The sequence below is a fragment of the Streptomyces sp. NPDC028331 genome, from assembly GCF_055565775.1.
The window spans coordinates 132,237-187,089 of record NZ_JBVHTR010000007.1 but is presented as its reverse complement, the minus strand read 5'-3'; the positions used below and the strand labels follow the sequence as shown (position 1 = coordinate 187,089).

The 54,853-nt window shown below is 72.5% G+C and carries 55 protein-coding genes, 1 pseudogene and 1 riboswitch (1 of these 57 running past the window's edge); of the genes and pseudogenes, 30 read left to right on the top strand and 26 right to left on the bottom strand.

What is annotated here, in order from left to right; all coding sequences use genetic code 11:
- Positions 1-1,030, bottom strand: the 5' portion of a protein-coding gene (locus ACZ4SW_RS12835; RefSeq protein ID WP_468241673.1) for an FAD-dependent oxidoreductase. It extends 710 nt beyond the left edge of the window; 1,030 of the gene's 1,740 nt are visible here — the first part of the coding sequence; its start codon is at positions 1,028-1,030; its stop codon lies beyond the left edge, outside the window.
- A 158-nt stretch (positions 1,031-1,188) separates the two neighbouring features.
- Between ACZ4SW_RS12835 and ACZ4SW_RS12830 the strand changes: the two genes are divergently transcribed.
- From ACZ4SW_RS12830 to ACZ4SW_RS12820, 3 genes are all read left to right on the top strand, one after another.
- Positions 1,189-2,898, top strand: a complete 1,710-nt coding sequence (locus tag ACZ4SW_RS12830) for a helix-turn-helix domain-containing protein (protein ID WP_468241670.1) — start codon at positions 1,189-1,191, stop codon at positions 2,896-2,898.
- Between the two features lie 48 nt (positions 2,899-2,946).
- A complete protein-coding gene (locus ACZ4SW_RS12825) occupies positions 2,947-3,303 on the top strand; it encodes a DUF779 domain-containing protein (RefSeq protein WP_468242006.1) in 357 nt (118 codons plus the stop codon).
- Positions 3,304-3,377: 74 nt separating this feature from the next.
- Complete coding sequence (locus tag ACZ4SW_RS12820; protein ID WP_468241668.1) at positions 3,378-4,604, top strand: phosphodiester glycosidase family protein; 1,227 nt, start codon at positions 3,378-3,380, stop codon at positions 4,602-4,604.
- 3 nt (positions 4,605-4,607) lie between these two features.
- Here ACZ4SW_RS12820 and ACZ4SW_RS12815 read toward each other — a convergent pair whose 3' ends face one another.
- The 5 genes from ACZ4SW_RS12815 to ACZ4SW_RS12795 all read right to left on the bottom strand — a co-directional run bounded on the left by ACZ4SW_RS12815 (position 4,608) and on the right by ACZ4SW_RS12795 (position 8,870).
- The gene (locus ACZ4SW_RS12815) at positions 4,608-4,802 is read right to left on the bottom strand and encodes a hypothetical protein (RefSeq protein WP_468241666.1); all 195 of its coding nucleotides are present in this window, start codon (positions 4,800-4,802) and stop codon (positions 4,608-4,610) included.
- A gap of 191 nt (positions 4,803-4,993) precedes the next feature.
- The gene (locus ACZ4SW_RS12810; RefSeq protein ID WP_468241664.1) at positions 4,994-6,067 is read right to left on the bottom strand and encodes an acyl-CoA dehydrogenase family protein; all 1,074 of its coding nucleotides are present in this window, start codon (positions 6,065-6,067) and stop codon (positions 4,994-4,996) included.
- Positions 6,064-7,245: an acyl-CoA dehydrogenase family protein gene (locus tag ACZ4SW_RS12805; protein ID WP_468241662.1), complete on the bottom strand. Its 1,182-nt coding sequence runs from the start codon at positions 7,243-7,245 to the stop codon at positions 6,064-6,066. Before ACZ4SW_RS12805 ends, ACZ4SW_RS12810 begins: the two co-directional genes overlap by 4 nt.
- Positions 7,242-8,213 (bottom strand): NADPH:quinone oxidoreductase family protein, encoded by a 972-nt coding sequence (locus tag ACZ4SW_RS12800; RefSeq protein WP_468241660.1) that lies wholly within the window; start codon positions 8,211-8,213, stop codon positions 7,242-7,244. The genes ACZ4SW_RS12805 and ACZ4SW_RS12800 overlap by 4 nt, the downstream gene beginning before the upstream one ends.
- Positions 8,214-8,297: 84 nt before the next feature.
- A complete protein-coding gene (locus ACZ4SW_RS12795; RefSeq protein ID WP_468241658.1) occupies positions 8,298-8,870 on the bottom strand; it encodes a helix-turn-helix domain-containing protein in 573 nt (190 codons plus the stop codon).
- A 78-nt stretch (positions 8,871-8,948) separates the two neighbouring features.
- Here ACZ4SW_RS12795 and ACZ4SW_RS12790 point away from each other — a divergent pair, with 78 nt between their 5' ends.
- The 5 genes from ACZ4SW_RS12790 (at position 8,949) to ACZ4SW_RS12770 (ending at position 13,657) form a co-directional block, all read left to right on the top strand.
- The gene (locus tag ACZ4SW_RS12790) at positions 8,949-9,884 is read left to right on the top strand and encodes an NAD(P)/FAD-dependent oxidoreductase (protein WP_468241656.1); all 936 of its coding nucleotides are present in this window, start codon (positions 8,949-8,951) and stop codon (positions 9,882-9,884) included.
- Positions 9,885-9,913: 29 nt separating this feature from the next.
- Positions 9,914-11,452: an ATP-dependent DNA ligase gene (locus ACZ4SW_RS12785; RefSeq protein ID WP_468241653.1), complete on the top strand. Its 1,539-nt coding sequence runs from the start codon at positions 9,914-9,916 to the stop codon at positions 11,450-11,452.
- Positions 11,449-11,931 carry an NUDIX hydrolase gene (locus ACZ4SW_RS12780; protein WP_468241651.1) on the top strand — a complete coding sequence of 161 codons (483 nt, stop codon included), beginning with the start codon at positions 11,449-11,451 and terminating at the stop codon, positions 11,929-11,931. The genes ACZ4SW_RS12785 and ACZ4SW_RS12780 overlap by 4 nt, the downstream gene beginning before the upstream one ends.
- An 84-nt stretch (positions 11,932-12,015) precedes the next feature.
- On the top strand, positions 12,016-13,401 hold the full coding sequence (locus ACZ4SW_RS12775) for an NADP-dependent succinic semialdehyde dehydrogenase (protein ID WP_468241649.1): 1,386 nt from the start codon (positions 12,016-12,018) through the stop codon (positions 13,399-13,401).
- 25 nt (positions 13,402-13,426) lie between these two features.
- Positions 13,427-13,657, top strand: a complete 231-nt coding sequence (locus tag ACZ4SW_RS12770; RefSeq protein WP_468241647.1) for a DUF6213 family protein — start codon at positions 13,427-13,429, stop codon at positions 13,655-13,657.
- Positions 13,658-13,678: 21 nt separating this feature from the next.
- Here the strand turns inward: ACZ4SW_RS12770 and ACZ4SW_RS12765 are convergent, their stop codons facing one another.
- Entirely contained in the window at positions 13,679-14,344 is a 666-nt protein-coding gene (locus ACZ4SW_RS12765; protein WP_468241645.1) for a transcriptional regulator, read from the bottom strand.
- Positions 14,345-14,530: 186 nt separating this feature from the next.
- Between ACZ4SW_RS12765 and ACZ4SW_RS12760 the strand changes: the two are divergent.
- From ACZ4SW_RS12760 to ACZ4SW_RS12750, 3 genes and pseudogenes are all read left to right on the top strand, one after another.
- A pseudogene (locus tag ACZ4SW_RS12760) lies at positions 14,531-15,604 on the top strand (type III polyketide synthase); the annotation flags it as partial.
- A 1-nt stretch (position 15,605) separates the two neighbouring features.
- Positions 15,606-16,853 carry a cytochrome P450 gene (locus ACZ4SW_RS12755; protein WP_468241642.1) on the top strand — a complete coding sequence of 416 codons (1,248 nt, stop codon included), beginning with the start codon at positions 15,606-15,608 and terminating at the stop codon, positions 16,851-16,853.
- Positions 16,854-16,860: 7 nt separating this feature from the next.
- Positions 16,861-17,400 (top strand): cupin domain-containing protein, encoded by a 540-nt coding sequence (locus ACZ4SW_RS12750; protein ID WP_468241640.1) that lies wholly within the window; start codon positions 16,861-16,863, stop codon positions 17,398-17,400.
- Here ACZ4SW_RS12750 and ACZ4SW_RS12745 read toward each other — a convergent pair.
- The gene (locus ACZ4SW_RS12745) at positions 17,397-18,623 is read right to left on the bottom strand and encodes an acyl-CoA dehydrogenase family protein (protein ID WP_468241638.1); all 1,227 of its coding nucleotides are present in this window, start codon (positions 18,621-18,623) and stop codon (positions 17,397-17,399) included. The genes ACZ4SW_RS12750 and ACZ4SW_RS12745 overlap by 4 nt on opposite strands.
- Positions 18,624-18,811: 188 nt before the next feature.
- Here ACZ4SW_RS12745 and ACZ4SW_RS12740 point away from each other — a divergent pair, with 188 nt between their 5' ends.
- The gene (locus tag ACZ4SW_RS12740) at positions 18,812-19,456 is read left to right on the top strand and encodes a TetR/AcrR family transcriptional regulator (protein ID WP_468241636.1); all 645 of its coding nucleotides are present in this window, start codon (positions 18,812-18,814) and stop codon (positions 19,454-19,456) included.
- Positions 19,457-19,585: 129 nt separating this feature from the next.
- Here the strand turns inward: ACZ4SW_RS12740 and def are convergent, their stop codons facing one another.
- On the bottom strand, positions 19,586-20,125 hold the full coding sequence (gene def / locus ACZ4SW_RS12735; RefSeq protein ID WP_468241634.1) for a peptide deformylase: 540 nt from the start codon (positions 20,123-20,125) through the stop codon (positions 19,586-19,588).
- A 142-nt stretch (positions 20,126-20,267) separates the two neighbouring features.
- On the opposite strand from def, the gene ACZ4SW_RS12730 reads away from it, so the two are divergent.
- From ACZ4SW_RS12730 to ACZ4SW_RS12700, 7 genes are all read left to right on the top strand, one after another.
- On the top strand, positions 20,268-21,506 hold the full coding sequence (locus ACZ4SW_RS12730) for a MurT ligase domain-containing protein (protein ID WP_468241632.1): 1,239 nt from the start codon (positions 20,268-20,270) through the stop codon (positions 21,504-21,506).
- 19 nt (positions 21,507-21,525) lie between these two features.
- Positions 21,526-22,254: a type 1 glutamine amidotransferase gene (locus ACZ4SW_RS12725; RefSeq protein WP_468241629.1), complete on the top strand. Its 729-nt coding sequence runs from the start codon at positions 21,526-21,528 to the stop codon at positions 22,252-22,254.
- A 295-nt stretch (positions 22,255-22,549) separates the two neighbouring features.
- Complete coding sequence (locus tag ACZ4SW_RS12720; RefSeq protein WP_468241627.1) at positions 22,550-23,575, top strand: 6-phosphofructokinase; 1,026 nt, start codon at positions 22,550-22,552, stop codon at positions 23,573-23,575.
- 120 nt (positions 23,576-23,695) lie between these two features.
- Complete coding sequence (locus tag ACZ4SW_RS12715; protein WP_468241625.1) at positions 23,696-24,646, top strand: cytochrome c oxidase assembly protein; 951 nt, start codon at positions 23,696-23,698, stop codon at positions 24,644-24,646.
- 134 nt (positions 24,647-24,780) lie between these two features.
- Positions 24,781-26,385 (top strand): DUF6777 domain-containing protein, encoded by a 1,605-nt coding sequence (locus ACZ4SW_RS12710; protein ID WP_468241623.1) that lies wholly within the window; start codon positions 24,781-24,783, stop codon positions 26,383-26,385.
- 16 nt (positions 26,386-26,401) lie between these two features.
- On the top strand, positions 26,402-28,216 hold the full coding sequence (locus ACZ4SW_RS12705) for a serine/threonine-protein kinase (protein ID WP_468241621.1): 1,815 nt from the start codon (positions 26,402-26,404) through the stop codon (positions 28,214-28,216).
- A 13-nt stretch (positions 28,217-28,229) separates the two neighbouring features.
- Entirely contained in the window at positions 28,230-28,391 is a 162-nt protein-coding gene (locus tag ACZ4SW_RS12700; RefSeq protein WP_468241619.1) for a hypothetical protein, read from the top strand.
- A gap of 22 nt (positions 28,392-28,413) precedes the next feature.
- Here ACZ4SW_RS12700 and ACZ4SW_RS12695 read toward each other — a convergent pair whose 3' ends face one another.
- Positions 28,414-29,673 (bottom strand): MFS transporter, encoded by a 1,260-nt coding sequence (locus tag ACZ4SW_RS12695; RefSeq protein ID WP_468241617.1) that lies wholly within the window; start codon positions 29,671-29,673, stop codon positions 28,414-28,416.
- Between the two features lie 53 nt (positions 29,674-29,726).
- Here ACZ4SW_RS12695 and ACZ4SW_RS12690 point away from each other — a divergent pair, with 53 nt between their 5' ends.
- Positions 29,727-30,608, top strand: coding sequence for a winged helix-turn-helix transcriptional regulator (locus ACZ4SW_RS12690; RefSeq protein ID WP_468241615.1), 882 nt, complete (start codon positions 29,727-29,729; stop codon positions 30,606-30,608).
- Positions 30,609-30,759: 151 nt separating this feature from the next.
- On the opposite strand, the gene ACZ4SW_RS12685 is transcribed toward ACZ4SW_RS12690, so the two are convergent.
- Genes ACZ4SW_RS12685 through ACZ4SW_RS12670 form a run of 4 tightly spaced genes read right to left on the bottom strand, consistent with a single transcriptional unit; the run spans position 30,760 to position 34,809 of the window.
- Positions 30,760-31,965 (bottom strand): sensor histidine kinase, encoded by a 1,206-nt coding sequence (locus ACZ4SW_RS12685; RefSeq protein ID WP_468241613.1) that lies wholly within the window; start codon positions 31,963-31,965, stop codon positions 30,760-30,762.
- On the bottom strand, positions 31,962-33,674 hold the full coding sequence (locus ACZ4SW_RS12680) for a sodium/solute symporter (RefSeq protein WP_468241610.1): 1,713 nt from the start codon (positions 33,672-33,674) through the stop codon (positions 31,962-31,964). The genes ACZ4SW_RS12685 and ACZ4SW_RS12680 overlap by 4 nt, the downstream gene beginning before the upstream one ends.
- A 10-nt stretch (positions 33,675-33,684) precedes the next feature.
- Positions 33,685-34,044, bottom strand: coding sequence for a hypothetical protein (locus ACZ4SW_RS12675; protein WP_468241608.1), 360 nt, complete (start codon positions 34,042-34,044; stop codon positions 33,685-33,687).
- A 9-nt stretch (positions 34,045-34,053) separates the two neighbouring features.
- The gene (locus ACZ4SW_RS12670; RefSeq protein ID WP_468241606.1) at positions 34,054-34,809 is read right to left on the bottom strand and encodes a LytR/AlgR family response regulator transcription factor; all 756 of its coding nucleotides are present in this window, start codon (positions 34,807-34,809) and stop codon (positions 34,054-34,056) included.
- Between the two features lie 123 nt (positions 34,810-34,932).
- Between ACZ4SW_RS12670 and ACZ4SW_RS12665 the strand changes: the two genes are divergently transcribed.
- The 3 genes from ACZ4SW_RS12665 (at position 34,933) to rocD (ending at position 37,611) form a co-directional block, all read left to right on the top strand.
- Complete coding sequence (locus tag ACZ4SW_RS12665) at positions 34,933-35,448, top strand: Lrp/AsnC family transcriptional regulator (RefSeq protein ID WP_468241603.1); 516 nt, start codon at positions 34,933-34,935, stop codon at positions 35,446-35,448.
- A gap of 124 nt (positions 35,449-35,572) precedes the next feature.
- Positions 35,573-36,394 (top strand): dimethylargininase, encoded by an 822-nt coding sequence (ddaH, locus tag ACZ4SW_RS12660; RefSeq protein WP_468241601.1) that lies wholly within the window; start codon positions 35,573-35,575, stop codon positions 36,392-36,394.
- Complete coding sequence (gene rocD / locus ACZ4SW_RS12655; RefSeq protein WP_468241599.1) at positions 36,391-37,611, top strand: ornithine--oxo-acid transaminase; 1,221 nt, start codon at positions 36,391-36,393, stop codon at positions 37,609-37,611. The genes ddaH and rocD overlap by 4 nt, the downstream gene beginning before the upstream one ends.
- A gap of 244 nt (positions 37,612-37,855) precedes the next feature.
- On the opposite strand, the gene ACZ4SW_RS12650 is transcribed toward rocD, so the two are convergent.
- The 4 genes from ACZ4SW_RS12650 to ACZ4SW_RS12635 form a co-directional block, all read right to left on the bottom strand.
- Complete coding sequence (locus tag ACZ4SW_RS12650; protein WP_468241597.1) at positions 37,856-38,332, bottom strand: TIGR00725 family protein; 477 nt, start codon at positions 38,330-38,332, stop codon at positions 37,856-37,858.
- 36 nt (positions 38,333-38,368) lie between these two features.
- Positions 38,369-41,461 (bottom strand): FAD-binding and (Fe-S)-binding domain-containing protein, encoded by a 3,093-nt coding sequence (locus ACZ4SW_RS12645; RefSeq protein ID WP_468241595.1) that lies wholly within the window; start codon positions 41,459-41,461, stop codon positions 38,369-38,371.
- A gap of 116 nt (positions 41,462-41,577) precedes the next feature.
- Positions 41,578-42,609: an SDR family oxidoreductase gene (locus ACZ4SW_RS12640; protein WP_468241593.1), complete on the bottom strand. Its 1,032-nt coding sequence runs from the start codon at positions 42,607-42,609 to the stop codon at positions 41,578-41,580.
- A 59-nt stretch (positions 42,610-42,668) separates the two neighbouring features.
- On the bottom strand, positions 42,669-42,998 hold the full coding sequence (locus ACZ4SW_RS12635; protein WP_468241591.1) for a helix-turn-helix transcriptional regulator: 330 nt from the start codon (positions 42,996-42,998) through the stop codon (positions 42,669-42,671).
- 136 nt (positions 42,999-43,134) lie between these two features.
- Here ACZ4SW_RS12635 and ACZ4SW_RS12630 point away from each other — a divergent pair, with 136 nt between their 5' ends.
- From ACZ4SW_RS12630 to ACZ4SW_RS12615, 4 genes are all read left to right on the top strand, one after another.
- On the top strand, positions 43,135-43,965 hold the full coding sequence (locus tag ACZ4SW_RS12630) for an anti-sigma factor antagonist (protein WP_468241588.1): 831 nt from the start codon (positions 43,135-43,137) through the stop codon (positions 43,963-43,965).
- 114 nt (positions 43,966-44,079) lie between these two features.
- Entirely contained in the window at positions 44,080-44,448 is a 369-nt protein-coding gene (locus tag ACZ4SW_RS12625; RefSeq protein WP_468241586.1) for a low affinity iron permease family protein, read from the top strand.
- A gap of 34 nt (positions 44,449-44,482) precedes the next feature.
- Positions 44,483-44,677, top strand: coding sequence for a hypothetical protein (locus ACZ4SW_RS12620; RefSeq protein WP_468241584.1), 195 nt, complete (start codon positions 44,483-44,485; stop codon positions 44,675-44,677).
- 159 nt (positions 44,678-44,836) lie between these two features.
- Positions 44,837-45,562, top strand: a complete 726-nt coding sequence (locus ACZ4SW_RS12615) for a lysophospholipid acyltransferase family protein (RefSeq protein WP_468241581.1) — start codon at positions 44,837-44,839, stop codon at positions 45,560-45,562.
- A 92-nt stretch (positions 45,563-45,654) separates the two neighbouring features.
- Here ACZ4SW_RS12615 and ACZ4SW_RS12610 read toward each other — a convergent pair whose 3' ends face one another.
- The 8 genes from ACZ4SW_RS12610 to ACZ4SW_RS12575 all read right to left on the bottom strand — a co-directional run bounded on the left by ACZ4SW_RS12610 (position 45,655) and on the right by ACZ4SW_RS12575 (position 52,614).
- Positions 45,655-47,253, bottom strand: a complete 1,599-nt coding sequence (locus ACZ4SW_RS12610) for an alpha/beta hydrolase (RefSeq protein WP_468241579.1) — start codon at positions 47,251-47,253, stop codon at positions 45,655-45,657.
- 150 nt (positions 47,254-47,403) lie between these two features.
- Positions 47,404-48,159, bottom strand: a complete 756-nt coding sequence (locus tag ACZ4SW_RS12605; protein WP_468241576.1) for an urease accessory protein UreD — start codon at positions 48,157-48,159, stop codon at positions 47,404-47,406.
- The gene (gene ureG, locus ACZ4SW_RS12600) at positions 48,156-48,833 is read right to left on the bottom strand and encodes an urease accessory protein UreG (RefSeq protein ID WP_468241574.1); all 678 of its coding nucleotides are present in this window, start codon (positions 48,831-48,833) and stop codon (positions 48,156-48,158) included. Before ureG ends, ACZ4SW_RS12605 begins: the two co-directional genes overlap by 4 nt.
- A gap of 129 nt (positions 48,834-48,962) precedes the next feature.
- Entirely contained in the window at positions 48,963-49,637 is a 675-nt protein-coding gene (locus ACZ4SW_RS12595) for an urease accessory protein UreF (RefSeq protein WP_468241572.1), read from the bottom strand.
- Positions 49,637-51,358: an urease subunit alpha gene (locus ACZ4SW_RS12590; protein ID WP_468241569.1), complete on the bottom strand. Its 1,722-nt coding sequence runs from the start codon at positions 51,356-51,358 to the stop codon at positions 49,637-49,639. Before ACZ4SW_RS12590 ends, ACZ4SW_RS12595 begins: the two co-directional genes overlap by 1 nt.
- Positions 51,351-51,662: an urease subunit beta gene (locus ACZ4SW_RS12585; RefSeq protein WP_468241567.1), complete on the bottom strand. Its 312-nt coding sequence runs from the start codon at positions 51,660-51,662 to the stop codon at positions 51,351-51,353. Before ACZ4SW_RS12585 ends, ACZ4SW_RS12590 begins: the two co-directional genes overlap by 8 nt.
- A gap of 13 nt (positions 51,663-51,675) precedes the next feature.
- The gene (locus tag ACZ4SW_RS12580; RefSeq protein WP_103838990.1) at positions 51,676-51,978 is read right to left on the bottom strand and encodes an urease subunit gamma; all 303 of its coding nucleotides are present in this window, start codon (positions 51,976-51,978) and stop codon (positions 51,676-51,678) included.
- Positions 51,979-52,335: 357 nt separating this feature from the next.
- Positions 52,336-52,614: a type II toxin-antitoxin system Phd/YefM family antitoxin gene (locus tag ACZ4SW_RS12575; RefSeq protein WP_468241564.1), complete on the bottom strand. Its 279-nt coding sequence runs from the start codon at positions 52,612-52,614 to the stop codon at positions 52,336-52,338.
- A gap of 166 nt (positions 52,615-52,780) precedes the next feature.
- On the opposite strand from ACZ4SW_RS12575, the gene ACZ4SW_RS12570 reads away from it, so the two are divergent.
- From ACZ4SW_RS12570 to ACZ4SW_RS12560, 3 genes are all read left to right on the top strand, one after another.
- Positions 52,781-53,416, top strand: coding sequence for an ATP-dependent Clp protease proteolytic subunit (locus ACZ4SW_RS12570; protein ID WP_468241562.1), 636 nt, complete (start codon positions 52,781-52,783; stop codon positions 53,414-53,416).
- Between the two features lie 7 nt (positions 53,417-53,423).
- Entirely contained in the window at positions 53,424-53,729 is a 306-nt protein-coding gene (locus tag ACZ4SW_RS12565) for a hypothetical protein (RefSeq protein ID WP_468241560.1), read from the top strand.
- 329 nt (positions 53,730-54,058) lie between these two features.
- A riboswitch (cyclic di-AMP (ydaO/yuaA leader) is annotated at positions 54,059-54,241 on the top strand.
- A gap of 3 nt (positions 54,242-54,244) precedes the next feature.
- Positions 54,245-54,718 (top strand): C40 family peptidase, encoded by a 474-nt coding sequence (locus ACZ4SW_RS12560; protein ID WP_468241557.1) that lies wholly within the window; start codon positions 54,245-54,247, stop codon positions 54,716-54,718.
- Positions 54,719-54,853: the final 135 nt, after the last annotated feature.

Here is a 54,853-nt window from a genome sequence, read left to right as displayed (position 1 = left end):
CGTCGAGGACCAGCTTGAGCTTCCAGGCCAGGTTGTAGGAGTCCTGGATCGAGGTGTTGGAGCCGAGGCCGTTGGACGGCGGGTGGCGGTGCACGGCGTCTCCGGCGCAGAAGACGCGCCCGCTGGAGTAGGTCTCGGCGTACATCTCGTTGACGGTCCACGCCGAGGAGGACCTGACGTTCACCGGTATCTCCTCGTCGCCGACCAGCTTGCGGATGACGGACTCGGCGTACGCGGTGGTCAGGTCGGGGGCGCCCGCCTCGACGTCGTATCCCCACACGATGAGCCACTCGGTCCAGGGCCGCACGCAGCGCACCAGTCCCGCGCCGATGCCGCCGACCGTCGCGCCGGGCGCGAGGACCCAGTAGAGGGTGGAGGGCCGGTGGGCCGTGTACTTGGTCAGGTCGGCGTCGAAGACGATGTTGATGCTGCCGGCGACGCCCATCCGACCGCCCATCGGCAGGCCCGCGTCCTCGGCGACCTTCGATCGGCCGCCGTCCGCGCCGATCAGGTACCTGGCGCGGATGTCGTAGGTGTCCCCGCGCAGCCGGTCGCGGACGGTTGCCGTGACGCCGTCGGCGTCCTGGGTGTGGGAGAGGTACTCGGTCTGGAAGCGCAGGCGGGTGCCGCGGGCGACGGCCGCGTCGATGAGGACCGGCTCCATGAGGTGCTGCGGCATGTCGCACATGCGGGTGGGACTGGCGAGTTCGTGCGCGGCCTGGACGAGCGGGTCGTTGCCCCAAGAGCGCACCCGGCCGAGTTCCTCCCCGGCGAGGCTGGTGCAGAAGGTGGTGTCGCCCATCAGGTGCTGCGGGGTGGCCTGCCGGACGACGTCCTGTTCGACGCCGAGGTCGCGCAGCACCTCCATCGTGCGCTGGTTGGTGATGTGCGCGCGCGGTGTGTCCGCCAGGCTCGCGTAGCGGGTCACGACGAGGTTGGGCACGCCGTAGGTGCTCAGGGCGAGCGCGGCCGAGGCACCGGCCGGCCCGCTGCCTACGATCAGAACGTCGGTCTCGACGACGGTGGACACGGGGCGCTCCTGACAGGGGGAACGGACACCAAGCGCTCATGATCGTGGACCGGTGCGGCGGCGCGTGGGTGTCTCATTACGAGACATCGCGCCCGCCCGGTGCGCGGAGCGGGGCACTTGTTGCCCGTTCAACCGAACCCGCTACGGTGGGAGGCGTTGTGACCACCACAGAGCACTCCCCCGCCGGCCCCGCGCTCGTCCCGCTGCGTCTGGCACGCGAGCGGTTCCTGTCGGGGCGTCCGCTGCCCGACGGCGTACCGGACGAGGTCGCCGCCGCCTGGCGGCGTGCGCGGTTCTACGGGGTGCCGCACGACTTGAGGGGGCCGTCCGCCGACCCGGTGGGTCCGGTGGAGTCGGCGCTGCTGGAGACGGCCCGGCCCGTGCTCGAACGGATCGCGCCCGCCCTCGGCCGCGGACGGTCGGTCCTCGTGCTCACCGACGAGCGGCTGCGGGTGCTGTGGACGGCCGGGAGCGTGCCCGGGCTCGATCCCTGGCCCGATCTGTCGGAGCGGGCGGTCGGCCACAACAGCGCGGCCCTCGCGCTGCGCACCCGGCGACGGGCCGAGGTGCACGGGCCCGAGCACTTCCTCGACCGCTGGCAGGACGTGTCGGCGGTGAGCGTCCCCGTGCCGGCGCCGTGGACCGGGCAGGCCCTCGGCACGGTGACCGTGGCGTCGAAGCTGTGCGCCGGGTGCCCGCCGCATCCGGGCGCGGCGCTCGCGGAGGCGGCCGCCGCCGCGGTGGAGGCCGAACTGCTCGCGCGGGCACGGCCGCCCGAGCGGGTCCTGCTGGATGCCTATCTGCGGGCGGCGCGTGGGCAGGACGCCGCGGTGGCCGCGCTGGACGGCCAGAGCCGCCTGGTCAGCGCGGCGGCGGAGCGCATGCTGGCGCCGGAGTCCCTTGGGGCCCTGGAGCGGGCGGCGGTGGCGGTACGGCACCAGGACGTGCCCGCCGACGTCGTACTGCCCGAGGGCGCCGGGTGCACCGCACGGATCACTCCGGTACGCCGGGACGGCAAGGGCATCGGCATCGTGGCGGTACTGGAGCCACTGCGCGATCCCCCGCCGCCGGTGCCGCGCCCGGCCGTCGGTCTGGTCGGCTGCTCGGTCCCCTGGCGCCACGCCGTCGGGCGCGCCGTCGAGTTGGCCCGCTCCCGGGAGCCGCTGCTGCTGACCGGCGAGCGCGGGACGGGGAAGACCGCGCTGGCCCGGGAGCTGCTGGGTGAGCGCGCCGCCCGGGTGGTCGACGCGGCGGAGAACGGGGAACTCGACCGCGGGCTCGCCGGGCTGGGCGAGGGCCGCCCGCTCCTGCTCCGCCATGCCGAACGGCTCGCCCAGTCCGGCGTGGCCGCGCTGAACTCCCTGCTCGACGCGCATCCGGAAACGCCGTTGCTGGTCACCTACACGCCCGGCGCTCCGCCCGGCCCGTGTCTCCAGCGGCTCCTGGACACGCTGGCCGCCCGCTCGGTCACACTGCCCGCGCTGCGCGAGCGCCCCGAGGACATACGGGAGTTGCTGCCGGCGCTGGCTCCGCGACCGGCGCCGGGCCGGCCGCCGTTGACCTGGGCGCTGGACGCCCTGCGCGCCCTGGAGCGGTATCCGTGGCCCGGGAACGTGACCGAACTGGCGCATCTCGTACGGGCGTTGGCGGAGCACCGGCGGGTGTCCGGGCCGGTCCGCCGAGCCGAGCTGCCCGATCCCGTGCGCGACGGCCCCGCGGTCCGCCCGCTCAGCCCGATGGAGCACGCCGAGCGGACCACGATCCTGGAGGCGCTGCGCCGCCACGGCGGCAACAAGGCGCGCACGGCGGCGGCGCTGGGGATCGGCCGCGCGACGCTGTACCGCAAGCTGCGCGGCTACCGGGGCTGACCGCAACGTCGTTGCAACGTGGTCCGTGCTGCGATGGCCGTCGTGACCATGGACGTGACCCCGCGCGTGGAGCTGACCCCCGCGGCCGCCGAACTGGTGCGGCGGCTGCGGGAGGTCCACGGGCCGCTGATGTTCCACCAGTCCGGCGGCTGCTGCGACGGCAGCGCCCCCATGTGCTACCCGGAGGGCGAGTTCCGCACCGGCGGCTCGGACGTGCTGCTCGCGGAGCTGGAGGTGGACGGGGTCGACGAGCCGGTGGGTTTCTGGATGTCCAGGAGCCAGTACGAGGCCTGGAGCCATACCCGGCTGATCGTGGACGTGGTGCCCGGCCGTGGCAGCGGTTTCTCGCTGGAAGCACCCGAAGGAGTGCGTTTTCTCACCCGTTCCCGCGTCGTCGACGCCTGAACACCACGCAGGGCACCGCCGTCTGGTGCACTTCCCCCAGATCCAGGAAAGTTGACGACACATCAGGGGGAGTTGTGACGCGTCGCGACAGACGGTTCAGAACCGCACTGACGGTTCTCCTGGCATGGAGCGCATTGGCCGGTGCCGCCCTCGTGGGGGCCGCACCGGCCAGTGCCGCGCCGGGCGCCCGGGGCCCGGCGCCGGGTGTCCAGTACAGCGAGTTCGACATCTCCGCGGCCCACGGGGTGACCCGCGCGCACCTCGTCACCGTCGACCTGCGCGATCCGCACGTACGGGTCGACCTGCTGCATCCGCGGTCCGTGGCGGCCCGCGCCGCCGTCTCCCAACTCGCCGCGGCCCAGCGGGCGGTGGCGGGCATCAACGGCGACTTCTTCGACATCACGGAGACCCAGCACCCCTGGGTCCCGGCGACCGGCTCGGCCGTCGGCCCGGCCATCGCCGGCGGGCGCACCCTCAAGGCCGCCGTGCCGCGCGGGCAGCGCTTCGGCCCCGCCCTGCCGCCCGGGACGAGCACCGAGGACGTGCTCGGAGTGGGCACCGACCGTACCGCGCGCATCGACCGGCTGAGCCTCGACGGCTCCGTGACCGCACCGGGCGAGCGGCTGCCGCTGCGCGGGCTGAACCAGTACGCGCTGCCTCAGGGTTCGATCGGGGCGTACACCTCGGACTGGGGAAGTGTGTCGCGGCTGCGCGCCGTCTGCGGGACGGACAGCGACCGGGGCGGGCCGTGCAGCACGGACACGTACGAGGTGACCGTCCAGGGCGGCCGGGTCGTCGCCACGGCCGATCATCCGGGCAGCGGTGCCGTCCCGGCCGGCACGACGGTCCTGGTGGGCCGGGAAGCGGGGGCGCAGCGGCTGCGCAAGCTGTTCAGGGGGGAGAAGGTGGAGGTGCGGCACCGGCTGGTGGCGGCGGCGTCCGGCGTTCCGTACCTGTTCGCCATCGGCGGCTTCCCGGTGCTGCGGCACGGCGCGCCGCTGCCCGGTCTCGACGCGACGACGTCCGCCGTGCGCACCGCGGTGGGCATCGAGGACGGCGGCCACCGCCTGCTGCTGCTCGCCCTGGACGGCTCGGCCGCCTATCGCAGCGGCCTCACCGTCTCCGAAGTCGCCGGGACCCTGCGGGCGCTGGGCGCCACGGACGGCTTCAACCTCGACGGCGGCGGGTCCACGACCCTGGTCACCCGGTCGGCGGGGACGGGCGCGGTGAGCGTGCGCAACCATCCCAGCGGAGGAGCCGAGCGCCCCGTCCCGGACGGGATCGGGGTGTTCAGCGACTGAGCTTCAGGGGCGCAGGCTGCCGACGATCTGCGTGGTCGCGGCGAGTCCCTGGTGGATGGTCGGGGCCATGCTCGTACTGGCCAGGAAGAATCCGAGCAGGACGCAGACCAGAGCGTGCGAGATCTTCATGGCGTTGTTGCGCACGAAGATCACCGCAATGATCAGGAGCAGCAGCACCACCGAGATGGAAACGGCCATCATCACCCTCCTCCGCCACGCCGATTTCGCGGCTTTCGGCCGCAAGTGTGGCGTAGCGGAGGGTTGGTCCGGGCGGCTGACGTGTCCGCCGAACGTGTGGTTCTTCGGCCGCTCGTGGGTGTCGGGAACGCCTCGAGGCCCGCGAGAGCCGTGAGCCCGCCCCGGGTGGGGCGGGCTCCACACGCGGGGTGTCAGGGTGCCTGGAGGTCGACCAGTTCCGCCAGCGTCTCCCGGTGCGCGCCCGCGGTGCCGTAGGCGATCGAGTCGGCCTTGGCCCGCTTCAGGTACAGGTGCACGGGGTGTTCCCAGGTCATGCCGATTCCGCCGTGCAGTTGCAGGGCCTCCTCGGTGGCGCGTACGGCGACGGGAGAGGCGTAGGCCTGGGCGACGGCCACCGCGACGTCCGTGTCCTCACCCGTGGCGAGCGCATCCGCGGCGGCCCGCGCTGCGGCCCGGAGATTGACGACCTCCAGCCACAGCCCGGCCAGCCGGTGCTTGAGCGCCTGGAAGCCGCCGACGGGCCGGTTGAACTGCTTGCGTTCCTTCAGATAGCGGACCGTCTCGGTCAACGCCCAGTCCGCGACGCCCAGTTGCTCGGAAGCGAGCAGTCCGGCGGCGGCCCGCAGGGCCCGCCGCACGGCGGGTCCGGCCTCGCCGATGCGGCGGCCGGGCGCACCGTCGAGGGTGACGGTGGCGAGCGGGCGGGTCAGGTCCAGGGACACCTGCGGCGTGACCGTGACCGCGTCGGCGGCCACGGCGTACAGCCCGCCGTCGTCGGCCGGGACGAGCAGGACGTCGGCGGCGGCCGCGTCCGCGATGCCGCTCAACTCGCCGTGCAGGGCGCCGTCTTCCAGCCGTACGGTCCTGACGGGCGCACCGGGTGCCGAGTGCAGCCCGACCGCGAGGGCGCCGATGGTCCGGCCGGAGGCCAGCCGGCCCAGCAGTTCCTCGTCCCCGCAGGCCAGCAGGGCCTCGGCGGCCACCACCGCGCTGGTGAGGTACGGAACCGGTGCGGCCGCCCGTCCCAGCTCCTCCAGGACGACGGCGACTTCCCGGTGCGTGGCGCCCTGACCGCCCTGTGCCTCGGGAACCAGCAGCCCGGCGAGGCCGATGCCGTCGGCGAGGGACTTCCACAGGGCGAGGTCGTGCGGGGCGTCCGACTCGGTGCGCGCGATGACGTCGGCCGGGGAACAGTGGTCGGTGAGCAGGTCACGGACGGCGGCGCGCAGCGCCTCCTCCTCCTCGGAGTAGAGAAGATCCGTCATCGGGCCAGGTCCTTCCATGCGACGTCCTTGTCGGTGCGCGGCTCGGCGGGCAGGCCCAGGACGCGCTCGGCGACGATGTTCAGCAGGACCTCGCTGGTCCCGCCCTCGATGCTGTTGCCCTTGGAGCGCAGATAGCGGTAGCCCGCCTCGCGGCCCGTGAAGTCGACGAGTTCGGGCCGGCGCATGGTCCAGTCGTCGTACAGCAGGCCCTGCTCGCCGAGGAGTTCGACCTCCAGGTCGCTGATCTCCTGGTTGAGGCGGGCGAAGGCGAGTTTCATGCCGGAGCCCTCGGGTCCGGGCTGGCCGACGACGAGTTGCTGGCGCAGGCGTTCGGCGGTGAGGCGGGAGACCTCGGCCTCGACCCACAGCTTCAGCAGCCGCTGGTGCAGGTCGTGGGTGCGCAGCTCCGGGCGTTCGCGCCAGGCCTTCGCCACCGGGCCGATCATGCCGCCCTCGCGGGGCAGCCGCATGCCTCCGATGGCGACGCGTTCGTTGTTCAGCGTGGTCTGCGCGACGCGCCAGCCGTCGCCGACCTCGCCGAGACGGCGGGCGTCGGGGATGCGGACGCCGGTGAGGAAGACCTCGTTGAACTCGGCCTCGCCGGTGATCTGGCGCAGGGGCCGGACCTCGACACCGGGGTCGGTCATGTCGCAGACGAAGTACGTGATGCCCTGGTGCTTGGGCACGTCCGGGTCGGTGCGGGCGATGAGGATGGCCCAGCGGGCGATGTGGGCGCTGGAGGTCCACACCTTCTGCCCGTTGACCACCCACTCCTCGCCGTCCCGGACGGCCCGTGTGCGGAGGGCGGCGAGGTCGGATCCGGCACCGGGCTCGCTGAACAGCTGGCACCACACCTCCTCGCCCGTCCACAGCGGCCTGAGGTAGCGCCGCTTCTGCTCCTCGGTGCCGTAGCGCAGGATCGTCGGCGCGGCCATGCCGAGGCCGATGCCGATGCGGCGCGGGTCGTTGTCGGGGGCGCCCGCGGCCTCCAGCTCGGCGTCGACGACGGCCTGGAGGGAGCGGGGCGCGCCGAGGCCGCCGAGGCCCTCCGGGTAGTGCACCCAGGCGAGTCCGGCGTCGAAACGGGCCCGGAGGAAGTCGAGGCGGTCGGTGGTCGCCGGCGGGTGGGCAGCGAGCAACTCCTGCGTGCGGCGGCGCAGTTCGGCGGCGTCGGTCATGCGGTGGCTCCGTTCTCCAGGACGACGGCGACCCGGCCGGTCGTCACGCCGTCGGCCACGCGCTGCACGGCGGTCGCGGCACCGCTCAGCGGGACACGCTCGCTCACCAGCGGCTTGATGGCGCCGCGGGCGGCCAGTTCGGTGAGCTGTTCGTGGCAGTGCTGGACCAGCTTCGGGTTCTTGGTGTTGTACAGGCCCCAGTGCAGGCCGACGATCGAGTAGTTCTTGACCAGGGCGTGGTTGAGCGCCGGGCTGGGGATGGATCCGCTGGCGAAGCCCACGACGACGATCCGGCCCTCGAAGGCGACGACCTTCGCGGACTGTGCGTAGGCCTGACCGCCCACCGGGTCGTAGATCACGTCGGCGCCCCGGCCGCCGGTGGCCTCCTTCACCGCGGCGACGACGTCCTCGGCGTGCCGGTCGATCACCACGTCACAGCCCAGTTCCCGGGCCACGGCCGCCTTGTCCGCGCCCCCGACGACGCCGATGACCCTCGCACCGGCCGCCCTGCCGAGCTGCACGGCCGCGCTGCCGACCCCTCCTGCGGCAGCGTGGACGAGCAGCGTCTCGCCGGCTTCCAGACCGGCGCGGCGGTGCAGACCGAACCAGCCCGTCTGGTAGCCGATGTGCAGGGCGGCGGACTCGGCGTCGTCGAGGGAGTCCGGGGCGGGCAGCAGGGCCGCGGCGTCCGCGAGCGCGTACTCGGCGAAGCCGCCGTACGGCAGCGCCGGGTTGGCGATCACGCGGCGCCCGTCCTCGGTCTCGCCGCAGATCTCCACGCCCGGCGTGAACGGCAGCGGCGGCCGGACCTGGTACTGCCCGCGGCACAGCAGCGCGTCCGGGAAGTTGACGTTGGCGGCCCGTACCTTCAGCAGGACCTGGCCGTCGCCGGGCGTGGGCCGCTCCACCTCCGCGAGGCGCATCACCTCACTCGGCTCACCGTTCTCGTGCACTTGCCATGCCTGCATGCGGGGCCTCCACCGACTGCTCTGTCCGACCGGGCTCGTCGCATACTAAGCGGTCGCTTGCCGATGAGGGAACAGTCGGATGCGTCACGAACGAGCGGGCCGCGCCCGAACGTGCATCCGCTCCCCCTGCGGGCCGAACAGGCTGAGGAACTCCACAGGCCCTTCCCCTGTCGACCCGAACCAGTGCGGCACCCGCGTGTCGAACTCCGCCGCCTCCCCCGCGGTCAGCACCACGTCGTGCTCCCCCAGCACCAGCCGCAGCTTTCCGGACAGCACGTACAGCCACTCGTAGCCCTCGTGCGTCCGCAGGTCGGGCGCCGGCGTGCGCTGCGGTTCGAGGACCTTGAATGCCTGGAGGCCGCCGGGCTGCCGGGTCAGCGGCCAATGGGTGCGGCCGCCCCGGACGATCGGCTTGGCGCGCACCCGCGGGTCCCCCACCGGGGGCGCACCCACCAGTTCGTCCAGCGGTACCCGGTGGGCCTGCGCGATCGGGAGCAGCAGTTCGAGGCTGGGCCTGCGCAGGCCCGACTCCAGCCGGGAGAGGGTGCTGACGGAGATGCCGGTGGCCTCCGACAGCGCCGCGAGCGTCACCTCGCGCTCCTTGCGGATCCGTCGCAGCCTCGGGCCCACACCCGCGAGAACGTCGTCGGTACTCATGGCCGTATTGCAGTTTCGGCAAACGTGTTTGTCAATGCGGCAGCGTGTGGGCGACCTTCGGGTGCGGAGGTGGTCACCATGACCGAGAAGTACGAGGTGGTCGTCGTCGGTGGCGGCGCGGCCGGGCTGTCGACGGCGCTGGTCCTGGGGCGGGCGCGGCGCCGCACGCTCGTCGTGGACGCGGGCGAGCCGCGCAACGCGCCCGCCGCCCATATGCACGGGTATCTGTCCCGGGACGGCATGCCGCCGGCGGACTTCCTGGCCGCCGGCCGGAAGGAGATCGCGCGATACGGCGTCGAGCTGGTCCGGGACCTGGCGGTGGACGCGGCCCGGGGTGCGGAAGGGGAGTTCGCCGTGACGCTCGCAGGTGGGCGCACCGTACAGGCGCGGCAGCTGGTGCTGGCCACAGGCCTGCGGGACGAGCTGCCCGACGTGCCCGGTGTGGCCGAGCGCTTCGGGCGGGATGTGCTGCACTGCCCGTACTGCCACGGCTGGGAGGTGCGCGACCGGGCCTTCGGCGTGCTGGCGACGTCGCCGCTGAGCGTGCACCAGGCGCTGCTCGTCTCCCAGTGGTCGAAGGACGTGACCTTGTTCCTGCACACGGTCCCCCAGGAGGAGCTGACGGACCAGGACCGGCGCCGGCTTGCCGCGGCCGGCGTTGCCGTGGTGTCCGGACAGGTCGCGGGGCTGGTGGTCGACGGCGGCCGGCTCACCGGTGTCCGACTCGCGGATGACAGGTTCCACGGCCGTTCGATTCTCTTCCTCGCGCCCCGCGCCCTGCCCCGCACAGGGCTGTTCGAGCGGCTGGGCGCCGAGCTGCGGGAGACCCCTTTCGGCACGTACCCCGTGGTCGACGAGCGAGGTCTGACCACCGTGCCCGGGCTGTGGGCGGCGGGAAACGCCATCGGCATCGCGGAGCAGGTGGTGAACGCGGCGAGCCGCGGTCACCGGGCGGGGGCCGCGATCAACGCGGAGCTGCTGATGGCCGATCTGGACGCGGCCGTCGGGGTGTAGGCAGGCCGCCTCCGGTGCACCATGACTGCATGCTGCTGAGCCGGCTCGCCCATGTGTCCCAGGAGGTCGCCGCCACCTCGGCGCGGTCCCGGAAGATCGCGCTGCTCGCCGAGCTGTTCGGGGCCGCCGACGCGGACGATGTGCCGATCGTCATCCCGTACCTGGCGGGGCGGCTGCCCCAGGGGCGGCTCGGCATCGGGTGGGCCCTCCTCGACCAGCACGTTCCGCCGGCCGAGGAGCCCACGCTCACCGTGCGGGACGTGGACGCCCGGCTGACGCGGATCGGTTCGGTCAGCGGAACCGGCTCACAGGCGGAGCGCAGGCGGCTGGTCGGCGCGTTGCTGGCGGCGGCCACCGCCGAGGAGCAGCGGTTCCTGTTCGGGCTGCTCACCGGGGAGGTGCGGCAGGGGGCGCTGGACGCCCACGCCGTGGAGGGGCTGGCCGGGGCGACGGGCGCCGACGCGGCGGACGTACGGCGGGCCGTGATGCTCGCCGGGTCGCTGCAGACCGTGGCGCGGGCCCTGCTGGCCGACGGCCCGGCGGCCCTGCGGACGTTCCGGCTCACGGTCGGCCGCCCGGTGCTGCCGATGCTGGCGCACACCGCGTCCTCGGTCGCGGAGGCGGTCGGGAAGCTCGGTGCGTGCGCGGTCGAGGAGAAGCTCGACGGCATCCGCGTCCAGGTCCACCGGGACGGCGACGACGTCCGCATCCACACCCGGACCCTGGACGACATCACCGACCGGCTGCCGGAAATCACCTCGGCCGCCCGCGCGTTGGCCGGCGAGCGGTTCATCCTGGACGGCGAGGTCATCGCTCTGAACGAGGACGGCAGGCCGCGCTCCTTCCAGGAGATCTCCGGGCGGGTCGGCTCGCGGGTGGACGTCGCGACGGCCGCGGCGGCCGTCCCCGTCTCCCCCGTCTTCTTCGACGCGCTGTCCGTGGACGGCCGGGACCTGCTGGACCTGCCGTTCACGGACCGCCACGCCGAGCTGGCCCGGCTGGTCCCCGAACCCATGCGGGTGCGGCGCACGCTCGTGCAGGGCCCGCAGGACGTCGCCGCCGCGGAGGCCTTCCTCGCCGAGACGCTGAAGCGCGGCCACGAGGGCGTGGTGGTCAAGGCGCTCGGCGCCCCGTACAGCGCGGGCCGGCGCGGCGCCTCCTGGCTCAAGGTCAAGCCGGTGCACACGCTCGACCTGGTGGTGCTGGCCGCCGAGTGGGGCCACGGCCGCCGCACCGGCAAGCTGTCCAACCTGCACCTCGGCGCCCGCAACACCGACGGCTCCTTCGCGATGCTCGGCAAGACGTTCAAGGGCATGACGGACGCCATGCTCGCCTGGCAGACCGAGCGGCTGAAGGAGCTGGCCGTCGAGGACGACGGCCGGGTGGTGACCGTACGCCCCGAGCTCGTCGTCGAGATCGCCTACGACGGGTTGCAGCGGTCCACGCGCTATCCGGCCGGCGTCACCCTGCGCTTCGCCCGGGTCGTGCGCTACCGGGAGGACAAGCGGCCCGAGGAGGCCGACACGGTGGAGACGCTGCTGGCCGCCCACCCCGAGGTGGCAGCGTGAGCGGGCGCAGCAGGCGCAGCGCGGGTCTGCTGCTGTTCCGGCGCACCGACCAGGGTCCGGAGGTATTGCTGGCTCACATGGGCGGCCCGTTCTTCGCCCGCCGCGAGGCCGGGGCGTGGACCGTGCCCAAGGGGGAGTACGACCCCGACGAGCCGTCCTGGGACGCGGCCCGCCGCGAGTTCCAGGAGGAGCTGGGGCTGCCTCCGCCCGACGGGGAGGCCGTCCCGCTCGGCGAGGTGCGGCAGAGCGGCGGCAAGACCGTCACGGCCTGGGCGGTCGAGGCCGATCTCGACCCGGCGGCGGTCGAGCCGGGCACCTTCACGATGGAGTGGCCGCCGAAGTCGGGGCGCCTGGTGGAGTACCCCGAGGTGGACCGGGTGGCGTGGTTCGGCCTCGACCGGGCCCGGGAGGTGATCGTGAGCGCGCAGAGGGCGTTTCTCGACCGGCTCGCGGAGCACTCGAGCCTGGGCGGTGTCTGAGAGGCACCGGGACAGCGCCACCCGCGTTTGCGGCCACCACCGCCGCGCGGGAAGGTCGAAGCAAGCCTTTCCAGGAGGTCAGCCATGCCCATCGCCACCGTGAACCCGGCGACCGGCGAGACGCTCAAGACGTACGACGCCCTGGGCGCGGAGGAGATCGAGCGCAGGCTCGCCGCCGCCGAGACCGCGTTCCGCACCCATCGCACCACCACCTTCGCCGAGCGGGCGCTGCGCATGCGCAGGGCGGCCGACCTGCTGGAGGAGGAGCAGCAGGACATCGCCCGGGTGATCACCACGGAGATGGGCAAGCCGGTCAAGCAGGCGCGCGCCGAGGCCGCGAAGTGCGCCAAGGCGATGCGCTGGTACGCCGAGCATGCCGAGGACCTGCTCGCCGACGAGGAGCCCGCCGACGTCGATGTGAAGGACTCGGGCGCCTCGCGGGTGATCGTGCGCTACCGGCCGCTCGGCCCGGTGCTCGCCGTGATGCCGTGGAACTTCCCGCTGTGGCAGGTGGTCCGGTTCGCCGCGCCCGCGCTGATGGCGGGCAACGTGGGCCTGCTCAAGCACGCCTCCAACGTCCCGCAGACGGCGCTGTACCTGGAGGACCTGTTCCGCCGGGCGGGCTTTGCCGAGGGCTGTTTCCAGACCCTGCTGATCGGCTCTGGCGAGGTCGAGAAGGTGCTGCGCGATCCGCGGGTCAAGGCGGCCACGCTCACCGGCAGCGAGCCTGCGGGCCGGTCCGTCGCCTCGGTCGCCGGGGACGAGATCAAGAAGACGGTGCTGGAGCTGGGCGGGAGCGACCCGTTCGTCGTGATGCCGTCCGCGGACCTCGACCGGGCCGCCCAGGTCGCGGTGACGGCCCGGGTGCAGAACACCGGGCAGTCGTGCATCGCCGCCAAGCGCTTCATCGTGCACACGGACGTGTTCGACGCCTTCGCCGAGCGGTTCACGGCCGGGATGAAGGCGCTGAAGGTCGGCGACCCGATGGACGAGGAGACGGAGGTCGGGCCGCTGTACAGCGAGCGGGGCCGCGCGGACCTGGAGGAACTCGTCGACGACGCGGTGGAGGCGGGCGCGACGGTGCTGTGCGGCGGCGAGCGCCCCGACCGGCCCGGCTGGTACTACGCGCCGACCGTCCTCGCCGACATCACGCCCGAGATGCGGATCCACCACGAGGAGGCGTTCGGCCCGGTCGCCACGCTCTACCGGGCCGCGGACCTCGACGAGGCGGTGACGATCGCCAACGACTCGCCGTTCGGGCTGAGTTCGAACGTCTGGACGCGCAACGGCACCGAGGTGGACCGCTTCGTGCAGGACCTGGAGGCCGGCGGGGTGTACGTCAACGGTATGACGGCGTCCCATCCGGCGTTCCCGTTCGGCGGGGCCAAGCGCTCCGGTTACGGGCGCGAGCTGGCCGAGCACGGAATCCGCGAGTTCTGCAACATCACCACGGTGTGGCACGGCGCGTGAGCACTCCGCGGTTACGATCACCCCTGTGAACCGCGAAGTGACCCTGCCTCTGATCGTCGACGACCGCGGGACCTTGCAGGTGGCTGCGGCCGATGTGAGCAAGTTGCTGCGCAGGTTGGGCGGTCGATGGGTGCGGCTTGTGGAGGAGGGCGAGGAGGGGCTGGACGAGGACACGGTGGCCGCGCTGGCCATCGAGCTGGCGAAGCTCGCGGATCGGATCGATGTCGCGTGCATCGCGCACAGCAGTGGTTCGTAGGGCCCCCTCGGGGTGCCGCGTTCAGCCCTTGCCGTCCAGTTCCCACAGCGCGTGCCAGAACCCGGTCTCGTAGCCCTGCAGCAGGCGGCCGTAGTGGTGGGCCCGCTCCTCGTTCAGCCGGTCCGCGTCCAGGGCCTCCTGGATCGCCGCGCCCGCCTTCCGTTCCAGGTCCGGGGACGGCTCCGCGAAGAGGTCGAAGAAGGCGCAGGCCTCGTCACTGAAGCCGTAACAGCGGCGCAGCGCCTGCGCGATCCTGGCGCAGTAGTCGCCCCAGGTCGCGAAGTTGGCGCTCAGGGCCAGGACGACGTCGGCCGGTTCCCCGTTCAGGGCCAGCCAGGCCACGTAGGCGGCGTACGCCTGGCAGTCCGCCATCGGCTCGTACCCGGCCGGCATCGCCTCCTCGCAGGCGGCGGCGTACGCGCCCAGCCGGTCCTGGGCCAGCGCCTCGGCCTCGGCGAGGGCGGTGAAGAAGTCCGCGGACGCGGGCTGCTCCCGGGAGCGCTCGGCGAGGTGCAGGAAGGCACGGCGGTCGGAGGCGGTCACGTGCCGCTGCTCGACGGCCAGGGCGGCCAGCGTGGCGGGCCGGGCGGCGCCGCGGGCGATGAGCGGAAGCAGCCGGTTGGCGTGCGGGTCGGGGGCGAGCATCCCGGTGGTCGTCTCCAGCAGTTCCCTGGCCGTCCGTGTCATCGGCGCTCCTCCTCGAACTCCGGGTCATCACTGTGGGCACGCAGTCGTCACTCTACGTCCACCACCGGTTCGGAGTAGCACCGCGCGATATCCCCGCTGCGCCGGGTGATCGTGGGTGGACCACCCGCGTACGGGTGAACCCCCTTCCGCCGGGGGACGAAGAGTCCTCCGCCAAGGCGAAAGAAGGCGCGCTCCATGGCGACTCTGTGCAAGCCCGCGGTTTCTGTGCCGGAACACGTGATCACGATGGAGGAGACGCTGGAACTGGCGCGCTCCCGCCACCCGGACCATCCCCAACTCCCCCTCGCACTGCGGCTGATCGCGAACACCGGGGTCAAGACCCGGCACATCGTGCAGCCCATCGAGGAGACCCTGAAGCACCCCGGCTTCGAGGAACGCAACAACATCTACGAGGCCGAGGCGAAGGCCCGCGTGCCCGCGGTGGTGCAGCAGGCGCTGGACGACGCCGAGCTGCTCACCACCGACATCGACGTGATCATCTACGTGTCGTGCACCGGGTTCATGATGCCCTCGCTGACCGCGTGGCTGATCAACTCGATGGGCTTCAGCACCGACACCCGGCAGATACCCATAGCCCAGTTGGGCTGCGCCGCGGGCGGCGCGGCCATCAACCGTGCGCACGACTTCTGCACGGCCTACCCCGAGGCCAACGCCCTCATCGTGGCCTGCGAGTTCTGCTCGCTGTGCTACCAGCCGACCGACCTGGGCGTCGGCTCGCTGCTGTCCAACGGCCTGTTCGGCGACGGCATCGCGGCGGCGGTCGTGCGCGGCAAGGGCGGCACCGGCGTGAAGCTGGAGCGCAACGGCTCGTACCTGATCCCCAAGACCGAGGAGTGGATCGCGTACGACGTCCGGGCCACCGGGTTCCACTTCCTGCTGGACAAGCGGGTGCCCACCACGATGGAACCGCTCGCCCCGGCGCTCGACTCGCTGGCCAGGCAGCACGGCTGGGACGCCTCCGAACTGGACTTCTACATCGTCCACGCGGGCGGCCCGCGGATCCTGGACGACCTGAGCAAGTTCCTGCAGGTGCCGTCGGAGGCGTTCCGGTTCAGCCGGGCGACGCTCACCGAGTACGGCAACATCGCGAGCGCCGTCGTCCTGGACGCGCTGCGCCGGCTGTTCGAGTCGGGCGGTGCCGAGCACGCGGCGCGCGGGCTGCTGGCCGGCTTCGGGCCGGGCATCACGGCGGAGATGGCCCTGGGCCGCTGGCACGTCTCCGGGAACGGGAAGAAATGAGATGACGACCGACACGGACGACCGGCGGCGTGCCGCGGCCGGGGGGACGACCGGCGGGACCCTGCCGCCGGTCCGCCGCCGGCCCTCCCCCGGCCCGCACGGCGTGGACTTCGACCCGGTCCTGGCCGAGCTGATGCGCGAAGGCCCGGTGACGCGGGTCGGGCGGCCCGGCGGCGAGGGCTGGGCCTGGCTCGTGACCCGCTACGACGATGTGCGCGCGGTCACCAACGACCCCCGGTTCGCCCGCGAGCCGGCCGGGGACGGTCAGCCGGCCCGGCCGGCTCCGCACGTGGTCCCGCAGCGGGACGCGGTCGGCTTCCCGGACCCGTCCGGCGATGCCCGGCTGCGCCGCTCGGTCGCCGCGGCCTTCACGGCGCGCGGCGTCGAGCGGGTGCGCGAGCCGGCGCGGCGCATGCTCGACGAACTGGTCGACGAACTGCTCCAGGACGGGCCGCCCGCCGACCTCACCGCGGCGGTCCTGGGCCCCTTCCCCGTCGCCGTGATCTGCGAGCTGATGGGGGTTCCGGCCGCCGACCGGCAGATGATGCACACGTGGGCCCGGCTCATCCTCTCCGCGGCGCACGGCCCGACGGCAGGCGAGCGGGCCAGGGACGAGATGAGCGCGTACTTCGCCGACCTGATCGTCACCCGTGGGGGCGGCACCGGCGAGGACGTCGTCTCCCTGCTCGGGGCCGCCGTGGGCCTGGCCGAGGTGACGCCGGACGAGGCGGCCGGCCTCGCGGTGCTGCTGCAGATCGGCGCCGAGGCGGTCACCGACCACACGGGCCGGATGTTCCACCTCCTGCTGACCCGCCCGGACCTGGCCGAACGTCTGCGGGCCGAGCCGGCGATCCGCCCGCAGGCCGTCGACGAACTGCTGCGCTACATCCCGCACCGCAACGCCGTGGGCCCGCCCCGGGTCGCGACACAGGACGTGGAGATCGGGGGCGTGCGGATCCGGGCGGGCGAGGCGGTGTGCGTGTCGTACGCGGCGGCGAACCGCGACCCGGGGGTCTTCCCGGACCCGGGGACGATCGACTTCGCGCGGTACCCGAACCACCATGCGGCGTTCGGCTTCGGCCCGCACCACTGCCCGGGCGGCATGCCGGCCCGGCTGACGTCCGAAATGCTGCTGGACGCGCTCCTGGACCGGGTACCGGGGCTGCGCCTCGCGGTGCCGCTCGACGAGGTCCCGTTCGACGACGGCGCACTGACCCGCGGGCCTGAGGCCCTTCCCGTGACCTGGTGAGCGGCTCATGACGACGACTGACAGACCAGTGGCCACCGAGGGCCTGTTCGTGCCGCCGGGGCACGGACGCGTGGTCCGGACACCGGCCCAGCACGTGACGTTCAAGGTGACCGGTTCGCACTCGCGGATGGCGTCCACGTTCGAGGTGATCGTGCCGCCGGGCTTCGACGTGGGAGCCCATGTGCACACGCGCAGCGAGGAGCTGTTCTACGTGCTGGAGGGCGAGCTGGACGTGCTCGCCTTCGAGCCGCGTGTGCGGACCCCCGACAACTGGCAGCGGTGGGAGTCGAGCTCGGGCCGCCGGGTGCTCCGCGCGACGCCGGGCACGGTCATCGTCGTACCACCCGGCTGTCCGCACGCCTTCGCGAACCCGACGGAGACGCCGGCGAAGATGTTCTTCCAGGCGTCCCCGCCCCCGGACCACGAACGCTACTTCGAGGAACTCCTGGAGATCCTGGGCGACGGGGGCCCGCCGGACCAGGAGGCGATCGAGGCGCTGCGCAGGCGGTACGACATCGAGCAGATCACGCCGCTGCGGCACCGCTAGCGGATGGGCATGTCCGAGAGCGTCCGGGCGATCACCAGCCGCTGGATCTCGCTCGTGCCTTCGAAGATCGTGTAGATGGCCGCGTCCCGGTGCATCCGCTCCACGGGGTACTCCCGGGTGTACCCGTTGCCCCCGAGGATCTGTATCGCCTGCGCCGTCACCTTCTTCGCCGTCTCGCTCGCGAACAGCTTCGACATCGACCCCTCGGCCGCGGTGAACGGCTTGCCGTTGACCGCCATCCACGAGGCGCGCCACACCAGCAGCCGCGCCGCGTCGATCTGCGTGCGCATGTCCGCGAGCTGGAAGGCGACGCCCTGGTTGTCGATGATGGGCCGGCCGAACTGCTCGCGCGTCCTGGCGTAGTCGAGGGCGACCTCGTAGGCGGCGCGCGCGGTGCCCACCGCCATGGCCCCCACCGCGGGGCGGCTCGCCTCGAAGGTGGCCATCGCCGCGTTCTTCACGCGCTCCCCGCCCTTCCGGGCCTTCTCCCGGGCGCGGGCGAGCCGCTCGTCCAGCTTCTCCTTGCCGCCGAGCAGACAGGATCCGGGGACACGGACGTTGTCGAGGATCACCTCCGCGGTGTGCGAGGCGCGGATGCCGTGCTTCTTGAACTTCTGGCCCTGGGCGAGGCCCGGCGTGTTCGGCGGGATGATGAAGGACGCGTGGCCCTTGGAGCCCAGTTCGGGGTCGACGACCGCGACCACGACGTGGACGTTGGCGATGCCGCCGTTGGTCGCCCAGGTCTTGGTGCCGTTGATCACCCACTCGTCCTTGGCCTCGTCGTACACGGCACGCGTGCGCATGGAGGCGACGTCGGAGCCCGCGTCGGGCTCGGAGGAGCAGAAGGCGGCCACCTTGACGTCGTTGGCGTCGCCGTACATCTGGGGGATCCAGGTGCCGATCTGTTCCTCGGTGCCGTTGGCGAGGACGCCCACGGCGGCGAGGCCGGTGCCGACGATCGACAGCGCGATGCCCGCGTCGCCCCAGAACAGTTCCTCCATCGCCATGGGGATGCCGAGACCCGTGGAGTCGAAGTACTGCTGCGCGTAGAAGTCGAGGGAGTAGATGCCGACCTTCGCGGCCTCCTGGATGACCGGCCAGGGAGTCTCCTCGCGCTCGTCCCATTCGGCGGCCGCGGGCCGGATGACGTCGGCGGCGAAGCCGTGCAGCCAGTCCCGGACCTCCTTCTGTTCGTCGTTGAGCTCCATGGTGAACTCGGCCATGTCCCCTCCAGCGCTGCACTAAGGTGTTACTTGCGGTAACAGAAGTCTGTTACTCACCAGTAGGAGAAGTCAACTCCCGGCCCGGACGGGCCGCCTCCCTGGCGAGTCGGCAGCTCGTTCGATACCGACCCGCCATTCAGTGTTACTTTGCGCAGGCGTCACCGAATCAGGACGGGTGGGGAGAGATGATGGACACCACGCAGCGGACCGATCAGGAGCGGTCCGCCGACCGCCGACGGCGAGAGTTGCTGGAGGCCGCCGACCGGGTGGTGCTGCGCGACGGCCCCGGGGCCTCCATGAACGCCATCGCCGCCGAGGCCGGCATCACCAAGCCCATCCTCTACCGCCACTTCGGCGACAAGGGCGGGCTGTACGCGGCGCTCGCCAAACGCCACACGGACGCGCTCCTCGACTCGCTGCGGGCCGCGCTGGACGCCCCGGCGGACCGGCGGGAGCGGGTGGAGTCCACGCTGGACACGTACCTGGCGGCGATCGAGGCACGGCCGCAGGTGTACCGCTTCCTGATGCATCCGGCGGAGGGCGGCTCGCAGAACGACCAGGGCTTCGACACCGGCCGGCACTCGATCCCGCTGCTGCGCCGCATGGGCGAGGAACTGGCCCAGGTCATCGAGGAACGTCTGGACCTCGGCCCGGGCACCCACCAGCTCGCCCGCGTGTGGGGCCACGGCATCGTCGGCATGATGCACGCGGCCGGCGACTGGTGGCTGGGGGAACGGCCGTGCTCCCGGGCGGAGTTGGTGCGGAGCCTGGCGGACCTGCTGTGGGGCCGCTTGGCCGCGGCCGGGGACCGCATAGGGGGTCCCGGGTTCTGAGACGCGCCCCGTCAGGGCCGCGGGGCCGTGTCGCCATGCGGCTTCGCCGCGACGGGGGTCACCCCTGTCCGAGCGAAGCCGAGAACCCGGGGAAGCGACAAGCCGGGACGCACCCGCAGCCGCCGGCGTTCACCGCCCCCACGGCGCCCGCGCGGCCTGCCGCAGAACCCGGCGCTTGCGCCACCCCGTGAGGTGGTCCACATAAAGACCACCGTCCAGGTGATCGCACTCGTGCTGCAGGCACCGGGCGAACCACCCGGTGCCCTCCACCCGCACCGGCTCCCCCTCCACCGTGAACCCCTCGACGACCGCCCGGTCGAACCGCTCCGTCCCCGCCTCCAGCCCCGGCAGGGACAAGCACCCCTCCGGCCCCCGGATCACCACACCGTCCGCCTCCACCAGCCGCGGGTTCACCACATGGCCCAAGTGACGTACGTCCTCGTCGTCCGGACAGTCGTATACGAACACCCGCAACGGCACGCCGACCTGATTCGCGGCCAGGCCGACCCCCGGGGCGGCGTACATCGTGGCGAACATGTCCTCGACGAGCCGGGCGAGTTCGGCGCCGAAGTCCGTGACGTCCCTGCACGGCTCGCGCAGTACGCGGTCACCGAGCACGGTGATGGGCCGGACGCGCCCTCGGGCGCCCGGGATGGTGCGATGTGGCATGCCGGCAAGGGTACGGTCGGCAGGGCCGCGCGGGCGCCGGGGTGGTGCCGCGGTGCGGGGGCGTGCGGAGATCTCGATAGGCTGAGGCCCACACGTTGCCGGAACAGGGCGCGGCGCTGTACGCAAGGAGGATCGAGAACTGATGGCAGGCAACTCGGACCCGCTGACGCCGCGGGCCAAGCTGGCCGTGACCGCGGGCAAGGCGGTCGCTGCGGCATCGCGCGCCGCGGGGCGCGGCAGCGGTTCGGTGATCGGCGGCCGAGTGGCGCTCAAGCTCGACCCCGACCTCCTCGCCCGGCTCGCCCAGAACCTGGACGTCGTCCTGGTCTCGGCGACCAACGGCAAGACGACGACCACCCGGCTGATCGCGGAGGCGCTGCGCGCCGCGGGCCCGGTCGTCTCCAACGCGCTCGGCGCCAACATGCCCGCCGGTATCACCTCGGCGCTGGCCGGCGGCTCGGACGCCAAGTTCGGTGTCATCGAGGTCGACGAGAAGTACCTCGCCGGGGTCGCCCGGGACACCGACCCGAAGTGCATCGCACTGCTGAACCTCTCCCGCGACCAGCTCGACCGTGCGGCGGAGACCCGTATGCTCGCCGAGAACTGGCGTGAGGGCCTGGCCGGGTCCAAGGCGGTCGTCGTCGCGAACGCCGACGACCCGCTGGTCGTGTGGGCCGCGTCCTCCTCGCCGAATGTGATCTGGGTCGCCGCCGGCCAGATGTGGAAGGACGACGCCTGGTCCTGCCCGTCCTGCGGCGGTGTGATGCAGCGCCCCGGCGACGACTGGTACTGCGGCGAGTGCGGCTTCCGCCGGCCGACGCCGAGCTGGGCGCTGTCCGGGGACCACGTCCTCGACCCGCACGGCTCCGCCTGGCCGATCCACCTCCAGCTACCGGGTCGCGCCAACAAGGCGAACGCCGCCACCTCGGCCGCCGTCGCCGCCGTGTTCGGGGTGCCCCCGCAGGTCGCCCTGGAGCGCATGTACCAGGTCCAGGCGGTGGCCGGGCGCTACGACGTCGTCCAGTTCGAGGGCCGTGACCTGCGGCTGCTGCTGGCGAAGAACCCGGCCGGCTGGCTGGAGACGTTCTCGCTGATCGACCCGCCGCCGACGCCGGTGATCCTCTCCGTGAACGCGCGCTCGGCCGACGGCACCGACACCTCCTGGCTGTGGGACGTCGACTACACGCGGCTGACCGGCCACCCGATCTTCGTCATCGGCGACCGCAAACTGGACCTCGCCGTGCGCCTGGAGGTCGCGAACCAGTCCTTCCAGGTCTGCGAGAACCTCGACCAGGCCGTCCAGCTCGCGCCGCCGGGCCGGATCGAGGTCATCGCCAACTACACCGCGTTCCAGGACCTGCGCCGCCGCGTCGGCAACTGATCACGAAGGACGAGCATCGATGAGTGACAACCAGCTGCGTCTGGTGTGGATCTACCCGGACCTGCTGAGCACCTACGGCGACCAGGGCAACGCGCTCGTCGTGGAGCGCCGGGCCCGGCAGCGCGGCCTCGACGTGGCCCGCCTCGACGTGCGCAGCGACCAGCCGATCCCCACGTCCGGCGACATCTACCTGATCGGCGGCGGCGAGGACCGGCCGCAGCGGCTCGCGGCCGAGCGGCTGCGCCGCGACGGCCACCTGTACCGGGCCGTGGAGAACGGCGCGATCGTCTTCTCGGTCTGCGCCGGCTACCAGATCCTCGGCCACGAGTTCATCAACGACCTCGGGCAGCGCGAGCCGGGCCTCGGCCTGCTCGACGTGGTCTCGACCCGCGGCGAGGGCGAGCGGTGCGTCGGCGACGTCCTCGCGGACATCGACCCGCGCCTCGGGCTGCCCCCGCTGACCGGCTTCGAGAACCACCAGGGCGTCACCCACCTCGGCCCGACGGCCCGCCCGTTCGCACAGGTGAAGCTCGGCAAGGGCAACGGCACGGGCGACGGCACGGAGGGCGCGTACAACGACACGGTCTTCGGCACATACATGCACGGTCCCGTGCTCGCGCGCAACCCGCAGATCGCGGACCTGCTGCTGAAGCTGGCGCTGGACGTCAACGCACTCCCGCCGGTCGACGACCGCTGGTACGAGGCGCTGCGCAACGAGCGCATCGCGGCCGCGGAGCAGCCTGCGTAGGCACGGCCCCGCAGGGGTTCCGCCGCGCAGGGGTGCCGCCGCGGCGGCCTGCCCGGACACAGCCGTGCGACAGCCCGGCACGAAACGGTTCCGCGGGGCCGTCCGGCGGCCCGTACACCCGCCGTCCAACCCTTGGTAACCAGCCCGTCTGACCGTCCGTCCGCACAGCTGAGCGGGCGCGTCCAGCAGGCGGACGCACGGTGCGGCCGGGCCCCCTGTCGCCGGTAGGGTGGCGGGGATCGAGCCGGACAGCGTGGTCCGGTCCCGTGCCCACGTGGAGAAGGTTGTTCGGGCTATGCGCATTGGTGTCCTCACGTCCGGTGGTGACTGCCCCGGTCTGAACGCCGTCATCCGGTCCGTCGTGCACCGCGCCGTCGCCGACCACGGCGACGAGGTCATCGGCTTCCGGGACGGCTGGAAGGGTCTCCTGGAGTGCGACTACCTCAAGCTCGACCTGGACGCGGTCAGCGGCATCCTGGCCCGCGGCGGTACCATCCTCGGCTCCTCCCGGGTCCGTCCCGAGCACCTTCGGGACGGTGTGGAGCGGGCCAGGGGCCATGTCGAGGAGCTGGGTCTCGACGCGATCATCCCGATCGGCGGTGAGGGCACGCTCAAGGCGGCCCGGCTGCTGTCCGACAACGGTCTGCCGATCGTCGGCGTGCCCAAGACCATCGACAACGACATCGCCGTCACGGACGTCACCTTCGGTTTCGACACGGCCGTGGGCGTGGCCACCGAGGCGCTGGACCGGCTGAAGACCACCGCCGAGTCGCACCAGCGGGTGCTGATCGTGGAGGTCATGGGCCGCCACACCGGCTGGATCGCGCTGCACTCCGGCATGGCGGCCGGTGCCCACGCGATCGTCGTGCCGGAACGGCCTTTCGACATCGAGGAGTTGGCCGCACGGGTCGGCGAGCGGTTCGCCGCCGGCAAGCGGTTCGCGATCGTCGTCGCCGCGGAGGGCGCCAAGCCGAAGCCCGGCACCATGGAGTTCGACGAGGGCGGCAAGGACGTCTACGGGCACGAGCGGTTCGCCGGAATCGCCCGGCAGCTCTCGCTGGAGCTGGAACAGCGGCTCGGCAAGGAGGCCCGTCCGGTGATCCTCGGACACGTCCAGCGCGGCGGCACCCCGACGGCGTACGACCGGGTGCTCGCCACCCGGTTCGGCTGGCACGCCGTGGAGGCCGTGCACCGGGGCGAGTTCGGCATGATGACCGCGCTGCACGGCACGAAGATCGTGATGGTGCCGCTGGCGGAGGCGGTGGAGACGCTCAAGACCGTGCCGATGGAACGGTATGCCGAGGCGGAGTGTGTTCTGTGACGCATCCGCGGACCTGAACCGCCCCCGGTCGCAGCCGCGGCCGGGGGCGGTTCTACTCTGGGTGCGGACAGACAGCTGTGGACAGACAGCGCACAACCCCCACGAAACAGGAGCCGGCGGATGGATCACAGCGGGCACGGCATGACCATGGATCTGCCGCCGTTCACGCTGGGACGGGGGCTCGCCTGGTCGACGGACCCGTTCTTCCTCGTCGCCTGCCTGATCGCACTGGGGCTGTACGGATGGGGCGTCGTCCGGCTCGTACGGCGCGGGGACAAGTGGCCGGCGGGCCGCACCGTCGCGTACCTCGCCGGTGTACTGATCGTGCTGCTCACCATGTGCACCGGACTGAACGACTACGGCATGGTCATGTTCAGCGTGCACATGGTCCAGCACATGCTGATCAGCATGCTCGCGCCGATCCTGATCCTGCTCGGTGCGCCGATCACCCTGGCACTGCGCGCCCTGCCGACCGCCGGACGGGGCCGCAAGGGGCCGCGCGAGCTGCTGCTGATGCTGCTGCACAGCCGCTATCTGCGGGTCATCACGCACCCCGCGTTCACGATCCCGCTGTTCATCGCAAGCCTGTACGGGCTGTACTTCACACCGGTCTTCGACTTCCTGATGGCGTCCAAGGCCGGGCATATCGCGATGATGGTGCACTTCCTCGCCGTCGGCCTGGTGTTCTTCTGGCCCATCATGGGCGTCGACCCGGGCCCGCACCGCCCCGGGTACCTGATGCGGATGCTGGAGCTGTTCGCGGGCATGCCGTTCCACGCGTTCTTCGGCATCGCGCTGATGATGGCGTCCACCCCGATGGTCGACGCCTACCGGCACCCGCCCGCCTCGCTCGGCATCGACGCCCTGGCGGACCAGACGTCGGCGGGCGGCATCGCCTGGGCCTTCAGCGAGGTCCCGTCCGTACTGGTGCTGCTCGCACTGCTGTACCAGTGGTACAAGTCCGAGCAGCGGCAGGCCAAGCGGAAGGACCGGGCCGCGGACCGCGACGGCGACAAGGAACTCGAGGCGTACAACGCCTATCTCGCCTCACTCAACGCACGCGGCCGCTGAGTTCCGTCACACCGCTGAATTCCCTTTCTTTTCAGGCTGTTTGAAGCACCGCTCCATTCGGTAGCCTGGTGCGGTGACGCCCTGCCGCCGCTCTGCAGGGCGCGGGGGGACCGCAGGGGGGAGCGGTGATGACAATGCGCACGTCTCTGCACAGGGCCAGGAATTCCCTGGCCCGCAGGATCGGCGTGGTGCTGGTCGCGGTACTGGTCGTCGGCGGATGCGGAAAAAGCGCACAGACGTTCGCAGTGAAGGCCATTTCCGTCGGGGTTCCTTCGCTGAATCCCTTCTTCGACGAGCACAGCGGTCTCGGGCATGACACCACGGTCCGGATCCGTGAGGTGCCCGGAGGGCTGCAGGCCGGAAACACACCCGGCCTCTACGGCGGCTCCCGGCAGCCCACCGTCTGTGACGTGGAGCGGCTCAAGGAATTCCTCACCGATCCCGGAAACGACCGCAAGGCGAAGGTCTGGGCGCAGGTCCTCGGAATTACCCGGGACCGGATCCCCGACTATCTCGACCGGCTCACACCGGTCCTGCTCCGTCACGACACTCTCGTCCAGAACCACGACTACAAAAACGGCAGCGCCACCCCTTTCAACTCGCTGCTCCAAGCCGGAATCGCCGTACTGGTGGACGACCAGGGGCAGCCCACGGTGAAATGCTCGTGCGGAAATCCGCTGCGCCCCTTCCAGGGCGACACCACACGGATTTCGGTCACGTTCGAGGACGGCAACAGGAAATGGACCGGGTACGACCGTTCCTCGGTGGTGGCGGTCAGGCCCGCGCCGCAGCCGCTGACCCGGCTCGCGCTCGTCGACGTCGACGACCCCGGCCGCGGGATCAGCCGCCCCGTCGGCACGGCCGGTGGACACGACTCCCCCTTCGACGCCCGGGCCCGGCACCGGGTGCCCCGGGTGACGGGGGTGCCGTTCGCCGAGGCCGGTCGGCGGCTGACGGAGCTGGGGCTCGCGGTCGCCTACGCCGGGAAGGGGGTGCCGCCCGACGAGGCCGTGGTCACGGGCTCGGATCCGGCGCCCGGCACCGAGCTGGCGTTCGGGCAGTACGTGACGCTGTCGGTGGACACGGGTACGGGGGACGGAACGGGCGGCGGCACGAGGGGAACGTCCACCAACCCGTCGCCGGGCGGGACGACGGCACCGGGGCACGGCGGCAGCGCCTCTGGCTCCGCACCGGCCGGCGGCGGGAAGGCCTCCTCCCCGCCGGCGTCGGGCGGGTCCTCCGCCCCGCCGGCGTCGGGCGGGTCCTCCGCCCCGCCGGCGTCGGGCGGGTCCTCCGCCTCGCCGGCGAGCGGTGCGGGCGCCTCGGCCGGCTCCTCCCCGTCCAGGACCACCCGCCCGCCCGCGTCGAACAGCCCGCCCGCATCCGGTACGGCGCCCGGGGTGACCGGTTCCCCGACCACCGGCGCACCGGGCTCGGGCAGCGGCACGCCCCCGGCATCGGCGTCCGGCCCGTCCAAGCCGACCGGCCCGTCCAAGCCGACCGGCTCGCCCAAGCCGACCGGCTCCTCGAAGTCGCCCGGCTCCTCGAAGCCGACCGCCACGCCCACGACACCCGCCCCGGCCAAGTCGTCCAAACCCGTCACGTCCGCGCCCGTGACCGGCAGGCCCTCGACCGGCGCGCCGACGACCGGGAGACCGGCCACCGGCAAGCCGGCCACCAGCGCACCGCCGGTCACCCACAGCCCCGCGACCGGCTCGCCCACGGACGTCCCGCACTAGACCGGGGAGCGACGCGATGCCATCAGGATCACCGCAGTCGGGAGTGGGCCGGGTCATCGGCGGCCGCTACCTCCTGCTGAACCGGCTCGGCAGCGGCGCCATGGGCCATGTCTGGCGCGCCCACGACCAGCGCCTCGACTGCGAGGTCGCCCTCAAGGAGATCGTGTTCCGCGACCCGGTGGAGGCGACCGAGGAGCGGGCCGCCCGGGTCGCCCGCGCCCGGGCGGAGGCCCGGCACGCGGCCGGGCTGCGCGGGCACCCGCACGTGGTGACCGTGCACGACGTGCTGGAGCACGAGGGCCTGCCGTGGATCGTCATGGAATACGTCGCGGGCGCGCTCGACCTGCGCGAGCTGGTCCACCGGCGCGGCCCGCTGGCCCCCGCCGAGTGCGCCCGCGTCGGACTCGCCGTGCTCGACGCCCTGACCGCCGGGCACGAGCGGGGCGTCATGCACCGGGATGTGAAGCCGGCGAACATCCTGCTGGCGCCCGACCGCGGCGGGGCGCCGCACGCCCGGGTCCTGCTCACCGACTACGGCATCTCGGTGCAGCCGGACGCGGGCGAGCCCCGGTACACGCTGACGTCCGCTCTCGTCGGCACGTCCGGTTATCTGGCGCCCGAGCGTGCGACCGGCGGGCCGCCCACCGCGGCGGCCGACCTGTTCTCGCTCGGCTGCACCCTGTACTTCGCGGTCGAGGGGCGCGGGCCCTTCGAACGGGACACCCAGCTCGCCGAGATCACCGCGGTGGTCCTGGAAGAGCCCCGCTCCCCGCTGCGGGCCGGGGCCCTGGGGCCGCTGCTGTCCGCCGTCCTGGTCAAGGACCCGGCCCTGCGGATCACGGCGGCGGACACGGCGGCCGCACTGACGGCTATCGCGACTCCGAGCCGCCCGGTCCCCGGCTCGCGAACCCGGCGGGCGCGTCCCCACGCACCGGCCGAGAGCTCGCACGGCCCGGCCCCGGGTGCCCTGCCGGCATCCCGCGCCGCACCGCCGTACCGGCCGGAACACCACCCGCTCCGCGCGCACCTCCTGCGCGCCCTCCTCGCCGGCACCGTGGGTCTGGTGCTGGCCCTGGCCGGGGTCTGGTACGCCGTGGTGCATCCCTCGGGCGGCGGGGCGGTCAGGCCCTACGGGGACGCCGTCGGGCTCGCACGGCCCCTGCAGGACGGTGACTGCGTCGTCGCCGACTGGGCCGGGAGCCCCTTCCAGGGCGGTCCGCCGCGGCTGACCGTGGACCCCACCTGCTCGCAGCGGACCCCGGACGGGCAGGTCATGGCGCTCGTCACCAGTCCGTCCGCGGACGAGGCCCGTCGGCGCGGGCCCGGTGAGTGCGAGCAGCGCACGCAGGAGATCCGCGCGAAACTGGCCGACGTGCGCGGTTACGCCGTCGTCCCGTCCCGGGCCGGGTTCGAGGCGGCCGGGCGGCGCACCGCCTGTCTGGTGCTCGGCGCGCACGGGCCGGTGTACGGGCCCCTCGGGGAGCGTCGCAAGCCGGGCATGGCGTTCGTGGACACGGCCGACATGCAGAAGCGGGACTGCCTGGACGCCCCATCCCTGCGGGTCGCCCGCCTGGTGTCGTGTGCGGGGACGCACGACCAGCAGGTGCTCGGCTTCACCCGGCTCGGCCCCGACACCACCCTGAGCGAGGCCAAGAGCCTGTCGGACGCGGCGTGCGCGCGGGACGTGCCGCCGAAGGACTACGGCTTCGACCCGTCCCGCTACGAAGCCGCCTCCTGGACGGGCCAGAGCGCCTGGTTGTCCGGAACCCATCTGGTCGTCTGCACCGTGCGCAGGCAGAACGGGGGCACCATGGGTAAGGACGAACCATGAGGAGGGTGTTGCGATGCCCGGTTCCACGAAGGCGATGGGGGTGCTCACCGTCGGTGCGCTCGTCGTGGTGACGGCCTACACGGTGGCGTTGGGCAGCAGCGGCTGGCTCTGGTTCGGCTGGGTCGTCCTCGACCTGATCACGCTCGGCATGGTGGTCACCACCCGCAGCCCTTGATGAGGTCCCCGCGGAACCACGTTCACTCGAGCTCGCGCATTCGGCGGACCGGGCTCGCGAGGAGGATCGCCGGGCTGACGGTGGAGAGCACGGCCATGATCGCGAGGGAGGCGCGGGTCCCCCACAGGGCGGCGGCACCTCCGGCGGCCAGCGCACCGAAGGGGATCGCGCCCCAGGAGATGAAGCGGACCGTCGCCATCACGCGCGGCAGGAGTTCCGGGGGCGTGGCGGTCTGCCGGTAGGTGCGGGTCACGATGCTCGTCACCACCACGGCCCCGGCGAAACCGCCGTTCCCCAGGGCGAACAGGCCGAGGGCCATGGAGTGGTCGGCAAGGGGCATCAGCGCCGCGAAGCACGGGGAGACCACTGCGGCCCAGCGCATCGCCCGGCCGCTGCCCAGGCGTGCGACGATCCGGGGCGTCAGCGCCGCACCCACCAGGGTGCCGAGGCCGTCGGTCGCGATGAGCAGCCCGACCAGGGCGGGCGGCGCGTCGAGGGTGCGGACCAGGAAGACCGGGGTGAGCGCCATCAGGCCGCCGCAGACGAAGTTGACGGCGGTCGCGTCCGCCGCGCAGGGACCGATGACGGGGTGGCGGGTGACGTACCGCCAGCCTTCGCGGATCATCTCGCCCATGCCGCGGCGCGGTCCCTCCTGGGCGGGGTGCGCCACCTGCGGCAGGCTGCCCATGAGCGCGGCTGAGACCAGGTAGCTCACCGCGTCGACCGTGATCGACGTCGCCGCGCCGAGCAGTTGGACCAGCACGCCGCCGAGGGACGGGCCACCGAGTTGGGTCGCCGCCCTGGTCCCCGAGGTGAGGCTGTTGCGGGCGGTGAGCTCCTCCTTGCTGACGATGGAGGGCAGGAAGGTCGAGTTGCCGACGTCGAAGACCACGGACGCCAACCCGACCACCAAGGCCACGACGATGAGCTGCGGCAGGGTCAGAACGCCGAGCGTGGCAGCCACCGGCACCGAGGCCACCGCGGCGGCCCGGACCACATCCATGGCCACCTGCGTCCCGCGCAACGGCAGACGGTGTACGAGGACTCCGGCCGGAAGGCCGATCAGGAGCCATGAAGCGAAGGAGGCGGCCGTGATCAGGCTGACCTCGAGCGCCGAGGCGTGCAGCACGAGTACGGCGAGCAACGGGAGGGCCACCGCTGTCACGGCATCCCCGATCCCGCTCACCGTGGAGGCGCCCCAGTAACGCCAGAACGCCGCCACGCTCGAAGCGCCGTCCGGCTGCTTCTCCTTCTCTCCCCGACCCTGCACCGCCGTCGCCATGCCTGCCCCCCTGCGAGTGAGTCTCTTTAGGGAACTGACTATACTCATGAATCATGCGGTACACAGAGCTCGGCGACCCGGACTGCGCGATCGCGCAGGCGCTGACGGTGGTCGGTGACCCGTGGACCCTGCTGCTCATCCGCGACGTCGCGGGCGGGACGCATCAGTTCGACGCGCTCCGGGACGGGCTCGGCATCAGCCGCAAGGTACTGACGGACCGTCTGAAATCCCTGGTCGCGGACGGGGTGCTGGAGAAGCGTCTCTACAGCCCGCATCCTCCCCGCTACGAGTACCACCTGACGCCGGCCGGACGCGGGCTGCTACCGGTCCTCGTCGCCCTCCAGGACTGGGGCGCCCGCCATGTCATGGGCGACGGCGTGCTCTCGGCGACCAGCGAGACCGACTCCGCGGAGACCCGACGCGTGCACGCCCTGGTGGGGCGTCGGCTCCCCCGGCTCGAACTCGCCGGCCCGGAGGGCGTGCCGGTCGACCCGGTCTCCAACCGGACCTGGACGGTCCTGTACTGCTTCCCCGGGGCCTACGCACCCGGTGGGAACGACTACCCGCCGGGCTGGGGCCGGATCCCGGGCGCCCGCGGCTGCACGCTGGAGTCGTGCACCTACCGCGACCGGATGGCGGCCTTCGCGGAGCGCGATGCGACGGTGCACGGAGTCAGCACGCAGCGCCCCGACCAGCTCGCCGCCTTCGCGGAGCACGAGCGGATCGCGTTCCCGCTCCTGTCCGATGCCGACCTGCAGCTGGCCGCGGCGCTGCGGCTGCCCACCTTCCGCGCAGCGGGTGTGGACCGGCTCAAGCGGCTCACCCTCGTCCTCGACTCCTCCCGCACGGTGCGCGGCGTGCTCTACCCGCTCGACGACCCGGCGGGTTCCGTCGACGACGCCCTGGCGCTCGTCGACGCGCTGGCCGGGGCGTAGCAGCTCAGCCCACCGAGAGGAGGGCACGAACCGTGGGGCCTTGCCCCGACGTCCGTCACCCGAGGGCGGTCTCCCCCGTGGACCGATGACGGGAGGACCACAGGGACTCCTGAGCACTGTGTCCGGGCTCCCGGAGTCCGGACTCGGGCTCTCACGGCCCCGGCAGCCGACCGGCCGAGTGCACCCCCGGCTGGTACTTGGGCAACCGGATCGTGACCTTCATGCCCGCCCCCGGTGCGGTCTCGATGACGAGTCCGTGCTCGTCGCCGTAGACCTGGCGCAGCCGGTCGTCGACGTTGGACAGCCCGATGCCGCCGGACGGGCTGACCTCCCCCGCGAGGATGCGGCGCAGCAGCCCGGGGTCCATTCCCGCGCCGTCGTCCTCGATGACGACCAGGGCCTCGGCGCCCGCGTCCCGCGCCATGATGCCGATGTGCCGCCGGTCGGTGGTGCCCTCCAGGCCGTGCTTGACGGCGTTCTCCACGAGCGGCTGGAGGCAGAGGAAGGGCAGGGCGACCGGCAGTACCTCCGGCGCTATCTGCAGGGTGACGGTGAGCCGGTCGCCGAAGCGGGCCCGCACGAGCGCCAGGTAGTGGTCGATGGCGTGGAGTTCGTCGGCGAGCGTGGTGAAGTCGCCGTGCCGGCGGAACGAGTAGCGGGTGAAGTCGGCGAACTCCAGCAGGAGCTCCCGGGCACGCTCGGGGTCGGTGCGCACGAACGAGGCGATGACGGCGAGCGAGTTGAAGATGAAGTGCGGGGAGATCTGGGCGCGCAGTGCCTTGATCTCGGCCTCGATGAGCCGCGTACGGGACCGGTCGAGGTCCGTCAGCTCCAGTTGCACGGAAACCCAGCGGGCGACCTCCCCGGCCGCGCGGACGAGGACCGCGGACTCCCGGGGCGCGCAGGCGACCAGCGCGCCGTGGACGCGGTCGTCGACGGTGAGCGGTGCCACCACGGCCCAGCGCAGCGGGCAGTCGGGCACGTCGCAGATCAGCCGGAACGCCTCGCCGCGGCCGGACTCCAGGGGGCCCGCGAGCCGCTGGAGCACCTCGTCCCGGTGGTGGTCCCCCGCGCCGTCCCAGGCCAGCACGGTCTCCCGGTCGGTGAGGCAGAGGGCGTCGGTGCCGAGCAGGGATCGCAGCCGTCGCGCGGACTTGCGGGCGGTCTCCTCGGTGAGCCCGGCGCGCAGCGGGGGTGCGGCCAGGGAGGCGGTGTGCAGGGTCTGGAAGGTGGCGTGCTCGACGGGGGTGCCGAGCCCGCCGAGGCGCTCCGGGCGGGCGGTGCGCCGGCCGAGCCAGAACCCGGCGGCCAGCAGGGGCAGGACGGCCACGCACAGGCCGGCGAGGAAGCCGCTCACACCGTCACCTCGGCGTGCAGTTCCTCGGGCAGGTGGAAGCGGGCCAGGATCGCCGCGGTCCGGGCGGGCACCCGTCCCGGTGTGGCCAGGGACACCAGGATCATGGTGAGGAATCCGAGGGGCACCGACCAGAGCGCGGGCCAGGCGAGCAGGGCGTGCAGGGTGCCGGTGCCGGGACAGCCCGCCATGGTCACCGCCACCGCCAGGAAGGCCGAGCCGCCACCGGCCAGCATCCCGGCCGCCGCGCCCGGCGGGGTGAGCCGGCGCCACCAGATGCCGAGCACGAGCAGCGGGCAGAACGACGACGCCGACACGGCGAAGGCGAGGCCCACCGCGTCCGCGACCGGGAGCCCGCCCACCAGCACGCTCGCCGCCAGCGGCACGGCCATCGCCAGCAGCGTGCCCAGCCGGAAGTGCCGCACGCCGCGCGTCGGCAGCACGTCCTGCGCCAGGACTCCGGCCACCGCCATGGTCAGCCCGGAGGCGGTGGACAGGAACGCGGCGAAGGCGCCGCCCGCGACCAGTGCGCCCAGCAGGTCCCCGCCGAGTCCGCCGATCATCCGGTCGGGCAGCAGGAGGACCGCGGCGTCCGCGTCCCCGGTGAGGGCGAGTTCGGGGGCGTAGAGCCGGCCCAGGGCGCCGTAGACGGGCGGCAGGAGGTAGAACGCGCCGATCAGGGCGAGTACGGCGACGGTGGTGCGGCGGGCGGCCACCCCGTGCGGGCTGGTGTAGAAGCGGACGACGACATGGGGCAGGCCCATGGTGCCGAGGAAGGTGGCGAGGATCAGCCCGTACGTGGCGTACAGCGGGCGTTCCGCGCGGCCGGAGGCGAGCGAGGCCGACATGGCGCCGTTGCTGCCGCGGTCGGCGACGGGGACGGGGTCGCCGCGGGTGAAGGTCAGCCGGGTGCCGCGCTCGATGCGGTGGGTGCCGGCGGCGAGGTCCGCCCGCTGCCCCTCGTACCTCCGGCCGTCGACGGTGCCCGTGGCGGTGACGGCGAGCGGGCGGGACAGGGTCAGGTCGAGGGTGTCGGCGACCCGTACGACGCGGTGGTCGCGGAAGGTCGCCGGTTCGGCGAACGCCGCGCGGGGCGCGCCGTCGCCCTGCCAGGCGAGCACCAGGAACAGGGCGGGGACGAGGAGGGCGGTGAGTTTCAGCCAGTACTGGAACGCCTGCACGAAGGTGATGCTGCGCATGCCGCCCGCGGCGACGGTCGCCACCACCACGACGGCGACGATGACGCCGCCGAGCTGCTGGGGAGCCCCGGTCAGCACGGCCAGGGTGAGCCCGGCGCCCTGGAGCTGGGGCAGCAGGTAGAGCCAGCCGACGCCGACCACGAACGCCCCGGCGAGCCGCCGCACCGGCTGGGAGGCGAGCCGGGCCTCGGCGAAGTCGGGCAGGGTGTAGGCCCCGGAGCGGCGCAGCGGCGCGGCGACGAACAGCAGCAGGACCAGGTAGCCGGCGGTGTAGCCCACCGGGTACCAGAGCATGTCCGGGCCCTGGACCAGGACGAGTCCCGCGATGCCGAGGAAGGAGGCGGCGGACAGGTACTCGCCGCTGATCGCGGCCGCGTTCAGGCGGGGGCCGACGGTGCGGGAGGCGACGTAGAAGTCGGAGGTGGTACGGGAGACGCGGAGCCCGAAGGCGCCGACGAGCACGGTCGCGAGGACGACGAGGGCGACCGCGGGGACGGCGTAGTTCCGATTCACCGGCCCGCCCTCAGCGGTCCCCGACGAGCCGGACGAAGTCCTTCTCGTTGCGTTCGGCGCGGCGTACGTACCAGCGGGCGAGCAGCACCAGCGGCGGATAGAGGCCGAACCCGAGCACCGCCCACTCCAGGCCGCCGGCGCGGGTGGCGGCGAAGACCAGGGGAAGGGGCCCGATCAGGAGCACCAGCACGGTGAACACGGCGAGGCCGGCGCGGAGCTGGCTGCGCATCAGTGAACGGACGTAGGTGTGGCCGAGGGTGGTCTGTTCGTCGATTTCGATGCGCGGGCGGTAGTGGCCCGGGGTGCCGCGGCGACCGCGCCGGGGCGGGCCGGTGACGACGACGCGGCGTTCCGTGGGGTCCTGCGGCACGCCGTCCCCCTAGCCCGCGGTCCGGCGTGTCAGCATCTCCCGCAGTTCGCGGGCGTGCCGGCGGCTGACCTGGAGTTCCACGGAGCCGACGAGAACACTCACCGTGCCGGCGTCCAGGCGGAGTTCGTCGATGTGCCGCAGGGCGACGAGGTGGCGGCGGTGGATGCGGACGAAGCCGCGTGAGCGCCACCGCTCCTCCAGGGTGGACAGCGGGATCCGCACGAGATGGCTGCCCCGGGGGGTGTGGAGGCGGGCGTAGTCGCCGTGCGCCTCGACGTGGGTGATGTCGTCCACGGGCACGAACCGGGTGACCCCGCCGAGTTCCACCAGAACGTGGTCGGGGTCCGGCTCGTGCACCGGGATCAGCGGCGCGGTCTCCCTTAGCCGGTCGGCGCGGCGCACCGCCTCCGCGAGCCGCTCGCGGCGTACGGGCTTGAGGACGTAGTCGACGGCCTTGAGGTCGAACGCCTGAACGGCGAAGCCTTCGTGGGCGGTCACGAACACGACGAGCGGGGGCTTCGCGAACCCGGTGAGCAGCCGGGCCATCTCCAGACCGTCGAGGCCGGGCATGTGGATGTCGAGGAAGACGACGTCGATCGCGTCGGGGCCGTCGGGCCCGGACTCCAGGGCCCGGTTGATGCGGCGCAGTGCCCCGGTGGCGTCGCCCGCGCCCTCCACGCTGCCGATCCTGGGGTCCGCGCGGAGCAGGTAGAGCAGTTCCTCGAGCGAGGGGCGTTCGTCGTCGACGGCGAGGGCGCGCAGCATGAACGTGGAGTGTAGGAGCAATCGGTGCCCGTGGGCATGGGCGGGGCATGGACGTTCTCGCTGGATACGATGGCGGCGCGGCGCGGGACGCGGTGCCGACGCGGGTCTGGCTACAGTGCCCGCATGAACAGCAGGCCGGCACCGTTCGACGAGCTCGACCGGAAGATCATCACCGCTCTGATGGCGAACGCCAGGACGAGTTTCGCCGAGATCGGCGCGGACGTCGGCCTGTCGCCCACGGCGGTCAAGCGCCGGGTGGACCGGCTGCGCGAGACGGGTGTGATCACCGGGTTCACGGCCACGGTGAAGCCGTCGGCGCTGGGCTGGCGCACGGAGGCGTACGTCGAGGTGTACTGCGAGGGCGCGGCGCCGCCCCGGCGCCTTGCGGACGTGGTGCGCAACCATCCGGAGATCACGGCGGCGATGACGGTGACCGGCGGCGCGGACGCGCTGCTGCACGTGCGGGCGAGGGACGTGGAGCACTTCGAGGAGGTGCTGGAGCGCATCCGCACGGAGCCGTTCATCCGGAAGACGATCAGCGTGATGGTGCTGTCCCACCTCCTCCCGGAAAGCCCGGAGGCGGGCGCCACCCAGGCCGCGCCGAGCGGCGCACCGGACGGCGCAGCGGACGTGCGTTGATGGGCCGCAAGACGCAGCATTCGTGCGCGAACACGCAGCTCTCCTTCCTTGTCGTCCGTATCCGCCGCTTCCTACCTTGGTGTCAACCCTCAGTCGACACTCCCGGAAACGGAGGAACCCCTCTGTGCCCGACACCCGTGTGCCGCGCCGGCGGCGCTTCCTCGTCTGCGAACCCAGACACTTCGCCGTGCAGTACGCGATCAACCCCTGGATGCATCCCGACACCACGGTCGACGTGGATCTGGCCCATGAGCAGTGGCAGGGGCTGATCCGCGCCTACCGCGCCCACGGCCACGCCGTCGACGCCGTGGACCCGGTCCCCGGCCTGCCCGACATGGTGTTCGCCGCGAACTCGGCGGTCGTCGTCGACGGCCGGGTCTTCGGCTCCCTCTTCCACGCACCCGAGCGGCGCCCCGAGTCCCTCCACTACGAGACGTGGTTCAAGGCGGCCGGTTACGACGTCCACCGGCCCGAGTCCGTCTGCGAGGGCGAGGGCGACCTGGTGTGGACGGGCCGGTATCTGCTGGCCGGCACCGGGTTCCGTACGACCCGGGAGGCGCACCGCGAGGCGCAGGAGTTCTTCGGCCACCCGGTGATCAGCCTGCAGTTGGTGAACCCGTACTTCTACCACCTGGACACGGCGCTGTTCGTCCTCGACGACGACAACATCGTGTACTACCCGGAGGCCTTCTCGCCCGGCAGCCGGGAAGTGCTGGCGCGGCTGTTCCCGGACGCGGTGCTCGCCACCCGGGAGGACGCGATGGCGTTCGGCCTGAACTCCGTCTCCGACGGACGCCACGTCTTCATCGCGCCGAAGGCCGAGGCGCTCGCCTCGCGCCTCGCCGACCAGGGGTACGACCCCGTCCCCGTCGACCTGTCCGAGTTCCACAAGGCCGGCGGCGGCATCAAGTGCTGCACCCAGGAGATCCGGGAGACCCGTTCATGACCGCACCCGTCCGTACGCGTTCGTCCGCCGAGCTGATCGACGCCGAGAAGCCCGTCCTCGCGCACAACTACCACCCGCTGCCCGTGGTCGTCGCCCGCGCCGAGGGCACCTGGGTGGAGGACGTGGAAGGCCGCCGCTACCTCGACATGCTCGCCGGGTACTCGGCGCTCAACTTCGGTCACCGCCATCCGGTGCTGATCGAGGCGGCGCGCCGTCAGCTCGACCGGCTGACGCTGACCTCCCGGGCCTTCCACAACGATCAGCTCGCCGAGTTCGCGGCATCGCTGGCGGAGCTGACGGGGCTGGACATGGTGCTGCCGATGAACACGGGCGCGGAGGCGGTGGAGAGCGCCGTGAAGGTGGCCCGGAAGTGGGCGTACGAGGTCAAGGGCGTGCCGGCCGACCGGGCGACGATCGTGGTGGCGGCCGGGAACTTCCACGGCCGGACCACGACGATCGTGAGCTTCTCCACGGACGAGACGGCGCGGGCGGGCTTCGGCCCCTTCACGCCCGGTTTCCGGATCGTCCCGTACAACGACCTGGCGGCGCTCGAGGCGGCGGTCGACGAGACGACGGCGGCCGTGCTGATCGAGCCGATCCAGGGCGAGGCGGGCGTGATCATCCCCGACGAGGGCTACCTCACCGGGGTCCGGGACGTCACCCGCCGTGCCGGATGCCTGTTCATCGCGGACGAGATCCAGTCGGGCCTCGGGCGCACGGGCCGCACGCTGGCGGTGGAGCACGAGGGGGTCCTGCCGGACGTGCTGCTGCTCGGCAAGGCGCTCGGCGGCGGGATCGTGCCGGTGTCGGCGGTGGTGGCGCGCCGGGACGTGCTCGGGGTGCTGCGGCCCGGCGAACACGGTTCGACGTTCGGCGGCAACCCGCTCGCCGCGGCGGTCGGCTCGGCGGTCGTCGGCCTGCTGAAGACGGGCGACTTCCAGCTCCGCGCCGCCGAGCTGGGTGTGGTACTGCGGGACGGGCTGACGTCGCTCATCGGCAAGGGCGTCGTGGGCTTCCGCTCGCGCGGGCTGTGGGCGGGTGTCGACGTGGACCCGGCGATCGGCACGGGGCGCGAGATCAGCGAACGCCTCATGCGGGAGGGTGTGCTGGTCAAGGACACCCATGGCTCGACGATCCGCCTGGCACCGCCGCTGACGATCACGGAGGAGGAACTGCGGTCGGCGCTGGGGGCGCTGGAGAAGGTGCTGACCGCTTGAGCGCGGCGCCGCACCGACTGTGAGTCGGCCCCTGCCGCCCCCGCCCTGACCGTCCCCGGGGGCTCCGCCCTTCGACCCCGCCGGGGGCTGTGCCCCCGGGCCCCCGCTCCCCGAACCCCGGAGGGGCTGGTCTTCCAGCTCGTCCGGCGTTCGAGGACGGGGCCGTAAGGCCGGCAGCGAAGGTCCGGGGCGCAGCCGTCAGGGACGGCAAGGGCAGGGGCGGCGGGGGCGAAACCCGTGCGGGTCAGGGCCACAGTCCCGTCAGGTCCAGCGCCTCGGCCGGCGTCCGCGCGTACCGCACGCCGGGCACCTCCCTCCCCTCGGCGTCCACGAGGCGCCAGCCGTCGCCGAGCTGGACCACGGGCACGCCGCCCCTGCGCATGGCCAGGGCCAGCTCCGAGAGCGTGCCCCAGGAGCCGCCGACCACGATGACGGCGTCCCCGCTGTGGACGATGACGCTGTTGCGTGCCTGCCCGAGACCGGTGGCGATCGCGACGCTCAGATCCGGCCCGGCGCCGGTCCGGTCGGGTCCGGGCAGCACCCCGACGACCAAGCCGTCACGCGACCGGGCACCCGCCGCCACCGCGGCCATCACCCCGCCGTGCCCGCCGCAGATCACCACGGCCCCGCGCTCCGCAAGCAGCCGGCCCACCTCGTGGGCGAGGGCCCGCTCACTCTCCCCGCACTGCGCGGGCCCGCAGACCGCGACCTGCACCGCCATTCCGGCCCACCTCCCGCCGCTGCCGCTGACCGGCGGTCAGGTACGCCGCCTCAGGCGGCGGGCGAGGACTGCCGCGGGGGCCGCCGTCAACGCGGCGGCCACGGCCGTGGTCGCCCAGGCGCCGAGCCGTGAGGGCGACTCGGGGCGCTGCGCCGCACGCTCGGGCAGCTCCGCGGGCAGCGGCCCGTCCAGGCCGAGGGCCAGCGCCTCGGCCAGGTGCAGGGCGCGGCGGCCGGTGCCACCCTGCTCGATCTGGGTGCGGCAGCTGAAGCCGTCCGCGAGGACCAGACCGGAGGGGGCGGCCCCGCGCACGGAGGGCAGGACGCCCTGTTCCGCGACGGCCATGGACACCTCGTGGTGGCCGCGTTCGAACCCGAAGTTGCCGGCGAGCCCGCAACAGCCCTCGTCGAGGACCTCGGCGTCGACGTGGGCACGCCGCATCAGCTCCTGGTCGGCGTCGAACTTCATGACGGCGTGCTGGTGGCAGTGGGTCTGCACGGTCGCCTGCCGGGACAGGGCGGGCGGCCGCCAGTCGTCGGGGGCGTGGTGGACGAGGTGTTCGGCGAAGGTGCGGAACTGCCCGGCCAGGCGCTGCACGTCCTGGTCGGCGGGCATCAGCTCCGGCGCGTCGGCACGGAACACGGCGGTGCAGGACGGTTCGAGGCCGATGACGGGGGTGCCCGCCTCGATCCACGGGCGCAGGACGTCGAGCGAGCGCCGCAGGACCTTCTTGGCCGTCGTGAGCTGACCGGTGGAGATCCATGTCAGCCCGCAGCAGACGGGCTTGGTGGGCACGGCGACCCGGAAGCCGGCGTCCTCGAGGACCCGTACGGCGGACCGCGCGATCGCGGGGTGGAAGTAGCTGCTGAAGGTGTCGGGCCACAGCACCACGGCCCGCGGGTCGCCGGGGTCCGGTTCCTCGCTGCCGCGCGCCTTCCACCACTGGAGGAAGGACTCCTCGGCGAACACGGGGGCCTGGCGCGCGCCGTCGACGCCGGCCAGGCGTTTGCCGGCGGCGGCCAGACCGGGCGCGTGCAGGAGGTTGTTGACGACCGGCGGGGCGAGGCGGGACAGCCGGGCCCACACCGGCAGCCAGCCCATGGAGTAGTGGGCGGCCGGGCGCCTGCGGCCCTCGTAGTGGTGGGCTAGGAACTCGGCCTTGTAGGTGGCCATGTCGACGCCGGTGGGACAGTCCGACTTGCAGCCCTTGCAGGCCAGGCACAGATCCAGGGCGTCCCGGACCTCGGTGGAGCGCCAGCCGTCGGTCACGGCGGAGTCGGCGTGGCCCTGGAGCATCTCGAACAGCAGCCGGGCCCGGCCCCGCGTGGAGTGCTCCTCCTCCTTCGTGGCCCGGTAGGAGGGGCACATCACCCCGCCCTGGTGGCTGCGGCAGTTGCCGATGCCGACGCAGCGCAGCACGGCCCGGCTGAAGGAGTGTTCGTCCTCGGGGTAGCCGAAGTGCGTCTGGGGGGTGGCGGGCCGCCAGGTGGAGCCGAGCCGAAGCTGGCCGTCGACGGGGTTGGGGTCGACGACCTTGCCGGGGTTCATCCGGTTGCCCGGGTCGAAGAGCGCCTTCAGTTCCCCGAAGGCGGTCACGAGCCGCTCGCCGAACATGCGGGTGAGCAGCTCTCCCCGGGACTGCCCGTCCCCGTGCTCGCCCGACAGGGAGCCGCCGTAGGAGGCCACGAGGTCGGCGGCGCGCTCCAGGAACCGGCGGAAGTCGGCCACGCCCTCGGCGGTCTTCAGCCCGAACGGGATGCGGGTGTGCACACACCCCTGCCCGAAGTGCCCGTACAGCGAGGGATGGTCGTAGTCGAACTCCTCGAACAGCCCCTTCAGGTCGCGCAGGTAGTCGCCGAGGCGGTCGGGCGGGACGGCGGAGTCCTCCCAGCCCTCCCACGTCTCCCGGTCGTCCGGGGGCCGCGCGGTGACCCCGAGTCCGGCCTCACGGGCCTTGAGCATCCGCTGCTCGCGCTCGGGGTCGTCGGAGAACGCGACGGTGGACTCCTTCTCGCTGCGGCCGACCGCGCGCAGCAGCGCGTGCGCCTTGTCGTCGACCTCCTCCTGGCTGTCACCGCTGAACTGCAGCAGCAGCCAACTGTCCCCCTCCGGGAGGGAGTCGAGGGACGCGAGGTAAGCGTGCTCCTCGCGCATGAGCTGTGCCATCCGCCCGTCCAGGGCCTCGAGCTGGCTGGGTGAACAGTGCTCGAGGAGGTGGGGGACGTCGTCGGCGGCGGCGCAGATGTCCTCGTATCCGAGGACGAGCAGCGACTGGTAGCCGGGCACGGGAACCAGGTCGAGTTCGGCGCGCAGCACCGTCACCAGGGTTCCCTCGCTGCCGACCAGCGCCTTGGCGACGTCGAAGCCGTTCTCCGGGAGCAGCGAGTCCAGGTTGTAGCCGGAGACGCGGCGCGGGATCTTGGGGTAGCCCTGGCGGATGTCCGCCAGGTACTCGGTGGCGATGCGGTCGAGGCCGTCGTAGATCTCGGCCCGGCGTCCGCCCTCGGCGGCGATCTGCGCCCGCTCGGCCTTCGAGGTCGGCCCCACCCACATCCGGGTTCCGTCGTAGGTGAGGACTTCCAGGCGGCGTACGTTGTCCACGGTCTTGCCGTACGCCTGCGCCGACGCCCCGCACGAGTTGTTGCCGATCATGCCGCCGAGCGCGCAGTGGCTGCGCGTGGACGGCTTGGGCCCGAACTGCAGGCGGTGGTCGGCGAGCTTGCGGTTGAGCTCGTCCAGGACCAGCCCGGGCTCCACGATGCAGGTGCGGGCGTCGGGGTCGACCGACACCAGGGCGTCGCAGTACTTGGTCCAGTCGATGACGACGGCCGTGTTGGTCGTCTGGCCGGCCAGGCTGGTGCCGCCGCCCCGGGACAGGACGGGCGCGCCGAACCCGGCGCACACCTCCACCGCCCGGGCGCCCGCCTCCACGCCGCGCGGGACGACGACGCCGATGGGGACCTGGCGGTAGTTGGAGCCGTCCGTCGAGTACGCGCCCCTGCTGCCCGCGTCGAACCGGATCTCGCCGTCCACGGCGCTGCGCAGCGCCGCCTCCAGCCCGGTCACATCGAGCGCGGCTCCCGCCCGGGCGAGAGCCGGGGACGTGTCGTTGCGGGATGTCAGGGCCATGGATCGAGACCGCCTTTCCTGCACCGTTGGACTATGCAAGGGAGTTTCGCGATCCGTGCGGCTCAAACGGGCCCACTCGGGCCGCCTGCGGGCCGTCGGCGGCCGAGCCGGGTGTGTCAGCCGACCCTGCGGCCCTGCAACGGTGCCGTCGGGGCGCCGGCGCCCTCGTGCAGACCGTGCAGGAACTCCTCCAGCACCTCGGTGGCCGCCCGCCGCGGCTGCCAGCCGAGCACGGTGCGCGCCCGGGAGCAGTCCATGAGCGGCAGCCTCAGGACGGCGTCGAAGAGGTGGGGTGAGGCGGGCAGCAGTCGCAGCCCCCAGGCGGCGGCGATCGCCGACCGTGCGGCCGTGCGCGGCAGCCGTACGGGGCGGGACCCCAGCAGTTCGCCCAGGATCTCCGCGTCGAGGGGCGGATCGGCGGCCAGGTTGAAGGCGCCCCGGGCCTCGCTGTGGATGGCGAGCTGGTAGGCGCGGGCCGCGTCGTCGGTGTGCAGGGCCTGCACCCGCAGCCCCGGCACGTCGGGCAGGAAGGGCAGCAGTTCCGGGCGGGCGAGCGGGCCGGGCAGGAACTTTCCGCCGAAGATGCGCCGCTGTTCGCTCGCCGATTCGCGTTTGAACAGGAACGCGGGCCGCATCCGCACGACCCGGATCCCGGGGTGCCGGAACTCGAAGGTGTCGAGATACCGCTCCAGATAGGCCTTCTCCCGGGTGTAGGCGGCGTCGGGCCAGCCGTGCGTCGGCCACGACTCGTCCACGGCGCGGTTCTTCGGCCCCGGGGAGTAGGCCCCCACGGAGGAGGCGTGCACCAGTGTGGGCACCGTGGCGGTGGCGGCGACGGCCTCGAAGACGCGGATGCTGCCGAGCACGTTGGTCCGCCATGTCGCGACCGGATCGTGCGTCGGCTGGAACGCCCACGCCAGGTGCACCACCGCGTCGGCCCCGCGGAACTCCCGCACGAGGTCGACGTCCTTCGCCGCGAGGTCGACCTTCGACCACTCCACACGGTCGGGGCCGAGGTCGGGGATGCGCCGCGCCAGGCCCCGTACGCTCGCGACGGCCGGGTCCTCGGCGAGCAGGCGCACAAGGCTGGTGCCCACATTGCCGGTGGCACCCGTGACGACGATCTTCCTGCCAGGTTCGGTGCTCACTTCGGGCTCCTCTCGGTGACCGGTGACCGGGACCTGCGAGTACCCACCGTTGAGGGCCGTTACTGCTGCCGCCGCTGCCTGCTGTGCTCGGCGTCCTGCCGGACGAGGAGGGCGAGCAGCTCGGCGACGGTCAGGCTGGCCTCCGCCGGGTGCCGCAGGGGTGTGCCCGGCTGGATGTGGTAGGTGTTGCCGCGCCCCTCACGGGTGTGCGTGAGGTAGCCGTCCTGCTCCAGATCGGCGATGATCTTCTGGACGGCGCGTTCCGTCAGCCGGCAGCGGGCCGCGATGTCACGGATGCGGACGCTCTGGTCGTCGGCGATGGTCGCCAGGACGCGTGCGTGGTTGGTCAGGAAGGTCCATCCTGTATGCGGCTCACGCACTCCACCCATGGATAGAGGGTAGGCGCCGCGTTTCACGAATACCAAAAGGTGAATTCGAATTCGTGTATCCCTTGACATATGACCTCGGCCGGGCTGAGCCTGACTAGGTCGGGGGGCGGCGTGCGGGCGAGCTCGGGAGGCTGCCATGGACGAGCGCGTACTTCCCGAGCACGACAGCGCGAACGGGGATGTGCGGGTGACCTGGGCGCACCCACCGCAACACCTTCTGCCACCCTGCCTGAGGGTCGAGACGCACCCCGACGGGGACCGCATCGCCGTGGTCGTGTCCGGGGAGCTGGACATCGACACCGAGCAGGCCCTGCACGACGCCCTGCGGGAGGCCGTACGGCGCTCGGTGAGAGGTGTCGACGTCGATCTCGGCGGAGTGGACTTCTGCGACTGCTCCGGCCTCAACGTACTGCTGCACGCCCGCCGCCAGGCCCTGGCGGACGCCAAGACGCTCGCGCTCGGCCCGACCGGCCCCTCGGTGGACAGGCTGCTGTCGCTGACCGGCACACGAGCCCTGTTCGACACCTACACCTCCCCCGTCGCGGCCGCCGGGAACGGCCGGGACGGCGGGTTGCGGCAGCACGGCCCGCCACCGCCTCACGAGCGGTCCGGGGACACCGACCGCGACCCGCACACGGCCCCGGAGCAGGCCGCCGACCGGGACCTGGACCCGGCGACCGAGCGGGACCTGCACATCGAGCTGGTCCAGTTGCGGCGGGCCATGCAGACCCGGCCCGTGATCGACCTGGCCCGCGGGGTGCTGATGGCGTCCTTCGCGCTGACCGCACAGGACGCCTGGGACGTCCTGGTCACCGTCTCCCAGCGCACCAACTCGAGACTGCACAACGTCGCCGAGGACCTGGTGGCGGCCGTCAACGGCGTCGCGCCGCCCGACCCGCTGCGTCAGGAGCTGGCGGCCGCGGTCACCGCGCTCAAGGAACCCTCGGGCGCTCGTCCCGCGCACTGAGGTCCGCCGCACGGTGGCATGCGGTTCCGCCGCCCGGGTGCATGCCCCCTGACGCCACCGCCCGTCGGCGGTACGTGTACCGCCTCGAAAACAGCGGCAGGGTAAGCCTTCCCCATGACGTTCAAGAGTCCCGCCCACCGCGGCGGCCCCCAGCGCGGCATGTTCGAGGAACTGGCGGAGAGAGCATCCAACTTGACGAGCTCTCCGCTCTTCTTCCTGATCTGCCTGGCCTTCGTCGGCTTCTTCGTCGCCGCGCACGCCGCACACCTGTCCCTGGAGCTGCTGCTGCTCGCCGGCGAGTCGATGACCGCGGTCACCCTTCTCCTCCTCGCCCTGCTCAAGAACTCGGAGATGCGGGCGGAACACGCCATCCAGCGCAAGCTCGACGCGATCGCCGGCGCGCTGCTGGACATGAACGAGGACAGGGACAGCCGCGCCCTGCAGCAGCTCAAGGAGTCGATCCGCATGGAGGAAGAGACATAAGCTGATATCACCGACATGACAGGAGTGAGCCGATATGACCGACCGGAATCATGGCCGGTACGCCGACGACGCCGGCCACCTCAAGGACATGACAGAGGAAACACTCGGCGCCCAGGAACAGGCACGCCAGGAGCGCCAGCACCGGCTCGAGCGGCAGAGCGGCCGCCGGACGGACGACGAGTCCGCCTACCCCGAGCTGTACGACCGGGGAGACGACGACTATCTGTGACGGCGCACTGCCGGACAGTGACTCATTCCCTCCTCCGGGCGCCGCGGGCCCGGTTCCGGCCGACCGTGCCCGCCCCTACACTGGCACCCCACTGACACGCCGGATGAGCTGCCGGAACGTGGCGGTCGACCCGACCCGCCGGAGCGAGGAGCCAATCCCTTGTTCTACTACGTGCTCAAATACGTCCTTCTCGGACCGCTCCTGAGACTGGTCTTCCGGCCGCGCATCGAGGGACTCGAACACGTTCCGGCTCAGGGCCCGGCCATCATCGCCGGCAACCATCTCTCCTTCTCCGACCACTTCCTGATGCCCGCGATCCTCAAACGGCGCATCACCTTCCTCGCCAAGGCCGAGTACTTCACCGGCCCCGGCATCAAGGGCCGGCTCACCGCCGCGTTCTTCCGCAGCGCCGGGCAGATCCCGGTGGACCGCTCCGGCAAGGACGCCGGGCAGGCAGCGATCCGCGAGGGTCTCGGCGTCCTCGGCAAGGGGGAACTGCTGGGCATCTACCCGGAGGGCACCCGCTCCCACGACGGCCGCCTCTACAAGGGCAAGGTGGGCGTGGCGGTGATGGCGCTCAGGGCGGGGGTCCCGGTCGTCCCCTGCGCGATGATCGGCACCTTCGAGGCACAGCCGCCCGGCCAGGTCCTCCCGCGGATCCATCCGGTGGTGATCCGCTTCGGCGAGCCCCTGGACTTCTCCCGCTACGCGGGCATGGAGAACGAGAGGGCCGTCCTGCGCGCCGTCACCGACGAGATCATGTACGCCATCCTCACCCTGTCCGAGCAGGAGTACGTCGACCAGTACGCGGCGGTGGTCAAGGCCGACGAGGCGGCGAAGAACGCGGAGCGGGCCCGCAAGCTCCCGCGGCTGCCGCTGAGTTGAGGACGCGTCGCGTCCGAGAGGCGTCGGGTACGACGAAGGGGCGGCCGGAGACCGGCCGCCCCTTCGCGCGTGCGTATGACGCGGACCGCGTACTACGGCTTCGGCGTGGCGTGCGGAGTGCACGTCACGTCGGCGCTGTCCGTCCTGCCGGTGAGCAGGTAGGTGTCCACCCGGCTGTTGATGCACGGGTTGACCAGGCCGGTCACGCCATGGGAGCCCGCATCCTTCTCGATGATCAGACGGGAGCCCTTGAAGCGCTGGTGCAGCTCGACCGCGCCGTCGAAGGGCGTCGCGGCGTCACGGGTGGACTGCACGATCAGCACGGTCGGCAGGCCCTTGCCGGTCCTGACGTCGACCGGGTGCCGCTGCTTGACGGGCCAGGTGGCGCACGGCAGGTTCATCCATGCGTTGGACCACGTCAGGAACGGGTAGTCCTTGTTGAGCCGGGTGTTGTCCCGGTCCCACTTCTTCCAGCTCGTCGGCCACTTGGCGTCGGTGCACTCGACGGCCGTGTAGACGGCGTTGCCGTTCTCCGACGAGATGTTGCCCGCGGTGTCCGACAGGTCGGGCGCGGCCGCGTCGACGAGCGCCTTGGTGTCTCCGGCGTAGTACTTGCTGAAGACGGTGGCGACCGGAACCCACGAGGAGTCGTAGTACGGGGCGCTCTGGAAGAAGGAGAGCAGCTCGGCCGGGCCGACGACGCCGCCGATCGGGTTCTGCTTCGCGGTGGCGCGCAGCTTGAGCCACTTGTCCTGCACCGCGGCGCGGGTGGTGCCCAGGTGGAACGAGGCGTCGTTCGCGGCGACCCAGTCCTCCCAGTCCTTCCAGCGGCCCTCGAAGGCGACGTCCTGGTCGAGGTTGGCCTGGTACCAGATCTTCTCGCGGGACGGGTTGACCACGCTGTCCACGATCATGCGCCGGATGTGGCCCGGGAAGAGCGTGCCGTAGACGGCGCCCAGGTACGTGCCGTACGACACGCCGAGGTAGTTGATCTTCTTCTCGCCCAGCGCGGCCCGGATGACGTCCAGGTCGCGTGCGGTGTTGGGCGTGGTCATCTGCTGGAGCATCGCGCGGCCGGTGCGCTCCAGGCAGCCCTCCGCGTACTCCCGCGCCAGCTTGCGCTGAGCGAGCTTGTCCGCCTCGGAGTCGGGGACCGGGTCCGCCTTGGGCGCCTTCACGAACTCCTGCGGGTCCTCGCAGGAGATGGGCGCCGAGTGGCCGACGCCGCGCGGGTCGAAGCCGACGAAGTCGTAGGCCTTGGCGACGTTCGCCCACACGGGGTTCTTGTTGGTGATCCGGGTCGGGAAGCGCAGCCCGGAGCCGCCGGGGCCGCCCGGGTTGTAGACGAGGGCGCCCTGGCGCTCCTGCTTGGTGCCGGTGTTGCCGATGCGGTCGACGGCGAGCTTGATCTGCTTGCCGTACGGGTGGGCGTAGTCCAGCGGTACGCTCACCCAGCCGCACTGGATGGGCTTCGCCAGCCCCCAGTCGGCGGGGCAGTCCTGCCAGTCGATCCCCCTCTCGGCGGCCCGAGCGGCGGCGATCGCGGCGCCGCGGGCCTCCCGGTCCTGGCCGTGGCGCACCTCGGCGGCGGCCGACGGTGCCGCCACGGCGCCGGCTATCAGCGTCGCCGTGACGAGCGCCCCCGCGGAGCCGAGCGCGGTCGCTCGCCTCGTCGGTCTGATTCCCCTCAAGTGGGACCTCCCCGTACCTGGTTCCAATGGGTACGGGGATCCTTTCGGCTGTGAGGTCCCTGAGAACAGAGGGCACTTGACTTTCTTTACCAATCCGATAACCGGTACGGAAGGATCCGTTGAGCGGAGAGGCGCGCGGTGGGACCGGTCTCAGCCGAGGGCGCTCAGGGCTTCGTCCAGGACACGCCGCAGTCGCAGCGCATCGGGGGCGAGTGCGGTGACGAGCACGCCGGGTCCGGCGAGCGGCGTGAGCGCGGCGCACTCCCCCAGCGGCCGGGCATCGACCGGCGACCGCTCGAACTCGGGGCGTACGACGAGAAGTTGCCCGAGGGCCCGATGCCCCGCCAGCACGGCGGGCCCGTCCCAGCCGCCGGGCGCGCCCGGTCCGCAGGCCACCTCCTGGTCGAGGAGCGGACGTCCGTCCATCCGTACGGTGAGACGGGTGGTGAGCCGGCCGGACTCCTCACCGGCACGCCCGAGAACCTGTTCCTCGCGGAAGACGAGACGGGCGCCGGGCGCGAGGTCGATGCGCGAGGAGACGTGCAGCTCGCTGCCCCGAGCGGAGATCAACTGCTCGGGCAGCCAGCGCAGTTCGCCCCCGGCGGCCACGTCGAGCCGGACGTCGTAGCGGGCCTCGCCCTTGGCCTGCCCGGGCAGGGCGATGGTCGCGGCGGCCGACCCCAGGTGCAGCAGGGCGCCGTTTCCCACCTCCGCCCGCACGGTGAAGTGGTCTCCGCCGAGCGGCCCGCTCATCGCGCCGACGAGCATCACGCGCGCCTCGTCGCCCCGCGCCCGCGTCCGGCGCAGCGCCAGCGGCCCCTCGCCCGCCAGCACCGGCAGGGCCGTACCGCCCCGGCCGTCGTCCCGGGCCACGATCCGGGCGGTGGCCCGTACGCCCGTGCTCACGCCGCCCACGCGGCCAGCCGTTCCCGCACCCAGTCGGCGACGGCGCCGACGCCGGCCTCGCCACGCAGCGACTGCAGGACGACGGGCAGCTCGCCCCGCTGCGCCTTGGCGTCGGCAGCCATCCGGGCGAGGTCGGACCCGACGTACGGCGCCAGGTCGGTCTTGTTGACGACGAGCAGATCGGCGGTGGTGACACCGGGGCCGCCCTTGCGGGGGATGTCGTCCCCGCCCGCGACGTCGATGACGAAGATCTGCGCGTCGACGAGCCCCTTGGAGAAGGTGGCGGTGAGGTTGTCGCCGCCGGATTCGACGAGGACGAGGTCGAGCGGCCCGACGGCGTCCTCCAGGTCCTCCACGGCTTCGAGGTTGGCGGAGATGTCGTCCCGGATGGCGGTGTGCGGACAGGCGCCGGTCTCGACGGCGGTGATCCGCTCGGGCGGCAGGACGGCCTCCCGCAGCAGGAACTCGGCGTCCTCCCGGGTGTAGATGTCGTTGGTCACGACGGCGAGCGACAACTCGTCCCGCAGCGCCCGGCAGAGCGCGGCGACGGTGGCCGTCTTACCGGACCCCACGGGCCCGCCGAGCCCGATACGCAGGGCACGGCGGGAGCCGTCGGGGCGGTGGGCGTCGGCGCTCAGGGCGGAGGGGCCGTGGTGGGTGTGGTCGAGGTGCATGACTGCGGCTCCAGTTCAGCCGTGGCCGGCGATGGACGATGTCGGCCAGGGGGTGGAGCCCCTGGCGGGGTCGAGGGGGCGGAGCCCCTGGGAAAGGGGAACGGGTAGGGGGCGGCGGGCGGACTCCTCCTAGGAGGCGAACAGGCGGACAGGCCAGGCGGCATGCGCCTCCGCCCCGATCTCCAGCAACGGGCCGGAGGCCGCGGGCAACGCATCGGCCCCCTCCTCGAGCACGCGCCGAGCGGCCCGCACCGCCTGATCGGCCACACGATCGAGCTCCGGTGCCAGCCGGGCCAGTACCGCCGTGGCGGCGAACGGGTCGAGACCCAAGAGCCGCACCACGGCCGTGGCCGGTCCGCTGACGCTCTCGTAGGCCGCGCAGTGCGCCGCATCCACCGCCCCCAGTCCGGCCGCTCGCGCCGCAAGACCGAGCACGACCGGCTGGTGCGCGCCCTTGGGGAACTCCCGTGCCACCGCCTCCAGTTCTCCCGAAGGCCAGGCGGCCCGAGCGGCCCGCATGAGCTGCCGCCCCAGCCGGCGCGCGGCGGCGCGCAGCGCGGCCGACGGCGTGCGGGCGTCCGCGGCGGCGTCCAGCAGGGCCGGATCGACGCCGAGCGCGGCCGCCGCGGCCAGCGAGGCGGACACCAGCCCCGCCGTGTGCAGCCGCCCGCGGCAGAAGTCCTCCAGGCTCGCGGCCCCGGTGATCCGTCCCGCGCGGACGGCCGCCTCGGCCCCGCCGGAGTGGGCGTGCCCTCCGGCGGGGAAGCGGCCGTCGGCCAGGACGAGAAGCGCTGCCCGGGACATCAGAAGAGGAAGTAACGCTGGGCCATGGGCAGTTCCTCCGCCGGTGTCGCCTCGACCAGCTCGCCGTCGATGTGCACGGCGAAGCTGTCCGGGTCGACCTCGACCCGCGGCCGGGCGTCGTTCTCACGCATGTCCGCCTTGGTGACGCCGCGGGTCGACTCGATGGCCACGAACCTCTTCCCGAGGGCCAGCCGCTCCGGCAGCCCGTCCTCGATCGCGAGCGGCGCCACGAAGTTGAAGGAGTTGGCGGCGGGCGCCCGCCCGATCGCCCCGTACATCGGGCGCGGCAGGATCGGCTGCGGGGTCGGGATGGACGCGTTGGCGTCGCCCATCTGCGCGTACGCGATCTGGCCGCCCTTGATCACGAGGTGCGGCTTGACGCCGAAGAACTGGGGCTCCCACAGCACCAGGTCGGCGAGCTTGCCGGTCTCGACGGAACCGATCTCGTGGGCGAGGCCCTGGGCGAGAGCCGGGTTGATCGTGTACTTGGCGACATAGCGGCGTACACGGTGGTTGTCGGCGCGGCCGTCGCCGGGCAGCGCCCCTCGCCGCCGCTTCATCACATGGGCGGTCTGCCAGGTCCGCAGGACGACCTCGCCGACGCGTCCCATGGCCTGGGAGTCGGAGGAGATGATCGAGATCGCGCCCAGGTCGTGGAGGACGTCCTCCGCCCCGATCGTCGAGGGCCGGATCCGCGACTCGGCGAAGGCCAGGTCCTCCGGCACCGCCGGGTTGAGGTGGTGACAGACCATCAGCATGTCGAGGTGTTCCTCGGCGGTGTTGACGGTGAACGGCCGGGTCGGGTTGGTGGAGCTGGGCAGCACGTGGGGTTCGGACACCACGGTCATGATGTCCGGCGCGTGTCCGCCGCCCGCGCCCTCGGTGTGGTAGGCGTGGATGCCGCGGCCGTTGATCGCGGCGAGTGTGTCGCCCACGAACCCGGCCTCGTTGAGGGTGTCCGTGTGGATGGCGACCTGGATGCCGGTGCGGTCGGCGACGGTGAGGGCGGCGTCGATGACGGCGGGCGTGGAGCCCCAGTCCTCGTGCAGCTTCAGGCCGAGGGCGCCGCCGCGGATCTGGGAGAGCATCGCGTCGTGCGAGACGGTGTTGCCCTTGCCGAGCAGGCCGATGTTGAGCGGATGGCCCTCCATCGCCTCCAGCATCCGGGCGAGGTGCCAGGGGCCGGGCGTGACGGTGGTCGCCTTGGAGCCCTCGGCGGGTCCGGTGCCGCCGCCGACCAGCGTGGTGATGCCGGCGGCGAGCGCCTCGTCGGCGATCTGCGGGCAGATGAAGTGGACGTGCGCGTCGATGGCGCCGGCGGTGAGGATCCGGCCGTTGCCCGCGATGATCTCCGTCTCCGGGCCGAGCACCAGGTCCGGGTGGACGCCGTCCATGGTGTCCGGGTTGCCCGCCTTGCCGATGGCGGTGATACGGCCGTCGCGGATGCCGACGTCGGCCTTGACGATGCCCCAGTGGTCGATGACGACGACGCCGGTGATGACGGTGTCCGGGGTGCCGTCCGCGCGGGTGGCACGGGACTGGCCCATGGATTCCCGGATGACCTTGCCCCCGCCGAAGACGGCCTCGTCACCGGCGAGCCCGGGGCCGCCGGAACGGTCCTCCTCGATCTCCACGAGGAGGTCGGTGTCGGCGAGCCGGATGCGGTCGCCGGTGGTCGGGCCGAACAGGTCCGCGTACGCGGCACGCGAGATCTCAGGCATCGAGGGCACCTCCGGTCTCACCGCGCAGTCCGGGCACGACGCGCGCGCCGGTGAGCGGGACGAGTTCGACGTCCACGGGGATGCCGGGCTCGAAGCGCACGGCGGTCCCGGCGGGGATGTTCAGCCGCTTGCCGCGCGCGGCGGCCCGGTCGAACTCCAGACCGGGGTTGGCCTCGGCGAAGTGGTAGTGGGAGCCGACCTGGACGGGCCGGTCGGCGGCGTTGAGGACGGTGAGCCGGGTGACCTCGCGGCCCTCGTTGTAGACGATCGGGCCGTCGTCGAACAGGATCTCTCCGGGAATCACGGCGCTCCCCCCGTCAGACGATCGGGTCGTGGACGGTGACGAGCTTGGTGCCGTCCGGGAAGGTCGCCTCGACCTGGACGTCGTGGATCATCTCCGGGACGCCCTCCATGACGTCGTCCCGGGTGAGCAGCTTGCGCCCGGAGGCCATGAGCTCGGCCACGGTGCGTCCGTCCCGCGCGCCTTCGAGGATGTGCGACGTGATGAGGGCGACCGCCTCGGGGTGGTTGAGCTTCAGCCCCCGGGCCCGGCGCTTCTCGGCGACGTCGGCCGCCACGTGGATCAGCAGCCTCTCTTGCTCGTGCGGGGTCAGTTGCACGTCCCACCTCACAGTCCTCGCTCCGGACCGTGCGGGGCCCGGTTGCCGCGGCCACGGGGCAAAGTGCCTGGTGGCGTGGAGGGGCAGGCTAATTGCACCGGGTTTCGGGCACGTTAACCGGGACGTTGCGGGCCGCTGCGCCGGTCGCGGCCGGGCACGCGACACCGTTCCACGCCCGTGGACGCCGCGCGCGGCTCGGCGCGGTCAGCCATCGGCTCGACGAGGTCTACGAGGTCGCCGACCTCATCGAGCACGATCAGCGGGGCTCGGACGCAGAGCGGCGCGGGCGATGGCCACCAGCGAGCACTCGGCCCGGCCGAGGTCGGCGTGGCCCGCCGCGCGTGTCTTCGCCCGCCGTCAGGAGGCGCCCGGCCGCCGGTGTTCGGCGGCGATGCCGAAGCGGTGGTGCTCGCGCGGGGTGGAGGCCGCGGCCTCGCGGACGCTGGAGACCGAGCTGATCACCTGCTCCTCCGCCGCGTCCAGGGCGGCGAGCCGCTCGAGGTCGGCGGCGGAGACCAGGGCGACGAGAGGCTTTCCGTGCCGCGTGACGACGACGCGCTCGCCGCCGTACACCACGCGGTTGATCAGATCGGCGAGCTCAGCCCTGGCTTGCGTCACCGGAATCTCGTAGGCCATGTGCTCCAGCTTAGACCGACGCCTCCACCGGCCCCTGGGGACGGAAGCGGGAGCGAGGGCGGGTTCGGCCCGGCGCGCAGCCGGTTTCGCTGTCAGCATGCCGCACTCCCCAGAGAACGTACGTCCTGTACATTTTTTACCGAGCCAGCCCGAGGAGGCGCATGTCATGAACCGACCGTCCGCCCGTCATGTCCTGCCCGAGTTCACCGAACGCACCGGCTACGGACACCGGACCCTCGATCCGTACGCGAAGCTCCTCGAGGAGCGGATCGTGTTCCTCGGGACGCCGGTGGACGACACGGCGGCCAACGACGTGATGGCGCAGTTCATGCACCTGGAGTACCTGGATCCGGACCGGGACATCTCGCTGTACATCAATTCCCCCGGCGGCTCGTTCAGCGCGATGGCCGCCGTCTACGACACGATGCAGTACGTCGGCTGCGACGTGGAGACGATCTGCCTCGGGCAGGCGGTGTCCGCCGCGGCCGTACTGCTCGCCGGGGGAACACCGGGCAAGCGGTTCGCCCTGCCCGGTGCCCGGGTGGTCATCCGCCAGCCGTCCCTGCCGGAACCCGTTCAGGGGCAGGCCGACGACCTGTCCATCCAGGCCGACGAGCTGATGCGCATCCGCGGCCGCATGGAGGAGATGCTCGCCCGGCACACCGGGCAGAGCCCGGAGCGGATCGCCGCCGACATCGAGCGGGACACGGTCTTCGACGCGCCGGCGGCCGTGGAGTACGGCCTGATCGACCGCGTCATCCCGAGCCGCAGGGCCTCGCACACGGCGCCCGGCGGGAGGTGAACCGCCGATGCTGCCACCCGAACTGCCCCCACTGCCCGCGCTGACCCGCGCCGAGGCCGAGCTGATCGACCGTTATCTCGACGTGGTGGACCTGCTCGGCCGTATCAACCCCGCGCACTCCGGGGACACCTACCGTGGACTGCGCGCCGCCCAGGCCCTGGTGGGCAAGGCGATGGCGCTGCGCGAGGCGCTGACCCTGATGCACCAGCGCGGGGAGAACGAACTGCACGGCCCCACCCTCGCCCGGGCCCTCCGCGTCCTCGACGGCGAGCGCCGCGCCGCCCGCGTCACGGTGCCGCCGACCCCCGACTGACGGAGAGTGAGCGCTCCGCGCGACGCGGGCGGTTGCCCGAACCGGCCGAACGGGGTACCGCCGGCTGGACTAAACACCCGTCCTCAACCGAGCCCGGAAAGGGTGCGCAACGTGCCTGCCCCGGCGGCGGGATGAACCGCTCCGGTGCAGGTCCGGGCCTCGTCGGCTCCCCCAACCTGCCTCGAACGAAGGGTTGTCCACCCGAACGGGTGAGTGGTGAGTAATGCCACAAACCCCCGATTCCGTTGTGATTTTCCGAGGCCTTTAGGTGAAGATCCCTTCCTGACGACAAGCCCCCGCCACCGCGGCGGGGCGGTCCGGGCGGACGCCGAGTCCTGCCGCCGCCCGGATGACCGGTCGACAGGAGTGGATCGGCAGGAGTGGAGGACCCAGCAAGGCGGGCCGCCGGAGAGATCCGGGCGGTCCTTGGGGTGAAGCCGCGTCAGCGGCCGGGCTACTTCGCCAGCCCGAATCCGACAGGTCATCCTTCACAGGCGGCTGACGAAGGGTTGCGCATGACTGCGCTCAATCGAGTCCCGTCGCTGCTGGGCCGGGCCGGTACGGCCTCCGCCCTCACCATCGCCGCCGTCGGCGGCAGCATCGTGGTCCCCGGCATCGCCTCCGACGCCTCCGCCGTGACCCCGGCGACGAAGGCGCTGCAGGTCGCGGCGTCCAAGAAGGGGTCTCCCTACCAGTACGGCGCCACCGGACCGCGCCGCTTCGACTGCTCCGGGCTGACGCTGTACGCGTACAAGAAGGCGGGCAAGACCCTGCCTCGGACGGCGGCGGCGCAGTACAACAAGACACGGCACATCTCCGCCTCCCAGCGGCAGGCCGGGGACCTGGTGTTCTTCCACTCGGGCAGCAACGTGTACCACGTGGGCATCTACGCCGGGAAGGGCAAGATCTGGCACTCCCCGAAGACCGGGGCCGTGGTCAGGCTGGAGAAGATCTGGACGAAGAGCGTCTGGTACGGCCGGGTCCGCTGACCCGGACCGGGGGGGGGGGGGGGGGGGCCCCCGTCCCCCCACGACACAACCCCACAGCGCAGACACCCCGGCAACCCCCGGCGCAGGAAACGCGCAGGCCGCAGCCGCCCCCGCGGTTCCTCAAACGGGGGCACC

Bases quoted from the DNA above. Each gene is read 5' to 3' on its own strand.
- ACZ4SW_RS12570 (WP_468241562.1), top strand. From the start codon at position 52,781: ATGAACCGACCGTCCGCCCGTCATGTCCTGCCCGAGTTCACCGAACGC.
- ureG (WP_468241574.1), bottom strand. From the start codon at position 48,833: ATGCACCTCGACCACACCCACCACGGCCCCTCCGCCCTGAGCGCCGAC.
- ACZ4SW_RS12815 (WP_468241666.1), bottom strand. From the start codon at position 4,802: ATGGCCGTTTCCATCTCGGTGGTGCTGCTGCTCCTGATCATTGCGGTG.
- ACZ4SW_RS12775 (WP_468241649.1), top strand. From the start codon at position 12,016: ATGCCCATCGCCACCGTGAACCCGGCGACCGGCGAGACGCTCAAGACG.
- ACZ4SW_RS12565 (WP_468241560.1), top strand. From the start codon at position 53,424: ATGCTGCCACCCGAACTGCCCCCACTGCCCGCGCTGACCCGCGCCGAG.
- ACZ4SW_RS12630 (WP_468241588.1), top strand. From the start codon at position 43,135: ATGGACGAGCGCGTACTTCCCGAGCACGACAGCGCGAACGGGGATGTG.
- ACZ4SW_RS12790 (WP_468241656.1), top strand. From the start codon at position 8,949: ATGACCGAGAAGTACGAGGTGGTCGTCGTCGGTGGCGGCGCGGCCGGG.
- ACZ4SW_RS12825 (WP_468242006.1), top strand. From the start codon at position 2,947: ATGGACGTGACCCCGCGCGTGGAGCTGACCCCCGCGGCCGCCGAACTG.
- ACZ4SW_RS12690 (WP_468241615.1), top strand. From the start codon at position 29,727: ATGCGGTACACAGAGCTCGGCGACCCGGACTGCGCGATCGCGCAGGCG.
- ACZ4SW_RS12590 (WP_468241569.1), bottom strand. From the start codon at position 51,358: ATGCCTGAGATCTCGCGTGCCGCGTACGCGGACCTGTTCGGCCCGACC.
- ACZ4SW_RS12575 (WP_468241564.1), bottom strand. From the start codon at position 52,614: ATGGCCTACGAGATTCCGGTGACGCAAGCCAGGGCTGAGCTCGCCGAT.
- ACZ4SW_RS12730 (WP_468241632.1), top strand. From the start codon at position 20,268: ATGGCAGGCAACTCGGACCCGCTGACGCCGCGGGCCAAGCTGGCCGTG.
- ACZ4SW_RS12725 (WP_468241629.1), top strand. From the start codon at position 21,526: ATGAGTGACAACCAGCTGCGTCTGGTGTGGATCTACCCGGACCTGCTG.
- ACZ4SW_RS12800 (WP_468241660.1), bottom strand. From the start codon at position 8,213: ATGCAGGCATGGCAAGTGCACGAGAACGGTGAGCCGAGTGAGGTGATG.
- rocD (WP_468241599.1), top strand. From the start codon at position 36,391: ATGACCGCACCCGTCCGTACGCGTTCGTCCGCCGAGCTGATCGACGCC.
- ACZ4SW_RS12620 (WP_468241584.1), top strand. From the start codon at position 44,483: ATGACCGACCGGAATCATGGCCGGTACGCCGACGACGCCGGCCACCTC.
- def (WP_468241634.1), bottom strand. From the start codon at position 20,125: ATGCCACATCGCACCATCCCGGGCGCCCGAGGGCGCGTCCGGCCCATC.
- ACZ4SW_RS12705 (WP_468241621.1), top strand. From the start codon at position 26,402: ATGCCATCAGGATCACCGCAGTCGGGAGTGGGCCGGGTCATCGGCGGC.
- ACZ4SW_RS12740 (WP_468241636.1), top strand. From the start codon at position 18,812: ATGGACACCACGCAGCGGACCGATCAGGAGCGGTCCGCCGACCGCCGA.
- ACZ4SW_RS12765 (WP_468241645.1), bottom strand. From the start codon at position 14,344: ATGACACGGACGGCCAGGGAACTGCTGGAGACGACCACCGGGATGCTC.
- ACZ4SW_RS12650 (WP_468241597.1), bottom strand. From the start codon at position 38,332: ATGGCGGTGCAGGTCGCGGTCTGCGGGCCCGCGCAGTGCGGGGAGAGT.
- ACZ4SW_RS12715 (WP_468241625.1), top strand. From the start codon at position 23,696: ATGGATCACAGCGGGCACGGCATGACCATGGATCTGCCGCCGTTCACG.
- ACZ4SW_RS12560 (WP_468241557.1), top strand. From the start codon at position 54,245: ATGACTGCGCTCAATCGAGTCCCGTCGCTGCTGGGCCGGGCCGGTACG.
- ACZ4SW_RS12710 (WP_468241623.1), top strand. From the start codon at position 24,781: ATGCGCACGTCTCTGCACAGGGCCAGGAATTCCCTGGCCCGCAGGATC.
- ACZ4SW_RS12625 (WP_468241586.1), top strand. From the start codon at position 44,080: ATGACGTTCAAGAGTCCCGCCCACCGCGGCGGCCCCCAGCGCGGCATG.
- ACZ4SW_RS12635 (WP_468241591.1), bottom strand. From the start codon at position 42,998: ATGGGTGGAGTGCGTGAGCCGCATACAGGATGGACCTTCCTGACCAAC.
- ACZ4SW_RS12595 (WP_468241572.1), bottom strand. From the start codon at position 49,637: ATGTCCCGGGCAGCGCTTCTCGTCCTGGCCGACGGCCGCTTCCCCGCC.
- ACZ4SW_RS12670 (WP_468241606.1), bottom strand. From the start codon at position 34,809: ATGCTGCGCGCCCTCGCCGTCGACGACGAACGCCCCTCGCTCGAGGAA.
- ACZ4SW_RS12695 (WP_468241617.1), bottom strand. From the start codon at position 29,673: ATGGCGACGGCGGTGCAGGGTCGGGGAGAGAAGGAGAAGCAGCCGGAC.
- ACZ4SW_RS12645 (WP_468241595.1), bottom strand. From the start codon at position 41,461: ATGGCCCTGACATCCCGCAACGACACGTCCCCGGCTCTCGCCCGGGCG.
- ACZ4SW_RS12665 (WP_468241603.1), top strand. From the start codon at position 34,933: ATGAACAGCAGGCCGGCACCGTTCGACGAGCTCGACCGGAAGATCATC.
- ACZ4SW_RS12810 (WP_468241664.1), bottom strand. From the start codon at position 6,067: ATGACGGATCTTCTCTACTCCGAGGAGGAGGAGGCGCTGCGCGCCGCC.
- ACZ4SW_RS12720 (WP_468241627.1), top strand. From the start codon at position 22,550: ATGCGCATTGGTGTCCTCACGTCCGGTGGTGACTGCCCCGGTCTGAAC.
- ACZ4SW_RS12750 (WP_468241640.1), top strand. From the start codon at position 16,861: ATGACGACGACTGACAGACCAGTGGCCACCGAGGGCCTGTTCGTGCCG.
- ACZ4SW_RS12785 (WP_468241653.1), top strand. From the start codon at position 9,914: ATGCTGCTGAGCCGGCTCGCCCATGTGTCCCAGGAGGTCGCCGCCACC.
- ACZ4SW_RS12745 (WP_468241638.1), bottom strand. From the start codon at position 18,623: ATGGCCGAGTTCACCATGGAGCTCAACGACGAACAGAAGGAGGTCCGG.
- ACZ4SW_RS12805 (WP_468241662.1), bottom strand. From the start codon at position 7,245: ATGACCGACGCCGCCGAACTGCGCCGCCGCACGCAGGAGTTGCTCGCT.
- ACZ4SW_RS12795 (WP_468241658.1), bottom strand. From the start codon at position 8,870: ATGAGTACCGACGACGTTCTCGCGGGTGTGGGCCCGAGGCTGCGACGG.
- ACZ4SW_RS12700 (WP_468241619.1), top strand. From the start codon at position 28,230: ATGCCCGGTTCCACGAAGGCGATGGGGGTGCTCACCGTCGGTGCGCTC.
- ACZ4SW_RS12755 (WP_468241642.1), top strand. From the start codon at position 15,606: ATGACGACCGACACGGACGACCGGCGGCGTGCCGCGGCCGGGGGGACG.